General features: G+C 44.3%; 46 protein-coding genes, 2 tRNA genes and 1 pseudogene (2 of these 49 cut by a window edge). 32 read left to right on the forward strand and 17 right to left on the reverse strand.

Translation table 11 applies throughout. The annotated features are described in order from the left end of the window. The 4 genes and pseudogenes from FKN93_RS06255 to hemL form a co-directional block, all read right to left on the reverse strand. Positions 1–1,815 (reverse strand): annotated as a pseudogene (locus FKN93_RS06255) (response regulator); it reaches 1,524 nt to the left of the window's first position. A gap of 255 nt (positions 1,816–2,070) precedes the next feature. Continuing rightward, complete coding sequence (gene rsmC / locus FKN93_RS06260) at positions 2,071–3,093, reverse strand: 16S rRNA (guanine(1207)-N(2))-methyltransferase RsmC (RefSeq protein ID WP_170904708.1); 1,023 nt, start codon at positions 3,091–3,093, stop codon at positions 2,071–2,073. A gap of 65 nt (positions 3,094–3,158) precedes the next feature. Continuing rightward, a complete protein-coding gene (locus FKN93_RS06265; protein WP_170904709.1) occupies positions 3,159–4,244 on the reverse strand; it encodes an AI-2E family transporter in 1,086 nt (361 codons plus the stop codon). Positions 4,245–4,685: 441 nt separating this feature from the next. Then, on the reverse strand, positions 4,686–5,978 hold the full coding sequence (gene hemL / locus FKN93_RS06270; protein WP_154170226.1) for a glutamate-1-semialdehyde 2,1-aminomutase: 1,293 nt from the start codon (positions 5,976–5,978) through the stop codon (positions 4,686–4,688). Positions 5,979–6,566: 588 nt separating this feature from the next. Here hemL and erpA point away from each other — a divergent pair. Beyond that, entirely contained in the window at positions 6,567–6,908 is a 342-nt protein-coding gene (erpA, locus tag FKN93_RS06275; protein WP_004394178.1) for an iron-sulfur cluster insertion protein ErpA, read from the forward strand. A 71-nt stretch (positions 6,909–6,979) separates the two neighbouring features. Here erpA and FKN93_RS06280 read toward each other — a convergent pair whose 3' ends face one another. Then, positions 6,980–8,272 carry a peptidoglycan DD-metalloendopeptidase family protein gene (locus tag FKN93_RS06280; protein ID WP_170904710.1) on the reverse strand — a complete coding sequence of 431 codons (1,293 nt, stop codon included), beginning with the start codon at positions 8,270–8,272 and terminating at the stop codon, positions 6,980–6,982. Between the two features lie 130 nt (positions 8,273–8,402). Here FKN93_RS06280 and tyrS point away from each other — a divergent pair, with 130 nt between their 5' ends. Beyond that, positions 8,403–9,593: a tyrosine--tRNA ligase gene (gene tyrS / locus FKN93_RS06285; protein WP_004394176.1), complete on the forward strand. Its 1,191-nt coding sequence runs from the start codon at positions 8,403–8,405 to the stop codon at positions 9,591–9,593. Between the two features lie 108 nt (positions 9,594–9,701). Here the strand turns inward: tyrS and dacB are convergent, their stop codons facing one another. Further along, positions 9,702–11,132 (reverse strand): serine-type D-Ala-D-Ala carboxypeptidase, encoded by a 1,431-nt coding sequence (dacB, locus tag FKN93_RS06290; RefSeq protein WP_170904711.1) that lies wholly within the window; start codon positions 11,130–11,132, stop codon positions 9,702–9,704. A gap of 115 nt (positions 11,133–11,247) precedes the next feature. After that, positions 11,248–12,252, reverse strand: coding sequence for a porin (locus FKN93_RS06295; RefSeq protein ID WP_170904712.1), 1,005 nt, complete (start codon positions 12,250–12,252; stop codon positions 11,248–11,250). A 565-nt stretch (positions 12,253–12,817) separates the two neighbouring features. Here FKN93_RS06295 and greA point away from each other — a divergent pair. Beyond that, the gene (greA, locus tag FKN93_RS06300; RefSeq protein ID WP_004394173.1) at positions 12,818–13,291 is read left to right on the forward strand and encodes a transcription elongation factor GreA; all 474 of its coding nucleotides are present in this window, start codon (positions 12,818–12,820) and stop codon (positions 13,289–13,291) included. 151 nt (positions 13,292–13,442) lie between these two features. Here the strand turns inward: greA and yhbY are convergent, their stop codons facing one another. Beyond that, on the reverse strand, positions 13,443–13,739 hold the full coding sequence (gene yhbY, locus FKN93_RS06305; protein ID WP_040903858.1) for a ribosome assembly RNA-binding protein YhbY: 297 nt from the start codon (positions 13,737–13,739) through the stop codon (positions 13,443–13,445). Positions 13,740–13,857: 118 nt separating this feature from the next. On the opposite strand from yhbY, the gene rlmE reads away from it, so the two are divergent. The 15 genes from rlmE to nlpI all read left to right on the forward strand — a co-directional run bounded on the left by rlmE (position 13,858) and on the right by nlpI (position 29,897). Beyond that, on the forward strand, positions 13,858–14,487 hold the full coding sequence (gene rlmE / locus FKN93_RS06310; RefSeq protein WP_004394171.1) for a 23S rRNA (uridine(2552)-2'-O)-methyltransferase RlmE: 630 nt from the start codon (positions 13,858–13,860) through the stop codon (positions 14,485–14,487). Positions 14,488–14,585: 98 nt separating this feature from the next. Then, on the forward strand, positions 14,586–16,523 hold the full coding sequence (ftsH, locus tag FKN93_RS06315; RefSeq protein WP_158144722.1) for an ATP-dependent zinc metalloprotease FtsH: 1,938 nt from the start codon (positions 14,586–14,588) through the stop codon (positions 16,521–16,523). 174 nt (positions 16,524–16,697) lie between these two features. Then, on the forward strand, positions 16,698–17,534 hold the full coding sequence (gene folP, locus FKN93_RS06320; RefSeq protein WP_004394168.1) for a dihydropteroate synthase: 837 nt from the start codon (positions 16,698–16,700) through the stop codon (positions 17,532–17,534). Positions 17,535–17,543: 9 nt separating this feature from the next. Further along, the gene (glmM, locus tag FKN93_RS06325) at positions 17,544–18,884 is read left to right on the forward strand and encodes a phosphoglucosamine mutase (protein WP_004394166.1); all 1,341 of its coding nucleotides are present in this window, start codon (positions 17,544–17,546) and stop codon (positions 18,882–18,884) included. A 256-nt stretch (positions 18,885–19,140) separates the two neighbouring features. After that, the gene (secG, locus tag FKN93_RS06330) at positions 19,141–19,476 is read left to right on the forward strand and encodes a preprotein translocase subunit SecG (RefSeq protein WP_040903793.1); all 336 of its coding nucleotides are present in this window, start codon (positions 19,141–19,143) and stop codon (positions 19,474–19,476) included. A 26-nt stretch (positions 19,477–19,502) separates the two neighbouring features. Continuing rightward, positions 19,503–19,586, forward strand: a tRNA-Leu gene (locus tag FKN93_RS06335). 55 nt (positions 19,587–19,641) lie between these two features. Then, positions 19,642–19,718 (forward strand) — tRNA-Met (locus FKN93_RS06340). 206 nt (positions 19,719–19,924) lie between these two features. Then, the gene (rimP, locus tag FKN93_RS06345) at positions 19,925–20,380 is read left to right on the forward strand and encodes a ribosome maturation factor RimP (protein ID WP_004394162.1); all 456 of its coding nucleotides are present in this window, start codon (positions 19,925–19,927) and stop codon (positions 20,378–20,380) included. 35 nt (positions 20,381–20,415) lie between these two features. Continuing rightward, positions 20,416–21,903, forward strand: a complete 1,488-nt coding sequence (gene nusA, locus FKN93_RS06350; protein ID WP_004394160.1) for a transcription termination factor NusA — start codon at positions 20,416–20,418, stop codon at positions 21,901–21,903. 22 nt (positions 21,904–21,925) lie between these two features. Next, complete coding sequence (infB, locus tag FKN93_RS06355; RefSeq protein WP_004394157.1) at positions 21,926–24,628, forward strand: translation initiation factor IF-2; 2,703 nt, start codon at positions 21,926–21,928, stop codon at positions 24,626–24,628. Positions 24,629–24,724: 96 nt separating this feature from the next. Beyond that, on the forward strand, positions 24,725–25,120 hold the full coding sequence (gene rbfA, locus FKN93_RS06360; RefSeq protein ID WP_004394156.1) for a 30S ribosome-binding factor RbfA: 396 nt from the start codon (positions 24,725–24,727) through the stop codon (positions 25,118–25,120). Beyond that, positions 25,120–26,058, forward strand: a complete 939-nt coding sequence (gene truB / locus FKN93_RS06365) for a tRNA pseudouridine(55) synthase TruB (protein WP_004394155.1) — start codon at positions 25,120–25,122, stop codon at positions 26,056–26,058. Before rbfA ends, truB begins: the two co-directional genes overlap by 1 nt. A 126-nt stretch (positions 26,059–26,184) precedes the next feature. After that, positions 26,185–26,454 (forward strand): 30S ribosomal protein S15, encoded by a 270-nt coding sequence (gene rpsO, locus FKN93_RS06370; protein WP_004394154.1) that lies wholly within the window; start codon positions 26,185–26,187, stop codon positions 26,452–26,454. A 284-nt stretch (positions 26,455–26,738) separates the two neighbouring features. Then, positions 26,739–28,874: a polyribonucleotide nucleotidyltransferase gene (gene pnp / locus FKN93_RS06375; protein WP_004394153.1), complete on the forward strand. Its 2,136-nt coding sequence runs from the start codon at positions 26,739–26,741 to the stop codon at positions 28,872–28,874. A 117-nt stretch (positions 28,875–28,991) separates the two neighbouring features. Next, complete coding sequence (gene nlpI, locus FKN93_RS06380; protein WP_170904713.1) at positions 28,992–29,897, forward strand: lipoprotein NlpI; 906 nt, start codon at positions 28,992–28,994, stop codon at positions 29,895–29,897. Between the two features lie 50 nt (positions 29,898–29,947). Here the strand turns inward: nlpI and FKN93_RS06385 are convergent, their stop codons facing one another. From FKN93_RS06385 to FKN93_RS06395, 3 genes are all read right to left on the reverse strand, one after another. Beyond that, positions 29,948–30,826 (reverse strand): U32 family peptidase, encoded by an 879-nt coding sequence (locus tag FKN93_RS06385; RefSeq protein ID WP_004394150.1) that lies wholly within the window; start codon positions 30,824–30,826, stop codon positions 29,948–29,950. 14 nt (positions 30,827–30,840) lie between these two features. Next, entirely contained in the window at positions 30,841–31,854 is a 1,014-nt protein-coding gene (locus FKN93_RS06390) for a peptidase U32 family protein (protein ID WP_004394149.1), read from the reverse strand. A 172-nt stretch (positions 31,855–32,026) separates the two neighbouring features. Beyond that, positions 32,027–34,069, reverse strand: coding sequence for a bifunctional diguanylate cyclase/phosphodiesterase (locus tag FKN93_RS06395; RefSeq protein WP_004394148.1), 2,043 nt, complete (start codon positions 34,067–34,069; stop codon positions 32,027–32,029). A 206-nt stretch (positions 34,070–34,275) separates the two neighbouring features. Between FKN93_RS06395 and FKN93_RS06400 the strand changes: the two genes are divergently transcribed. The 4 genes from FKN93_RS06400 (at position 34,276) to rimI (ending at position 36,245) form a co-directional block, all read left to right on the forward strand. Next, on the forward strand, positions 34,276–34,803 hold the full coding sequence (locus FKN93_RS06400; RefSeq protein ID WP_040903790.1) for an SCP2 domain-containing protein: 528 nt from the start codon (positions 34,276–34,278) through the stop codon (positions 34,801–34,803). Further along, positions 34,787–35,308 carry an N-acetyltransferase gene (locus FKN93_RS06405; protein WP_170904714.1) on the forward strand — a complete coding sequence of 174 codons (522 nt, stop codon included), beginning with the start codon at positions 34,787–34,789 and terminating at the stop codon, positions 35,306–35,308. The genes FKN93_RS06400 and FKN93_RS06405 overlap by 17 nt, the downstream gene beginning before the upstream one ends. Positions 35,309–35,393: 85 nt before the next feature. Then, positions 35,394–35,795, forward strand: a complete 402-nt coding sequence (locus FKN93_RS06410) for a DNA polymerase III subunit psi (RefSeq protein WP_040903788.1) — start codon at positions 35,394–35,396, stop codon at positions 35,793–35,795. A gap of 3 nt (positions 35,796–35,798) precedes the next feature. Next, the gene (gene rimI / locus FKN93_RS06415) at positions 35,799–36,245 is read left to right on the forward strand and encodes a ribosomal protein S18-alanine N-acetyltransferase (protein ID WP_040903786.1); all 447 of its coding nucleotides are present in this window, start codon (positions 35,799–35,801) and stop codon (positions 36,243–36,245) included. A 56-nt stretch (positions 36,246–36,301) separates the two neighbouring features. Here rimI and FKN93_RS06420 read toward each other — a convergent pair whose 3' ends face one another. Then, positions 36,302–38,326 (reverse strand): EAL domain-containing protein, encoded by a 2,025-nt coding sequence (locus FKN93_RS06420; RefSeq protein WP_170904723.1) that lies wholly within the window; start codon positions 38,324–38,326, stop codon positions 36,302–36,304. A gap of 192 nt (positions 38,327–38,518) precedes the next feature. Between FKN93_RS06420 and prfC the strand changes: the two genes are divergently transcribed. Continuing rightward, positions 38,519–40,108, forward strand: a complete 1,590-nt coding sequence (prfC, locus tag FKN93_RS06425; protein WP_161425558.1) for a peptide chain release factor 3 — start codon at positions 38,519–38,521, stop codon at positions 40,106–40,108. 65 nt (positions 40,109–40,173) lie between these two features. On the opposite strand, the gene srmB is transcribed toward prfC, so the two are convergent. Beyond that, complete coding sequence (gene srmB, locus FKN93_RS06430) at positions 40,174–41,409, reverse strand: ATP-dependent RNA helicase SrmB (RefSeq protein ID WP_004394142.1); 1,236 nt, start codon at positions 41,407–41,409, stop codon at positions 40,174–40,176. A gap of 89 nt (positions 41,410–41,498) precedes the next feature. Then, positions 41,499–42,221: a methyltransferase gene (locus FKN93_RS06435; RefSeq protein ID WP_170904715.1), complete on the reverse strand. Its 723-nt coding sequence runs from the start codon at positions 42,219–42,221 to the stop codon at positions 41,499–41,501. Positions 42,222–42,526: 305 nt separating this feature from the next. Here FKN93_RS06435 and brnQ point away from each other — a divergent pair, with 305 nt between their 5' ends. The 4 genes from brnQ to vpsR all read left to right on the forward strand — a co-directional run bounded on the left by brnQ (position 42,527) and on the right by vpsR (position 48,462). Beyond that, positions 42,527–43,840, forward strand: coding sequence for a branched-chain amino acid transport system II carrier protein (brnQ, locus tag FKN93_RS06440; RefSeq protein ID WP_004394140.1), 1,314 nt, complete (start codon positions 42,527–42,529; stop codon positions 43,838–43,840). Positions 43,841–44,069: 229 nt separating this feature from the next. Then, positions 44,070–45,168, forward strand: a protein-coding gene (gene prfB, locus FKN93_RS06445) for a peptide chain release factor 2 (RefSeq protein ID WP_115152517.1) whose coding sequence is annotated in 2 segments (ribosomal slippage) — positions 44,070–44,144 and positions 44,146–45,168 — 1,098 coding nt in all. Because the reading frame shifts where the segments join, the coding sequence is not laid out codon by codon here. A 32-nt stretch (positions 45,169–45,200) separates the two neighbouring features. Beyond that, positions 45,201–46,733 carry a lysine--tRNA ligase gene (gene lysS / locus FKN93_RS06450; protein WP_004394138.1) on the forward strand — a complete coding sequence of 511 codons (1,533 nt, stop codon included), beginning with the start codon at positions 45,201–45,203 and terminating at the stop codon, positions 46,731–46,733. A gap of 400 nt (positions 46,734–47,133) precedes the next feature. Continuing rightward, positions 47,134–48,462 carry a cyclic-di-GMP-binding transcriptional regulator VpsR gene (gene vpsR, locus FKN93_RS06455; RefSeq protein WP_158144731.1) on the forward strand — a complete coding sequence of 443 codons (1,329 nt, stop codon included), beginning with the start codon at positions 47,134–47,136 and terminating at the stop codon, positions 48,460–48,462. Positions 48,463–48,520: 58 nt separating this feature from the next. Here the strand turns inward: vpsR and FKN93_RS06460 are convergent, their stop codons facing one another. Together FKN93_RS06460 and mutH are read right to left on the reverse strand one after the other, a co-directional pair. Further along, a complete protein-coding gene (locus FKN93_RS06460; RefSeq protein WP_154170256.1) occupies positions 48,521–49,555 on the reverse strand; it encodes an NADP(H)-dependent aldo-keto reductase in 1,035 nt (344 codons plus the stop codon). Between the two features lie 238 nt (positions 49,556–49,793). Then, positions 49,794–50,462 (reverse strand): DNA mismatch repair endonuclease MutH, encoded by a 669-nt coding sequence (gene mutH / locus FKN93_RS06465; RefSeq protein ID WP_154170258.1) that lies wholly within the window; start codon positions 50,460–50,462, stop codon positions 49,794–49,796. 620 nt (positions 50,463–51,082) lie between these two features. Here mutH and rppH point away from each other — a divergent pair. The 5 genes from rppH to FKN93_RS06490 are packed head-to-tail and all read left to right on the forward strand — an operon-like array spanning position 51,083 to position 56,370. Then, complete coding sequence (rppH, locus tag FKN93_RS06470) at positions 51,083–51,601, forward strand: RNA pyrophosphohydrolase (protein ID WP_040903856.1); 519 nt, start codon at positions 51,083–51,085, stop codon at positions 51,599–51,601. Position 51,602: 1 nt separating this feature from the next. Then, a complete protein-coding gene (gene ptsP / locus FKN93_RS06475) occupies positions 51,603–53,849 on the forward strand; it encodes a phosphoenolpyruvate--protein phosphotransferase (RefSeq protein WP_170904716.1) in 2,247 nt (748 codons plus the stop codon). A 17-nt stretch (positions 53,850–53,866) separates the two neighbouring features. Next, positions 53,867–54,664, forward strand: a complete 798-nt coding sequence (locus FKN93_RS06480) for a sulfite exporter TauE/SafE family protein (protein ID WP_004394133.1) — start codon at positions 53,867–53,869, stop codon at positions 54,662–54,664. Positions 54,665–54,694: 30 nt separating this feature from the next. Next, a complete protein-coding gene (gene lgt, locus FKN93_RS06485; RefSeq protein ID WP_004394132.1) occupies positions 54,695–55,522 on the forward strand; it encodes a prolipoprotein diacylglyceryl transferase in 828 nt (275 codons plus the stop codon). After that, positions 55,519–56,370 carry a thymidylate synthase gene (locus FKN93_RS06490; protein WP_158144733.1) on the forward strand — a complete coding sequence of 284 codons (852 nt, stop codon included), beginning with the start codon at positions 55,519–55,521 and terminating at the stop codon, positions 56,368–56,370. The genes lgt and FKN93_RS06490 overlap by 4 nt, the downstream gene beginning before the upstream one ends. Positions 56,371–56,559: 189 nt before the next feature. Here FKN93_RS06490 and FKN93_RS06495 read toward each other — a convergent pair whose 3' ends face one another. Then, positions 56,560–57,671, reverse strand: partial view of a Na/Pi symporter gene (locus tag FKN93_RS06495; protein ID WP_154170266.1) — the 3' portion only. Its footprint extends 37 nt past the window's final position; only the last 1,112 of its 1,149 coding nucleotides appear in the window; its start codon lies beyond the right edge, outside the window — the gene reads right to left on this strand; the stop codon is at positions 56,560–56,562.

Genomic DNA, 57,671 nt, shown 5'->3' on the forward strand with positions numbered 1-57,671 from the left:
AGCAGGAATGCCTTGTCCAGTATCGACCACTTGGACTCTAACTTGATGCTCCATTGGGGTAGCTGAAATAACAATTTTTCCTTCAGAGGTATATTTAATCGCATTACCAATCAGGTTATACAGTACCTGTTCAAGTCGCTGAGCATCAGCCGATACCCATAATGGCTGATCGGCAATTTGGTTAATAATTCGTAGCGTTTTTTTACCCAGTAAATGGTGAGACAGCTCAAGTACCATTCTGGTCGCATTGGAGAGATTAACGGCTTGAGTTTCGATATCGAGATGACCATAACGCATCTTGTGATAATCGAGTAAATCATCAACAAGATTGGCAAGACGTTGACCGCTACTGATAATAATGTCGAGTTGATAGCGGTGGGCTGCGCTGATTGGCCCGTTAGCACCGGCAGTCAAAGCTTCGGCAATTCCTATCATGCCGTGTAATGGAGTACGTAGCTCATGTGATGTGGTCGCTAAAAACTCATCTTTAAGTTTGTTGGCTAATTGCAGTTCATCATTTTGTTTACGAATCAGCTGGATATTATCTTCTAACTCAATATTTTGTGATTTGATCAGTTGGATTTTTTCACGGATCGAGCGTTGCATTCTTTCAAAACTAACCGCCAAACGGCCAATTTCATCACGCCGTTGAGTATGAATGATCGGTTGATCCAAATCACCGGCGGAGACGCGTTCTGCTGCCCAAGTGAGTTTGAGCAAAGGGAGAGTAATAAAGTTAGAGAGATAGTGAGAAGCGATGACTACTAAGATGATCGCCGTTAACATCGCGAAAATAAATAATTTTTCCAGTTGTCTTACTCGGGCAAAGGCTTCTTTTTCAGGGAGTTCGACAACTAAAGCCCAATTGAGATTTTGCAAATGAATCGGCGCATAGGCGGCAATCTGTTTTTCACCGAGCGTATTCTCATAGGTTGTGACCGAGCGCGAGCCATTGAGTGCCAACTGAATCACTTCACTGCTGGTATCCACATCGGCTTGTTGATAAGCCAGCGTACGAGAACGGTGATCTTGGCCAACCAATAATGTCCTTTTGGCTGAGTCTTGATTATGATCGGCAATTAATTTGGTGATGCCATTATTCGGCAGACGGAACATGGCATAACTGTGAAGATAGCCTTGTTGAATAATGGGTGCGCCCATCCAAGCATATTGGCGTCCATTGTATTCAGCAAAATCAGACACAATGACAGGGGTATAGTCTTCATTGACCTTACGTTGCTCAGTCACTTGCTGTTCCAGTTGCTGGAAGGTTCGTCCTAGAGGTGAGTTCTGCGGATTATCGCTGAGTAGATTCGTGCCATAATACGCATGCTTGAAAATTGAATAGACCACATTACCCTGTAGATCGACGATCAGAATATCGTCAAAGTCAGACCGTTTCAGTAGCTCTAGATAACTTGCATGGTAACGTTTGTGCAGTAGACGATAACGTTCACTACCTGCGTAACTACTTGATTTAGGTAAAATAGAGGTTCTGATTTGATCGCCAGAACCGGGGATATAGCGTTGTTGAGCGTGCAGACGCGCTTGCTCAATATTTTCCCCTAATCGTTGAAAGGCATTGACCAAACCGTAAAAACGTCCACCGCTGGCATAGGCAAGTTCTGAACGAACAAATCCCATCACTTCAGACTCTTTGGCGCTGAGATAATCGATAATTTGTTGCTGCTTGGTATCTCGTACAGAAATGAGATGTGAGGTACTTTGTTCTTGTAAGTCTTTACTGTGTGAATGAAGAAAGAACAAGGCTGTTACCGTTAGCGGAGTGAGGCTGACTGCCAGAAACGCTAACATCAGAGTGTTTTGTAGACGTTTAAATTTATGTTGTCGATGAAACTTAAATCTAAACAAAGGGTTATTTGTCATAGTGCTCACAGTCAACAAAGCCTTAGTGAGAAAATTGAATAAAGTGACGTGTATGAAATAACGAAATTAACGTGTTTTTTTACTTTGACAAGTAAGTTGACAGTAAACCGTGTCGGTGGGCGCAATTTTTTGATGTTACTTCCGTAAATTGTCGTTAAAAACGGCAATTTACGGACAGTAAGCTTATTTTTGGGCGTGATAAATTGAGAATTTACCCGTCTTATTTAGCGTCACACAATTACCGAATGCTTGTTCTATTAATGGTGGGTATTTGAGGAAATTATTAGCAACGACAAACAGTTGACCAGACGCGGTCAAATGATTGGGGGCTTGCTGTAATAAGGTTTCCGTTGCTCGATAGCTGGTGTCTAGCCCTGAATGAAAGGGTGGATTAGTGACAATCGATTGATAATCTTGGTCAGTATCTGAATAAACATCGGAAGCAAAGACTCGTCCCGTTAGGCCATTCGCCGCTAATGTGGCTTGGCTGGAGTAAATTGCGAGGGCGCTGATATCACACATTTCGAGTTGAATCTCTGGATTAAGTATACTCATTACACAGCCCAGAACGCCAGCACCGCAACCAAAATCAAGTACTTTGCCTTGCAGGGGAGGTAAGCTGTCGAGCAGCAGTTGACTGCCTAAATCGAATTCACCGTGGCTAAATACCCCGGGTAGGCTGCGGATAGTCAGTGTGTGTTGCTGGTAATGAACGGTATAAGATTTAAACCAATCTTCTAAATCAAAAGCAGCAACAGGTTGTGTACATTGTCCCCAATAGAATGAGCAACGACGAGCAGAATCGTATTTTTTTATCGTGCCATAAGGGGTAAACAGTTTTTCGACGGCTTTTATTCCTGAGCGGTTTTCTCCCACGACGATGACTTCACACTGTGCAGGCAGTTTAGCCAACAACATGGCGAGTAAAAATTGCGCTTCCAGTTTTGCTTTTGGCCAATAAATCAGCAACAAGTCAGCCGTAATGTCGGCAGTCAACTCTGCGCCAAAATAACTTTTCACGGCAGAAGAGGTCTGTAATTGACGATAATAGCCATAGTGGGTAGTAAAAACGGTCACTGCGTCGCAGTGTTTGCTTAACTCGATGGGAAAGCTATCTTCCACCTCCCCGGCAACCAAGACTTTTTTGCCTGCGAAATAAGCGAATTGACGCTGCGTGATCTGACTTGGGGCTGTGTAATGTGACATAACAAACTCGTGGTGAACGGCAAAGGGCGCAATTTTCGCATAATCAGCGCTTGGCTTGAAGCGCTTTAGTGGCGGTCTTTTTGATTTAAAAAGCTCGCAAATTCTTCTTCATAGAGGTTAAACAGGACAATAGTAATCGCAAAAATCAGTGGCCCGTAGATTAACCCTATCAAACCAAAGAGCTGGATTCCCCCTAATAGTGAGAAGAAGATCATTAAGGTATTCATGCCTGCGCTGCCTTGCATCAGCAGGGGACGCAATAAGTTATCAATCGAACCAACAATGGCAATACTCCAGATTAATAAGAACAATGCCCAAGCGGTGTCACCAATAATAAACAAATAGAGGGTAGCTGGGACCCAAATTAAGGCGGTGCCAATTAAAGGAATAAAAGAGGCGAAGCCCATCATGGTCCCCCAAAACAGTCCGGGTAAGCCAACGATCCACATCGCAAATCCACCCGCTACGCCTTGGGCTATGGCAGTAAGAAATGACCCCATGATAGCGGATTTCGATACCTGCTGGATTTCATGCAGTAATTTGTCTTCTTGGCTACGGGATAACGGCAAGATGTGTCGCAGTACATTAATGATCTTATCGTGATCGCGGAGCAGGAAAAACAGCACAAACAGCATTAAGAAAAAGTTCATGACTAAATGCGTGACGTCACCAACGATTTTGGCGCTAATGGCCACCAGACTGCTGCCGAAAGAGGTGGCGAATTGAGCGGTTTTTTGGGCGATTTGCTGAGGTGTTACTTCATGAAAGGGGAGATATTGGTTGGTAAACGTAAGTGTTTTAATGATCAAAGGGTGACTAAGCGCCGTTTGAATGCCACCTTCATTCCCCCAATGATAGAGCGTTTGTGCAAAGCGAGCACCTTGTTGGACGATGGCTGAAAAAACCAATATCGACGGTATCACAATAATAAACGTCAAAATAATACACGAGAGTAGGGCAGTAAGATTTTTTTTCTGAGCTAGACGATATTCTAAGCGTTGATGAATGGGGAAAATCAATAGCGATAGAATAAATGCCATCATGATCGCATTACTATAAGGTTGAATCAGTTGATAACAGCTGAATACGGCGATGCATAATGCGCCAATCAAGACCCAATGGTTGACGGTAAGTCTAGTTTTATCGGACACGCTAGTGGCCCCTTTCTACTGGTTGATTTTCTATGTCAGGATGCCGGATACCAGTGAGCGATGGATAGAATCATTAGATCCATTATCCATTCACAAACACCATCGTCACAAACAGATAAATGACATAGAGTGAGTTTCGATTTCGTTGTGACACTGTCTATAATGGCTTGGATTGCGTATTTGGGCAATGGGAGAGATAAAAATGGGTTGTTGTGAAAAGAAATCTTGCTGCGCGACGAAAACCTCATGGGTTCAACGTATACCTTGGACGATGATTTTGCTTGCTTCACTTGCCATATTAGTGATGTTTTTTTGGCACTAACGGCAGTAGACGTTGTGAGTTTTCTGCCTATATAGTAGGGGTGTTGAATATTCGCAATGAATGGCATGGCGAAAAATCAATACCCCTCAGTTCAATAAGTTAAATCCGATATATGTTAATTACCCTTCTTGAGCTAACTGAGCGAAGCTGCGATCAGCGGCTTCTAAAGTAGCTTCTATTTCTCGGCTACCGTGGGCTAAAGAGGTAAAGCAAGCTTCAAATGCTGATGGCGCAAGATAAACACCGTATCCTAACATTAAGTGGAAGAAGCGTTTGAAACGTTCAATATCGCATTTTGCTACCTCTTCGTAGCAGGTTACGCTGGGTTGGTCGGTAAAGAAGAAGCCGAACATGCCACCGACCTGATTAACGACCAATGGAATAGCGTGCTTATCGGCGAGCTGTTTAAAGCCATCGGCCAGTTGTTTGGTTTTAGCGGCTAAATTTTTCTCATTACCTTCTTGTCTTAATAGCGACAGACAAGCGTAACCCGCTGCCATGGCAATCGGATTGCCTGAAAGCGTACCTGCTTGATAGACGGGGCCTGTTGGAGCAATGTATTGCATGATTTCTTTACGACCACCAAAAGCTCCCACAGGCATTCCTCCGCCAATCACTTTACCTAAAGTGGTTAAGTCGGGGTGGATATTGTAGTGAGCTTGTGCTCCTCCAAGGGCAACGCGAAAGCCAGTCATTACTTCATCAAAAATCAATAACGCGCCTTCTTGATCACAGATTTCACGTAAACCTTCATGGAAGCCAGCTACTGGAGGAATGCAGTTCATATTCCCCGCGACTGGCTCAACGATAATACAGGCAATTTCACCAGGATGCGCCGCGAACAGCTCACGTACGGATTGTAAATCATTAAAGCGGGCAGTGAGTGTGTGTTTGGCGAAATCAGCGGGAACGCCTGGTGAGCTCGGTTGGCCGAGGGTTAAGGCTCCTGAACCGGCTTTGACTAATAGGCTATCGGCATGGCCGTGGTAACAGCCTTCGAACTTTAGGATTTTATCCCGTCCGGTATAACCGCGAGCTAAACGAATGGCACTCATGGTTGCTTCTGTGCCAGAACTGACCATGCGCAACTGTTCCATGGAAGGGACCAGTTCAGAGACCAATTCTGCCATAGTGATTTCCATTTCCGTCGGCGCGCCAAAGCTGAGACCTCGCTGAGCGGCATGGATCACGGCATCGCGGATCACGGTATGATTATGACCAAGGATCATTGGGCCCCATGAGCCAACATAATCAATGTAGGCTTTACCATCGGCATCAAAAATCAGTGCGCCATCAGCACGGTCGATAAAAATGGGTGAGCCACCTACACCGCTAAAAGCGCGCACCGGAGAATTAACGCCGCCTGGGATTTTGATTTGCGCCTTTTGATACAGATCTTCTGATTTGGTCATTGAGAATTCCTCTTAATATTGGTTAGGGCATGTAGACCTTTGTCGCTGAGGATATGTTTACCCTAAAAGCGATGATAAAGCGTAATCCTCTCGTCGCGATATCAGCCAGTTTATACTTTGCCCACGGCAAACTATGGCTGCGTTGGCGGTATTTGTGTCGCTCAATCTCGCTATATTCATGGGAATAAAACGGCTTATCATCCAGCGGCAACACTTCGTTTTTTGATCGCTCTATCGAATAAACGTTGACGTTGAAAGATTAATCTACCCTAAGATTCATTGCGTGGAGCATTGTACGCTGCTCAGTGATGAGACGAAATCTTTTCCCTCAATTTATAACATTTATCGGTCTACTCAGTGCAAAATGGTGGCATTGCTGATAAAAATCATTACTCTTGCACGGCGATAGATGCTTATCGTTTTTTCCCTGAATGCCTACGATTTGGTGGAAGAGGAATGACTGGAGTGGTGAGATTGTTCGGCTAATACTTGAACGAAACAGTCAGGTATTAGATAATCATCAGATTAGAAAAAATAAACATGCTCATCAACAAGTAATGAGTATTGACACCAATGAGAGAGGTCGTCGTGAGCGAAGTCAATGTACCCTTAACTTTTTCTGATGCCGCTGCAACGCGAGTACGCACATTAATTGAAGAAGAAGAAAATCCCCAGTTGAAATTGCGTGTTTATATTACTGGTGGCGGCTGTAGCGGTTTTCAATATGGTTTTACGTTTGACGAAAGTGTTAACGAGGGGGATACCACCATCGAAAATAGTGGCGTTACTTTAGTGGTTGACCCAATGAGTTTACAGTATTTGATTGGCGGTGTGGTGGATTATACCGATGGGTTAGACGGCTCGCGCTTTTTCATTAATAACCCTAATGCGACAACGACCTGTGGTTGTGGGGCGTCATTTAGCGTTTAAAATCTATCTGTGTTAGAGAACCATCCAGATTAAAAAGCCCTTATGATATCAATAAGGGCTTTTTTGTAGGGTTAAGGGGTTGCGTAGAGTAATTGCCCATAACGCGATAAGGTATCAAGGCGAATTTTAGCATTAGCTAAAAATGTTGCTTTTGCTTGTCCGGTCAAGGATTTTGATTGAGGAAGATCGACGGTGCGTGGATCTTTATGAACGCCATTAACCAGAAATTCGTAGTGTAAATGAGGGCCTGTGACTCGTCCGGTTCCACCTAATGTACCAATCACTTGACCTTGCCGAACCCGCTCTCCGGTCTTCACTGTGCGTCGAGTTAGGTGGAGGTATTTGGTTAAATAGGTATTACTGTGGCGAATAAAGACATAATGACCATTAAATTGGTTATAGCTAGAGCGTTCAACCACGCCGTCACCAGCGGCCCAAATTGGGGTGCCTACAGGAGCAACGTAGTCTGTACCTCGATGTGCCCTTAGTTGGCCTGTAACTGGATGAAGGCGGCGAGGGTTGAAGTTTGATGATACGCGCCGAAAATCCAGCGGTGCACGTAGAAACGCTTTTTTCATTGCTCGGCCAGTTTCATCGTAATACTGTCCAGTATGATCATCCAAAATGGCCGTAAAGGTTGTGCCTTGGTTAGTAAATTGAGTGGCTATGATTCGCCCTCGTCCCACGACTTCACCTTCGACTATTTTCTCTTCAAACAGTAAGCGAAAATGATCTCCTGAGCGAATATCTAACGCAAAATCGATATCCCAACCAAAAATGCCCGCTAATTCCATAATTTGGTTAGCTGTTAAGCCCGCTCCTCTTGCCGCATTCCAAAAGTTTGAGGTGATTTCCGCTTGAGCGTAATTGTATTGATAAAAAACCTCTTTCTTATCAAACCGAGCAGAAAAACCAGAATCGGTGCGCGTGATATCAAAAGTTTCATAAGGCGTAATACGCCGTTTAAGTTGAATCAATTGGTTATTGTCATCAAACCCAAATTGCAACTCATCACCGGGACGTAAACGACTCAATTGCTGGTTGATTTGTGGATCACTGGACGTTAATTCATGCAATAAGCGAGCGGAGAGGCCAAGACGTTGAAAAAGAAGTGCTGCACTTTCTCCCGAATTCACTTTATGCGTTTCCCAGCGGAGTAAAGCGGAAGGCAATACCGTACTGCCAGGAGCTAATGCTTCCCGGTCAATAGTCAAAGGATAGTGACGACCAATTTGGAGTCGCTCTGGGTGGTTTCTTAATGCTTCCTGATCCGGGAGGAAAAATAACGCGACAACAATCACCGCACTAAAAAAGGCAATACATGCCTGATGCACCCAGGGAAGACGAGCAAAAATCGCTAGCATACTCGTGTTCGTTCAATCATTCGTGAATAAAATCGTTATTTGGTTAGTCTAACTGGTTTCAAAAGGCATCGCTATTCAAGTAAGATGTCAAACTATTAAATTTTTGCCAAATCTGTGGGAGTGAACAAGAATGGCGAGTATTGAAGCGGCGTTAGCTGAGATTAAGCGTGGTGTTGAAGAGTTAATTCCAGAAGAGGAATTAATCGCAAAACTGAAAGAAGGTCGTCCTTTGCGGATTAAGCTTGGGGCAGATCCAACGGCACCAGATATTCATTTAGGTCATACGGTGATCTTAAACAAGCTGCGCACTTTCCAAGATTTAGGCCATGATGTTACTTTCTTGATTGGTGACTTTACGGGAATGGTCGGTGACCCAACCGGTAAAAATACCACTCGTCCGCCGTTGACGCGCGAAGATGTTCTACGTAACGCGGAGACTTATAAGCAGCAAGTGTTTAAGATCCTTGATCCGGCAAAAACGAAAATTCAGTTTAACTCTGAATGGCTGTCTGAGCTCGGTGCTGAAGGGATGATCCGACTTGCCGCTAACCAAACTGTAGCGCGAATGTTGGAACGGGATGATTTTAAAAAGCGCTACACAGGCGGTCAACCGATTGCGATTCATGAGTTTATGTACCCTTTACTGCAAGGTTATGATTCCGTGGCGATGGAAACCGATGTTGAATTAGGGGGCACGGATCAGAAGTTTAATTTGCTGATGGGACGAGAGCTGCAAAAATCACATGGTCAGAAGCCTCAAGTGGTATTGATGATGCCACTACTGGTTGGCTTAGATGGCGAAAAGAAAATGTCTAAGTCCGCGCACAACTATATTGGGGTAAGCGAAGCGCCAAGCGAAATGTTTGGTAAAATCATGTCAATCTCTGACGATTTGATGTGGAGTTATTATGAATTGTTGTCTTTCCGTCCTTTAGCGGAAGTCGAGCAATTTAAAGCCGATGTGGCAAACGGTGCTAACCCAAGAGACGTTAAAATTCTACTGGCTAAAGAGATCATCGCTCGTTTCCATTCACAAGCGGACGCTGATGCGGCAGAACAAGAATTCATTAATCGTTTTCAAAAAGGTGCTCTACCTGATGAAATGCCAGAGTTTACCTTTGCTCAAGGAATCGCGATTGCTAACTTACTCAAAGAGGCTGGGCTGGTGGGCTCAACTTCGGATGCGATGCGTATGGTGAAACAAGGCGCGGCTAAGCAAGACGGTGAAAAGCTTGATGATGCGAAGTGCATTCCAGCGGTCGGAACTTATGTCTATCAAGTTGGTAAACGTAAGTTCGCGCGAGTAACCATTGAGTCATGATTTGTGATGAGCTACCGAGGGTAGTTAAACCGTGATGTGGTAAAGTGACAAGCTTATCCCCAAGAAATAAAAACCAATAAACAAAAAGCGCCTAACGGCGCTTTTTGTTTATTGGCCGTGAGCCATGTTAATCACATCTTGATAGAAACGTAGCTCAAATTGGGTAATGGGTGGTTCTATCGGTAAGTGAGCATTGGCAGTGGATGGGAAATAATCCGTCACGTACTGAATAAATAGGCTTAGTGGTTTACCTTGCTCATTGACAACAAAACCCACCATGTTATGTGTGCCGTATAACGAGCCACTTTTGGCGATAAGCTGACCTCGTACGCTACTATGACGCATACTACGACGATAGAGTAAAGTTCCACTCTCTCCGGCTTTTGGTAGCAAGTTCAATAACGATAATTGCTGATCGTGAGCAGCCAAATAGGCAAGGATCTGACGCATCGACTCTAAGCGTAAGCGGTTATTACGTGATAACCCGGAGCCATCGACTAACTGAGCATCTTGCAAATCAATTCCGGTGTTGGCAAAGATAATTTGTTTCATGGCTTCAGTGCCATTGGCAAAGCTTCCGGGCTGCAAGAAAAAGTGCTGGCCTAAGGTTTTGGTGAGAGAGTCAGCAATCAAGTTATCCGAGTTTTGGAGCATGATTTTAAGCAGTTCAGGCAGTGCTGCCGAGCGATGTATCGCAATACTCGCCATAGTCTGTATTTCTGGAGGCTGACCGATTTTTATATCGCCTTCTAAATGGATGCCAAGTTGTCGTAGCAGTTGATGAATGGCGCGTTGAGCGTAGAGTTCAGGATTTTGTACGGCAAAGCGAAGCGGTAGTGGTTGCTCACGTTCCGCTAAACAGCCTGATAGTTGATAGTGATTGTTAGGCGTGGCGATTAACTCTAAATCACAATGTAAGCTTTGCTGCAGAGCTTGAGAGACCGTTTTAGCCTCACTACTGACATGAACCGGGTAATGAGGGGGAACATAAACTCGAGTAGAACCGTTATCTTGGGTATAAATCGACGCTTGAATACAGTTGCCATCAAGATTAACCGCGCTGACCGGAGCGCTATAACACACGCCAAGACTATCCCAAGGCCAACCTACCGCTCGTTGATAACCACTGAATTGACTGATGTCGAGCCAGATATCTCCGCTAATCTTGCGACCGTGTTTAGAGCGATATTGACTGAATAATTGACGTAAGTTGGCGGTAGTTAAAGTTGGATCGCCAGAAAAAATCAAGGCCAGCTGATTGTTATCAGCACGTAACTCGGTGGTAAAACGAAATTGCTCACCGAGTTCGAGTTGGCTCGCCAAAGCCGTAATGATTTTTAAGGTGCTGGCAGGTGGGAAATACCCATCGGTGTATTGGTTAACGGTTTGCTGTTCATTGAGTAATTGGCTGACTAAACCGCTGCGAGTACCTGTTGGCAGTTGTGCTTTTGCTTGCTCAAAGTCTGCCCAAACGGGGAACACGATAAACAGGTAAGACAATATGAAAATAGAGGAAAGATAGCGCCATAGACAATGCATAAACAATCGACAATCAATCAAACAGGAAGGCAAGTATAACCAGAGAATAAAACGCCTGCTAGTGCGCAGGCGTTTGGAGTGTTAATTAAGCATCATTATGCGTAATTAAGGCGACTTAGAAGTCGTAACGTAGACCTAGAGCTAGCTCATCTTCAGCGTTCATTTTACCTACTTTATCAGAATCTAGCAGGTTAAAGTTGTATGAAATGTATGAGCGGAAGTTAGGCTTGAAGAAGTAAGTTGCATCGATAGCAATGCTGTCAGCTAAGTCTTCTTTAACACCTGCTTCTTTAGATTTTAAGTAGTTGTAAGAAGTCGTAAATACAGTTTGTTGCATCGTGTATTTAGCAGCTAGCTCATAACCAGTAAAGTCTTCTTTATCTGCACCACTCTTATCTTGACCATCAACGTAAGTACCAGCAAAGTACAAATCGTTGATCGCGTAAGAGGCCGCTAGCATCCACTGATCGGCTTTATTTTGATCGGCGTAACCAGCACCAACAGCAAAGCCAGTGTCAGCAAAGGCATAAATTGCAGAGAGTGAGTAACCATCCTCACCATTATCTTTATAGTTGTCTGTCATGCTGTTTGTACCATCAGTACCATCAGTACGATCAGCAAAACGGTAGCTGGCTTTTACTGCAAGATCATCAAATTGACCCGCGTAAGTCAGCATGTTGTCAGCACGGTCAGCAACGGTCAGTTTGTAAGCCGCTTTATTACCGTGGTAAGCCATGATATCGGTAAAGTCAGTGATCACACCTAGTGCGCCGTCATTTTTACCGTAAGTCACTAGACCAAAATCACCGCCGATACCGGCAAAAGCGTAACGGTTAGTTAGGTTATTACTACCTGAATCGATATCGCCATTGTCAGAAGTAGTAAATTCACCTTCGTAGAAACCAAGACCATACAGGCTGTCATTGATTTGAGTTTTGCCCAGTACATTGATACGTACACGTGAAGCATCTTCTGCTTTACCATCTTTTAGAGATAGACGAGCTTCAGCACGGCCACCTAGCGCAAGCGAAGTTCCATCTTGGTTGTAAATTTCACCAGCATTAACGCCAGCGGTCATTGCGGCAGCTGAAACTGCTAGAGCAATCAGAGTTTTGTTCATTTTATTAAGTCCTAATTTACTGTCCATAAATTGTTATCGGCGACATAACAGCGTTTGAAAGCGATGGTTCAAATCATTGATATGTGCAACGAACAACCAATGTTTCTACTCGTGTGACTTCAAAGAAGTGAACTCACAGGTGAAACATTCGACCTATTCGTGTCTACCTTTGTAACTGCAAAGTTCCGTTATCCGTTAGTAAAATGATATAAATTCCAGTAATGAACAGTGTTTTATTGCGATGTGAAAAATATCAAACCTTTGATTTTAATTCACTTTATAGGTTTTTGGTCACTGGTCTGACCGTTGTTTCTAAGTGGGTTATTTAGATTTTTTTAGTCATTTTGAATGTTTTTTCACCAAGTTGGTGTGTGGGGTGGATCACATTAAATTTACCTCATTATGCCTAATCTCAATTTTTGATCGCAATGATTGAATTTGGATGATTTCATCGTCATGTTTGTTTACACTGATAAGTATGCATTCAAAGACGACTACCTGACCCCCTTATCGGGTTGGGTAGTTTTGTATTGTCCAAAGATAGTTTTGGCATAGAGGTAATAAGATGGAAAAAGTTCCAATGACCGTACGCGGTGAAAAATTGCTGCGTGATGAACTTGAGCGACTACTTAAGCTGCGTCCAAAAATCACTCAAGCGATTGCTGAAGCTCGTGAATTAGGTGATTTAAAAGAGAATGCCGAATATCATGCCGCTCGAGAAGAGCAAGGGATCTGCGAAGCTCAGATTCGCGATATCGAATATAAATTATCGGTAGCTCAAGTGATTGATATCGCAAAGATAGAAAACACAGGAAAAGTGATTTTTGGTTCGACAGTGAGCTTGATTGATGTCGATACTGATGAAGAGAAGCGTTATCAAATCGTGGGTGATGATGAAGCGGAAATCAAAGCAGGACGCATTTCAGTCAGTTCACCAATTGCTCGTGGGTTAATTGGTAAAATGGAAGGTGATGAAGTCACCATCTCGACCCCAGGCGGTGATAAAGTCTTTGAAATAGACAAGGTTGATTATCTGTAAATCGAGCTGAGGCACTATTGAGATTAACCGTCGAGAGGTATTTCGTAGTGTGTACCGAGTGTTTAACAGAAACAATAATAAAAAGGTCGCCCAAGGCGACCTTTTTATAAGCTTAAGTAGCGAGGCTCGCATACTTAGCGAACGGAGCAATTTATTTGCGGGGTAATTCGATTTTACGCTGCTCAGATGGGCGGTAAAGGACCAAGGTTTTACCAATGACTTGGACTTTTTCTGCACCCGTTTCACGAACGATCGCATCAACAATCAATAGTTTCGTTTCACGGTCTTCTGATACTACCTTGACTTTAATGAGTTCATGATAGTTAAGCGCAATTTCGATTTCTGCCAAAACAGCTTCGGTGAGGCCATTGGCACCCATCAATACTACTGGGTTTAAGTGGTGAGCCAATCCTTTCAGGTGCTGCTTTTGTTTGTTGCTTAGATTCATTACGCGACCAAATTTATTAATATTAGGGTTGAAAACCACCATTTTAGCGCCATCTACTCAGGAAGACTATATTTTCTACAAGACTTTCTCGAATAGAAGCACCTTAGTTAGGTATCGAATGAGTAAACAGAAACATTCCGCGAGTTCTTCTCGTTGGTTGAAAGAGCATTTTGATGACATCTATGTTCATGAAGCAAAAAAGAAAGGTTATCGTTCACGTGCGATTTTTAAGCTAAAAGAGATCCAAAGTAAGGATAAGTTACTGCGTACTGGTATGACTGTCGTTGATTTAGGGGCTGCGCCCGGTGGCTGGTCACAATATGCGGCTAGTATTGTTGGCGATACAGGACAGGTCATTGCTTGTGACATTTTGCCGATGGATTCGATTGCCGGTGTCTCTTTTTTACAAGGTGACTTCCGAGAAGAGAGCGTTCTGGCTGCATTAATCGAACGTATTCAACCAGATATGGTTGATGTGGTGATGTCTGATATGGCTCCTAATATGGCCGGAAATAATTCAGTCGATCAACCAAGAGCGATGTATCTGGTCGAATTAGCATTAGATATGTGTCGACAAGTTCTTATCCCTAATGGTAGTTTTGTGGTCAAAGTGTTCCAGGGCGAAGGTTTTGATCATTATGTCCAAGAGGTACGTAGTATGTTCAAGGCGGTCAAAATTCGTAAACCAGATTCTTCAAGAGCACGCTCTCGAGAGGTTTATGTTGTTGCCACTGGTTACAAAGGTTAACTATTTGCCTTTATCGGTGAGAGTTAACACTATAGCTACAGCCTACAAACTGTAGTACCCTACCTTTAATTACAACTAGTTATCGCGAGGCTTGCACCTTGAGTGACATGGCAAAAAATCTAATACTGTGGCTGGTTATCGCCGTTGTGCTGATGTCGGTTTTCCAGAGCTTTGGCCCTGGTGACAGCAGCGGAAGAACAGTGGACTACACCACATTCGTACAAGAAGTTGGTCAAGGCCAAATTCAGGAAGCTCAATTCAAGAACAGCGAAATTACCTTTACTCGCCGTGGTAGTAACAGTCGATTTGTTACTTACATGCCGGTATATGATCAAAAGCTGCTTGATGATCTGATTAATCAAAACGTAAGAGTACAAGGAACACCACCAGAAGAACAAAGTCTGCTTGGAACCATCTTTATCTCTTGGTTCCCAATGATATTGCTGATTGGGGTGTGGATTTTCTTCATGCGTCAAATGCAGGGCGGCGGTGGCAAAGGCGCCATGTCCTTCGGCAAAAGTAAAGCTCGGATGATGAGTGAAGAGCAGATTAAAACGAATTTTACTGACGTTGCTGGCTGTGATGAAGCGAAAGAAGACGTCAAAGAATTGGTTGATTATCTGCGCGATCCTAGTCGATTCCAGAAGTTGGGTGGTAAAATCCCAACGGGTGTGTTGATGGTTGGTCCCCCTGGTACGGGTAAAACCTTGCTGGCTAAAGCAATTGCTGGTGAAGCCAAGGTGCCTTTTTTCACTATCTCTGGTTCTGACTTCGTTGAAATGTTTGTCGGTGTTGGTGCGTCGCGCGTGCGCGACATGTTTGAGCAAGCCAAAAAAGCCTCGCCTTGTATCATTTTTATCGATGAAATTGATGCGGTCGGTCGTCAGCGTGGTGCTGGTGTCGGCGGTGGTCACGATGAACGTGAACAAACCTTAAACCAAATGTTGGTTGAGATGGACGGTTTTGAAGGTAACGAAGGCGTTATCGTTATTGCCGCGACTAACCGTCCTGATGTATTGGACCCTGCATTATTACGTCCAGGCCGTTTCGACCGCCAAGTTGTCGTTGGTTTACCTGATGTTCGTGGTCGTGAGCAAATCTTAAAAGTTCACATGCGTAAAGTCCCATTAGCGAATGATGTGCAACCGTCATTGATTGCTCGTGGTACACCGGGCTTCTCGGGGGCGGATTTAGCCAACCTCGTCAATGAAGCGGCACTATTTGCGGCTCGTGGTAATAAACGCAATGTGTCTATGGTTGAGTTTGAACTGGCTAAAGACAAAATCATGATGGGTGCAGAGCGCCGCTCAATGGTGATGTCTGAAGAGACGAAAGCATCAACGGCTTATCACGAGGCTGGCCACGCGATTGTAGGGCGTTTAGTCCCTGAACATGATCCGGTGTACAAAGTTTCTATTATCCCTCGCGGAAGAGCGTTGGGTGTGACTATGTACTTACCAGAACAAGATCGTGTCAGCATGTCTAAGCAACATCTAGAATCGATGATATCCAGTCTTTATGGCGGCCGTCTTGCTGAAGAGCTGATTTATGGTGCTGATAACGTTTCTACTGGAGCTTCGAATGACATTGAGCGAGCCACAGCGATTGCTCGCAAGATGGTCACTCAATGGGGTTTTTCAGAGAAACTCGGTCCTCTTCTCTATGCAGAAGATGAAGGTGAAGTATTCTTAGGTCGTAGTGTGACACAAACTAAGCACGTTTCTGAAGATACTGCCAAGCTGATTGATGATGAAGTTCGTAAGATTATTGACCGTAACTATGATCGTGCCCGTGAGATCCTTGAGAAAAACATGGATATCATGCACGCGATGAAAGACGCACTGATGAAATATGAAACCATCGATGCAGGACAGATTGATGATTTGATGGCTCGTAAATCGGAGATTCGTGAACCTGCTGGTTGGGCCGAACAGGCCGCTAGAGCTACTCAAGATAATGTTGAGCCAGAGTCTACCGCTTCTGCAGAATCTGATGTGGAAACTCCACCAGCTTCAGAACACAAAGATAAAGATTAACGTTTTATCTACTAATCAAACCCCGACTTGTTCGGGGTTTTTTACTTACTGGCGAACACGTTTTGGATTGCCATTTCGGTGAATAAGTTATTTATCGTTTTGCTATAACTCTTGAGCTTAGTGAGTGATAGGGGTAACGTATTCTTTGTTAATCCATTCTATATTCAGAGGCTTATGAAAATTCAAACCACAACCAAACAGCTTCAGCTTGACCAGCCTCAAGTGATGGGAATACTGAATACGACCCCAGACTCTTTTTCTGACGGTGGTCAATACACCACTGTACAGCGTGCACTTTTACGAGCCAAACAGATGATTGATGCCGGAGTCAGCATTATTGATATCGGTGGTGAATCGACACGTCCGGGGGCGCCAGAGGTATCGCTCGCCGAAGAGCTTGGACGAGTCATCCCGGTTATTCAGGCTATCCGCCATCATTATCCTGAAATTTGGATATCGATTGATACCAGTAAAGCGGAAGTTATGCGTCAGGCGGTACAAGCGGGCGCTGATTTAATTAATGATGTACGAGCGTTACAAGAGCCGGGGGCTTTGCAAGCCGCCGCCGATGCCCAAGTGCCAGTGTGTATTATGCATATGAAAGGCCAGCCAAGAACGATGCAAATCGCTCCTGAATATGATGATATTTTAAAAGAGGTGGATGAATTTTTAGTCGAGCGTATTGCCGCATGTGAGAAAGCGGGGATCCTACGCCAGAATATTATTCTGGATCCTGGATTTGGTTTTGGTAAATCACTGGAACACAATTATCATCTGTTAGCGAATTTAGAGGCCTTTCACCATTTTGGTTTGCCTTTACTGGCTGGAATGTCTCGTAAATCAATGTTGTTTAAACCATTAGGTAAAAAGCCGGCACAATGCATGGTGGCGAGCGTGACGAGCGCAACATTAGCGGCTTTAAAAGGTGCGCAGATTCTTCGCGTACATGATGTTGAACAAACCGTAGAAGCATTGACGATCATACAAATGATGCAGCGTCATAAACATTAAGGAAGTATTATGTCTAACACTAGACGTTATTTTGGCACCGATGGTATTCGAGGCCGAGTTGGTGAGTATCCAATCACGCCTGATTTTGTTTTAAAACTTGGTTGGGCTGCGGGGCGTGTGTTGGCTCAGCAAGGCACCAAAAAAGTGATTATCGGTAAAGACACGCGAATTTCAGGTTATATGCTGGAGTCTGCATTAGAAGCAGGTCTAGCTGCTGCCGGGTTAAAAGCGATTTTCACTGGGCCAATGCCGACGCCTGCCGTTGCTTATCTTACCCAAACTTTTCGCGCCGAAGCGGGGATTGTGATTTCTGCATCGCATAACCCTTATTATGACAATGGCATCAAATTCTTCTCTTCTGCTGGGACTAAATTACCCGATGAACTGGAATTGGCTATCGAGGCTGAATTAGATAAACCGATTGAATGTGTTGAATCGGCTGAGTTGGGTAAAGCGACTCGTTTGGTCGATGCTGCTGGCCGTTATATCGAATTTTGCAAAAGTACTTTTCCTTCCACACTTAGTCTATCTGGTTTAAAAATCGTGGTCGATTGCGCTCATGGGGCAACCTACCATATCGCCCCTAATGTTTTTAAAGAGCTAGGTGCAGAAGTGGTCTCCATCGGCACTGAGCCGAATGGTTTAAACATCAACGATCAGGTGGGTGCGACCGATGTTCGTGCCTTGCAACAGAAAGTGGTGGCTGAGCAAGCCGATTTAGGGCTGGCTTTTGATGGTGATGGTGATCGAATCATCATGGTTGATCATTTGGGGCATAAAATCGATGGCGATCAGATAGCTTATATCATTGCTCGTGATGCTCTGCGCCGAGGTGAGCTGAAAGGTGGGGTGGTTGGCACCCTGATGACGAATTTAGGCATGGAAAATGGCTTAAAGCAGCTAGGTATTCCATTTGTCCGCGCAGCGGTCGGTGATCGCTATGTAATGGAAAAACTGCTCGAAAAAGGGTGGAAAATTGGTGCTGAAAATTCAGGGCATGTGATTTTACTCGACAAAGTCACGACTGGAGATGCCATTGTTGCCGCGTTGCAAGTGTTAGCCTCGGTTATTGACAGTAATTTGTCTTTATATGAATTATCGCAAGGTATGACTCTCTATCCACAAGTGTTAGAAAATGTTCGCTTTAGTGGGCAGAGCAAACCTCTTGAATCGACAGCGGTATTGGCGGCGGTAAAGCAGGTTGAATCTCAGCTCGGTGATAAAGGACGGGTACTGTTACGTGCGTCGGGCACCGAGCCTCTTATTCGAGTGATGGTAGAGGGCGAAGATGCCCAGTTAGTACAAGCATCAGCGTTAGAGATTGCGGCGGCGGTCAAAGCCAATTGCTAAGTTTTTAGCGTCTTTTTCTCTATTTTTTAATGGCGACCAATGTTAATAAATAGAGAGAATAGCGTTATCAATGCCGATTGTTGAGCCTTTTTTGACCGTTTGATTGATAAAAAAGACTTTTTTGCTAAATACCTCTTGTCAGCGAAACGGGCATTCGTTAGTATTGCGTCCGCCCTCGATGAGGAGGTCGCTAGCCTTGTTTAAGTCGCATGATTGAACGGCGCTGGCTCAACAATTTGGAACATAGGTGGAAGCAATGTTTACAGTTCTACTTGTGATTTACCTGTTGGCAGCGGTTGGTATTATCGGCCTAGTGTTGATTCAACAAGGTAAAGGCGCAGATATGGGAGCCTCATTCGGTGCCGGTGCTTCAAACACAGTGTTTGGTGCTGGTGGCTCAGGTAACTTTTTAACCCGAATGACTGCAGTTTTTGCAACCGCATTTTTTGTTATTAGCTTGGTGTTAGGCAATATGTCTACACACAAAACCGAATCACAATGGGTTGACCCGTTACAAGGTCATGTGGTCGAGCAAGCTGATAACTCAGTGAGTGATATTCCAGCCCCTAAAGGCGATGAGATTCCTCGCTAAACTTATCAAAAGATAAGTCAGGTTATGCCGAGATGGTGAAATTGGTAGACACACTAGCATGAGGTGCTAGCGCCTATGGTGTGAGGGTTCGAGTCCCTCTCTCGGCACCATTATTTACAAACTTGTAAATCACCTTGTAGCGCGTATAATTGCTTACAAGTCGGACGCGGGGTGGAGCAGCTTGGTAGCTCGTCGGGCTCATAACCCGAAGGTCGTCGGTTCAAATCCGGCCCCCGCAACCATTTACCTAAGTGGTAAATTGATGCAAGTTTGGCAGTGTTAACCTCACTGCAGTTGAGAATAATTTCTCAATTTATCAGGGTCCAGCAACAAAAAACCCCGACTTTCGGGGTTTTTTGTTATCTGAATTTCATCATGAAAATTTCAGGTGCTTGCTTGGAATTTAAATTGGGCTCTATGCCCTTTTTTTGTTTCTGGAGTGGTTTAAATGACTGGTTTAGAAAGACAACTTACTGAAATGCTTGAAGCGCCAGTAGCGGCAACAGGTTATGAATTAGTTGGATTAGAATTTGTGCGTGCTGGTGAACATTCAACACTGCGTATCTATATTGATCATGAAAATGGCATCACCGTTGATGCTTGTGCTGAAGTTAGTCACCAAGTCAGTGCGGTACTGGACGTTGAAGACCCGATCACGGTCGCTTACAACTTAGAAGTATCCTCGCCTGGTTTGGAAAGACCACTCTTTAAAGCAGCACATTACGAGCAGTTTATAGGTCACGAGGTCAGCATTGTCTTAAAAATGGCTGTTGCTAATCGCCGTAAATGGAAAGGTATTATCCATGCGGTTGAAGGCGAAACGGTCACCGTTATTGCTGATGGGCAAGAAGAATATTTCGCCCTGAGTAATATTGCCAAAGCTAACCTGATCCCTAAATTTTAGTTCTCCTAGAGAATAGAGCTTAAGAGGCTATAACAATGAGTAAAGAAATTTTAGCGGTCGTTGAGGCGGTTTCTAATGAGAAAGCGGTACCTCGTGAACGTATTTTTGAAGCGTTAGAGACAGCTTTGGCTACGTCGACCAAGAAAAAACACGAAATGGAAATTGAGGTTCGTGTTGCTATCGACCGTAAAACGGGTGAGTTTGAAACTTTCCGTCGTTGGTTAGTGGTTGAAAACGTTGAGCATCCAACCAAAGAGATCTCGTTTGATGCGGCGAATTATGATGATGAAACGGTTCAGTTGGGTGATTACATTGAAGATCAAATTGAGTCAGTGACTTTTGATCGCATTACCACTCAAACTGCTAAGCAAGTGATCGTACAGAAAGTCCGTGAAGCCGAACGTGCGCAAATTGTTGAACAGTTTATCGATAACGAAGGTGAGCTTGTCACTGGCGTGGTTAAGAAAGTTAACCGCGATAGCGTGATTGTTGATTTGGGTAATAACGCGGAAGCGGTAATTCTACGTGAAGACCAATTACCACGTGAAAACTTCCGTTCAGGTGACCGAGTGCGTGGTTTGCTCTTTAAAGTGGCACCTGAAGCTCGTGGTTTCCAACTGTTTATTACGCGCTCTAAACCGGAAATGCTTGCTGAACTCTTCCGTGTTGAAGTTCCAGAAATTGGCGAAGAGATGATCGAGCTAAAAGGCGCGGCACGTGATCCTGGTTCTCGCGCTAAAATCGCGGTGAAAAGTAACGATAAGCGCATCGACCCTGTCGGTGCTTGCGTAGGTATGCGTGGTGCACGTGTACAAGCGGTGTCTAGTGAGCTTGGTGGTGAGCGTATCGATATCGTGCTGTGGGATGATAACCCTGCGCAGTTCGTTATCAATGCGATGGCTCCTGCTGATGTTGCTTCGATCATTGTTGATGAAGACGCCCACTCAATGGATATTGCTGTTGAAGCCGATAATTTAGCTCAAGCGATTGGTCGCAATGGTCAAAACGTCCGCTTAGCCTCTCAACTTACTGGTTGGGAACTGAACGTGATGACGGTTGCAGATTTACAGAAAAAACATCAAGAAGAATCAACCGCCTCTATCGAGAAATTTATGAAGTACCTCGATATTGAGCAAGATTTTGCCGAGATGTTAGTAGAAGAAGGCTTCTCTACGTTAGAAGAGATAGCTTATGTTCCAGTAAGCGAGTTGCTTGAAATCGATGGTCTGAATGAAGAGATCATCGAAGAAATACGCGCTCGTGCCAAAGAGGCATTAACGACGATTGCCCTAACGCAAGAAGAGTCATTTGAAGGGCTTGAGCCAGCAGATGATCTGCTTGGTTTAGCTGGTTTAGAGCGTGATATGGCATTTAAATTGGCAGCGAAAGGAGTAGCAACTCTGGAAGATCTCGCTGACCAAGGCATCGACGATCTTGAAGGTATTGAAGGCCTAACCGAAGAGCGTGCGGGCGAATTAATTATGGCGGCTCGCAATATTTGTTGGTTTGGCGAAGACGCATAGTTTCAGCAGGGGAGGAAGCGGCATGACACAACTTACAGTTAAAGCACTGAGTGAAGAAATTGGTACGCCAGTTGACCGCTTATTAGAACAGCTTGCTGATGCAGGTATGGAAAAAGCGGGTTCAGATCATGTAAGTGAAGAAGAGAAACAAAAACTTCTTACTCATTTGCGTAAAGAACATGGTGAAGGTTCTGAGCCGACTCGTTTAACCCTCCAGCGTAAAACCCGCAGCACACTGAGTGTGAATGCCGGTGGTGGTAAAAGTAAGAATGTTCAGGTTGAAGTGCGCAAAAAACGGACGTATGTTAAGCGCAGTGTAATTGAAGATGATGCTAAACGTGAAGCTGAAGAAGCAGCGCAACGTGAAGCAGAAGAAAAAGCCAAACGTGAAGCCGAAGCAGCATTGAAACGTGAGGCTGAAGAAAAGGCTGCACGTGAAGCGCAAGAGAAAGCTCAGCGTGAAGCAGAAGAGAAGGCGAAGCGTGAAGCCGAAGAAGCTCAACGTGATGTACCGGTTGAAGTCAATCAAGCAAAACGTGAGCGTTCTGCACAAGATAAATCAAAGCAAGAAGCAGCACGAAAAGAGGCCGAACAATTAAAACGCCGCCAAGAAGAAGAGGCTCAGCGTAAAATTGAAGAGGAAAGTCAGCGTCAGCTAGAGATAGCACGCGAGTTGGCCGAAAAAAATAAAGATCGCTGGTCTGCTGAAGAAGAGAAAAAAGGCAATATGCAAGAAGATACAGATTACCATCTAACCACCTCAACTCATGCACGTGAGGCGGAAGATGAAGCAGACCGTCGTGAAGAAGGCGCTCGTCGTGCAGCCAAATTGAAAAAGACCAAATTATCCTCACGTGATGATAAACAAGAGCGTGGTTCACGTACTCGTGGCGGTAAAGCGGGACGTAAAGGTCGAATTAACAAACCTACATCAATGCAACATGGCTTCGATAAGAGCGCCGTTGTTGCTAAATCAGACGTTGTGATTGGTGAAACCATCGTAATTTCTGAGCTAGCCAATAAGATGTCGGTAAAAGCCACCGAAGTCATCAAAGTGATGATGAAAATGGGCGCTATGGCTACCATCAACCAAGTGATTGACCAAGAAACGGCTCAATTAGTGGCAGAAGAGATGGGACATAAAGTTATTTTGCGTAAAGAAAATGAGCTAGAAGAAGCCATTCTTTCTGATCGTGATAATAAGTTTGAACTGGTTTCTCGTGCTCCTGTGGTAACGATTATGGGCCACGTTGACCATGGTAAAACGTCAACGCTTGACTATATTCGTCGTACTCACGTGGCTGATGCCGAAGCGGGTGGTATTACCCAGCATATCGGTGCTTACCATGTAGAAACGCCTAATGGTATGATTACCTTCCTTGATACTCCGGGACACGCTGCGTTTACTTCAATGCGTGCTCGTGGTGCTCAAGCAACGGATATCGTTGTGTTGGTTGTTGCTGCAGATGATGGCGTAATGCCTCAAACGGTAGAAGCGATTCAGCATGCGAAAGCGGCAGGGGTTCCTCTTATCGTTGCGGTCAACAAAATCGATAAAGAAGCGGCTAATCCAGATAACGTGAAAAATGAGCTTGCTCAGTACGATATCATGCCTGAAGAGTGGGGCGGCGAAAACATGTTCGTCCATATCTCTGCTAAACAAGGCACCAATATTGATGGCTTACTTGAAGCGATTCTTCTACAAGCAGAAGTGCTTGAGTTGAAAGCCGTTAAAGAAGGTATGGCGTCAGGCGTGGTGATTGAATCTCGCTTAGATAAAGGCCGTGGCCCAGTCGCGACTGTGTTGGTTCAATCGGGTACCTTGAATAAAGGCGACATCGTTTTATGTGGTCAGGAATATGGCCGTGTACGTGCGATGCGTGATGAAGTGGGTAACGAGATTGAGCATGCTGGCCCATCAATTCCAGTTGAGATCCTCGGTTTATCTGGCGTTCCTTCTGCTGGTGATGAAGCAACCGTGGTTCGTGATGAGCGTAAAGCTCGTGAAGTGGCTAACTATCGTCAAGGTAAATTCCGTGATGTTAAACTCGCTCGTCAACAGAAGTCTAAACTTGAGAACATGTTCTCAAATATGGCGGCCGGTGATGTTGCTGAGTTGAACGTGGTACTGAAAGCCGACGTACAAGGTTCTGTAGAAGCGATTGCTGAATCACTGAAAAAACTATCAACTGATGAAGTTAAAGTGAACATTGTCGGTTCTGGTGTTGGCGGTATTACGGAAACGGATGCGGTATTAGCGGCAGCATCTAACGCTATCGTGGTTGGTTTTAACGTGCGTGCCGATGCCTCTGCTCGTCGTACGATTGAAGATGAAAATATCGATCTGCGTTACTACTCGATCATTTACCAATTGATCGATGAAGTGAAGCAAGCGATGAGCGGTATGCTTGCCCCTGAATTTAAGCAAGAGATCATTGGTCTTGCTCAAGTACGTGATGTCTTCAAATCACCAAAACTGGGTGCGATTGCTGGCTGTATGGTAACGGAAGGTACCATTAAGCGTAACAGTCCAATCCGTGTTCTACGTGATAACGTGGTTATTTATGAAGGCGAGCTTGAATCACTACGTCGTTTTAAAGATGATGTAGCTGAAGTTAAGAATGGTTACGAATGTGGTATCGGCGTTAAAAACTATAACGACGTACGCGTTGGTGACCAGATCGAAGTCTTTGAAATCGTTGAGATCCAGCGTACCATCGACTAGCAACTAAAATTGCATTTACGGTAATGTTAGGTTGTTGAATACACCATGGGGGGCTGGGAAACCATCCCCCCATTCTTTCTATTAGTGAGAAAAAATATGCCAAAAGAATTTAGCCGAACTCAGCGAGTGGCTCAGCAATTACAAAAAGAATTAGCGATGATTTTACAGCGTGAAGTTCGTGATTCACGTTTAGGAATGGTTACCATATCCGATGTGGAAGTCTCACGAGACTTAGCGTATGCGAAAGTGTTTGTGACCTTTCTTTGTATCGGAGAGCAAACACCAGAGTCTTGTATTAAAGCGCTGCGTGAGCACGAAGTGCACATTCGTATGATGCTTGGTAAGCGAATTCGCTTACGTCTAACACCAGAAATTCGTTTCCACTATGACAATACTCTTGTCGAAGGGATGCGGATGTCTAACTTAGTCACTGAAGTGGTCAATCAAGATAAACGTCGTCAACAAGATGCAGGTCGAGAGGACGAAGAGTAATGGCACGACGTCGTAAAGGCCGTGCAATTAACGGCGTCTTACTACTCGATAAAACCACGGGCATCTCATCGAACGATATACTACAGAAAGTGAAACGCCTCTATTTTGCTGAAAAAGCAGGACACACCGGTGCGCTTGATCCATTAGCGACGGGGATGTTACCGATTTGTTTGGGGGAGGCGACCAAGTTTTCTCAGTTTTTACTCGATTCTGATAAGCGTTATCGTGTGATTGCTAAACTAGGTCAGCGCACTGATACCTCAGATTCTGATGGTCAAGTAGTAGAAACTCGTCCGGTCAATGTACAGCGTGAAACACTGCTGACTCATATTGCTTCTTTTCAGGGGCAAACCTGGCAAGTTCCTTCGATGTTTTCTGCCTTAAAACATCAAGGTAAGCCACTTTATGAGTATGCGCGCCAAGGGATTGAAGTGGCCCGTGAAGCTCGAAAAATCAATGTCTATGAGATCACCTTACACCGTTTTGAAGGCGATGAAGTAGAGATGGAAGTCCACTGTTCTAAAGGGACTTACATTCGAACGATTGTTGATGATTTAGGTGAGATGCTCGGTTGTGGTGCTCATGTCACCATGTTGCGCCGTATTGGAGTCGCCAATTACCCGTATCAAAGCATGGTGACCTTAGAGCAATTGAATGCCTTGGTTGAAGAAGTACAGGGCGAAGAGAGTGAGAAGTATCAGCGATTGGATGAATTGCTACTGCCAATGGATACGGCTGTACAAGATTTGCCAGAGGTTAACCTGATTGCTGAACTTGCCCATATGGTTCAACATGGACAAGCGGTGCAAGTTTTCGGAGCCCCCACCGAAGGTCTGGTTAGAATGACCGAAGGCGAACAACGGCGTTTTCTTGGCGTAGGGCAAATTGATCAAGATGGAAAAGTCGCTCCGAAACGTTTAGTGGTTTATCCACAATAATCCGCTCAGGCTAAGCGAGTTTGCGCTTGTGTGTCTGCGCGTTATTCCCTATAATTCGCGCTCGCGTGTCGGCTGAATCAGAGATTGGCTGGCACAATAATAAACTTAACTCTTTAGGAGAGAATAATGTCTCTGAATGCAGAAACTAAAGCAGCAATCGTTGCTGAATACGCACGTGCCGAAGGCGATACTGGTTCACCAGAAGTACAAGTAGCACTACTGACTGCTTCTATCAACCACTTACAAGGTCACTTCAAAACGCACAAAGGCGATCACCACAGCCGTCGTGGTCTGCTACGTATGGTTTCAAGTCGTCGTAAACTTCTAGACTACCTAAAAGGTAAAGATCTAGGACGCTACCAAGACCTTATCAAACGTCTAGGCCTACGTCGCTAATCAGTGGCTGCATAGTACAGTTTGTTTAAAAAAGGGGCTAATGCCCCTTTTTTTGTTATCTAAATTTGGCATATCCCTAGCTAAGTAGTTTATACTACATCCCGTCCAACTTTGATGGTTGGCACGATTATTTCTCATCGCATTACAGTCACCCCAGTCGACCAGCAGGTCGCGGCTATTAAAAACAGATTAGGATCAGCGAGTCTTTTTTTACTAGTCGCGATTGGTAGTGCTTTGAGTCTTGTTCAATTTATCTAGGTCTCACCTAGAAAAGGAAAAACTTAATGTTCGAAAAACCAGTAGTGAAAACTTTCCAATACGGTAATCATACCGTGACGTTAGAAACCGGTGTAATGGCTCGCCAAGCGACAGCCGCTGTGATGGCGACGATGGATGATACCGCCGTTTTTGTTTCTGTGGTTGGTAAAAAAGACGCCGTAGAAGGACAAGATTTCTTCCCATTAACGGTTAACTACCAAGAGCGTACCTACGCTGCGGGTAAAATTCCTGGCGGTTTCTTTAAGCGTGAAGGTCGTCCTTCAGAAAGTGAAACGTTAATCGCTCGTCTTATCGACCGTCCTATTCGCCCTCTGTTCCATGATGCTTTTACTAACGAAGTACAAGTGATTGCCACGGTAGTATCGGTTAACCCAAATGTTCAACCAGATATCGTTACCATGATTGGTACCTCTGCTGCGTTAGCGATTTCTGGCATGCCATTTAATGGTCCAATTGGTGCTGCTCGTGTTGGTCATATCAATGGTCAATTGGTACTTAACCCAAGCCCGAAAGAGTTGGATCAATCACGTCTTGACCTTGTTGTTGCAGGTACGGAAGGCGCGGTGTTGATGGTTGAGTCAGAAGCCGACATCCTCAGCGAAGAAGAGATGCTAGCCGCGGTGGTTTATGGTCACGATCAACAACAAGTGGTCATTAATGCCATCAATGAATTTGCAGCTGAAGTGGCTACGCCATCTTGGGATTGGGTTGCACCACAAGAAAATACCGCATTAAAAGAGAAAATTGCTCAGCTAGCTGAAGTTCGTCTAACCGAAGCGTACCAAATCATCGAAAAAATGGCGCGTTACGAGAAAGTCGCGGCGATCAAAGCCGATGTCATTGCGGCGATCTTGGCTGAAGATGATTCGCAAGATGTAATGAAAATTAAGAAGCTGCTAGGCGCACTTGAAAAACAAGTCGTTCGTGGTCGCATCATTGCGGGTGAAAAACGTATTGATGGTCGTGAAAAAGACATGATCCGTGCCTTGGATGTACGTACCGGTGTATTACCACGTACACATGGTAGTTCTTTGTTCACTCGTGGTGAAACGCAAGCACTAGTCACGGCGACACTAGGCACTCAGCGTGATGCTCAAATTATCGATGAGTTAACGGGTGAGCGTAAAGATTACTTCATGCTGCATTACAACTTCCCTCCTTACTGTGTTGGTGAGACAGGTTTTGTTGGTTCACCTAAGCGTCGTGAAATTGGTCATGGTCGTTTGGCTAAGCGCGGTATCGCAGCGGTAATGCCTTCTGCGGATGAATTCCCGTACACGGTACGTGTTGTTTCTGAGATCACTGAATCAAACGGTTCATCATCAATGGCCTCAGTATGTGGTTCATCTTTGGCTCTTATGGATGCTGGCGTGCCTATTAAGGCTTCTGTTGCTGGTATCGCAATGGGCCTAGTCAAAGAAGACGAGAATTTCGTTGTTCTTTCTGACATTTTAGGTGATGAAGATCATCTTGGTGATATGGACTTTAAAGTGGCAGGTACCTCAAACGGTGTGACTGCACTACAGATGGATATCAAGATCGAAGGTATCACTAAAGAGATCATGCAGATTGCTCTGAACCAAGCGAAAGGTGCTCGTTTGCACATTCTTTCAGTTATGGATCAAGCAATTGCTGGTGCCCGTGATGATATTTCAGAATTTGCGCCTCGTATCCATACCATGAAGATCAGCTCTGAAAAGATCAAAGATGTGATTGGTAAAGGCGGTGCAGTGATTCGTATGTTGACCGAAGAAACGGGCACGACGATTGAAATCGAAGATGACGGTACGATCAAAATTGCTGCCACTGACGGTGATCAAGCGCAAGAAGCGATTCGTCGTATTCTGCAAATTACCGCGGAAGTCGAAGTCGGTAAGATTTATACGGGTAAAGTTGCTCGTCTTGCTGATTTTGGTGCCTTTGTAACGATTCTTCCTGGTAAAGATGGCCTAGTACATATTTCACAAATCGCAGATAAGCGTATTGAAAAAGTGTCAGACGTCCTTGCAGAAGGCCAAGAAGTACAAGTAAAAGTGTTGGAGATAGACCGTCAAGGTCGTGTTCGTTTGAGCATGAAAGAAGCGGTAGAGAAACCAGCAGAAGAAGCCAGTGCAGAAAACACTGCACCTGCGGCAGAATAATCGCTTAACGACAGAAGTGAAATAACAGTTTTCGCTTTTTCGTGATAAAGCATGTTATAAAGGGAGCCTATTCGCTCCCTTTTTTATTGATTAGGGGAACCACAGGAGTACTGATTTGTGAAATGGTTTCAAAGCGCTCTAGTAAGTGTCATGATTTTGTTATTGGCTGGATGCGCCGTAAAAGGTGGTTCTCAAGCAACGCACTGGGTTTATCCACCGATGGCGATTCCCTTGCAATCCACGATTCAGCAGGAAGTGCAGATTGCTCGTTTAAGCCAATTATTGCAGCGTACCGATTTGAACGATGAACTGCGAGCAAAAATGTTTTTTGAACGTGGCAATGGCTACGATAATCTCGGACTGCGAGATCTAGCACGATTAGACTTTACTCAGTCATTGGCCTTAAACCCGGCTCAGCCAGATATTTTTAATTTGCTTGGGGTTTATTATACCGAAGCAGGTGAATTTGATGCTGCCTATGAAGCATTTGACTCTACTTTAGAACTTGATCCAAGCAACGAATATGCCCTTAGAAACCGCGCTATCGCCCTGTATTATGGTGACCGTCCAGAGCTCGCGTTACAAGATATTCAAGCTCATTATCAGCAAGACCCGAGCGACCCTTTTCGCGCTTTGTGGCTCTACATTATTCAATCGGATGTCAATCCACAGCAAGCGAAGAACGATTTATTGAACCGCTATCAAGATCATGATGAACAGTGGGGCTGGGTATTGGTTGGTGTGATGCTGGATGAGATTCCACAAGATCAGGTGTTTAAAGCGCTATTAAGCACCACCCGTGATAATACCTTATTGGCACAGCAGCTCACCGAGGCGTACTTCTATCTTGGTAAACGTTATCAAATGGAAGATAACTTTGCACAGGCTATTTCGCTGTATAAATTAGCGATTGCTTTTAATGTCTATGAGTATGTTGAGCATCGTTATGCCTTTATTGAATTAGGCCGTATGTATCATGATTTACGAGAAGCTCATTTAGCCAAAGCGCGAGTCGCACAATAACGCGATTTACGGACGCCCAAGCCAATTTTTATGAGTTGGGCGTCAGAGAACTATTGATAATGAACGTCTAATCCTGGTAATTGATGCCAATAACCATTGCATTGATGGTTGTCTAACCGTTGAGGATGCTCGGCGTTTTGATTGGCTTTAAACGCATCGATAAGTGAAAAAGTCTCCTGCCCTAATGGACTAAGACGAACGACATCGACGAATCCTTGCATGCCCGCTTGCTCATTGATTAAGTTATAGCAATAGCCAGATTGAGTTTGAATGCCATTGAGGTTAAAGACGGCTTGCCCCTCCTGACTGGTGACCTGAATACCGGTCGGATAGCGAATACAACAGGTTTGACACTCGTCTTTGGCTAGGTTTTCTGCGCGCGCGGTGAAACAACGGGCCGAATAGGCGAGTGGTAAATAACCATGCGCAAACACCTCGGTGGTAAATTTGCCACGAATATTCAAATCATCACACTGATTCAACACATTGATTAACCATTCACGCGATAACTCGACGGGCATACACCAGCGAATCATACCTTGTTGTAGAAACCGTTTGAGCACATAAGCGTTATAACAATTGATAGCAGGACCAACGACAAACGGGACGCCTTGTTGATAAGCAAGCTGAATCGCTGCCACGTCATTCGCTTCAATAGTAAACTCACCATTATCAATGTACTTCTTCATCAGATTGATTTCACTGGGCGCTTCTAAGAGCGCCATGGTCGAGAGGACGACTTCTTTTCCTGCTGCCGCGAGCTGCTTGGCAATATCAAACCAATCGCCCGCTTTCATTTCGCGACGTTTCGAACAGACGGTTTCGCCTAAATAAACGATATCCGCTGAGCTAGACAGAGCGTGTTGATAAAACGATTCGACGTCTGTTTTGGGCCAAAAATACAGTAATGGGCCTAAAGCGTATTTCATGATTTTCTATCCTATCATTGCCACTGTCGATGGTATGCACCGAGTGTGGTTTGTCTTCCTTCCGACACATTCGCTAAGCAGTTATCCCATTCCGTTCGAACTTGGTAGCGCTCTGGTGCAGCAAGATAGCTATCAATGGCTGCACGCCAAGTTTTCGTCACTTGTTCAACGTAAGCAGGGCTGCGCTGTCGTCCTTCAATTTTGACCGAGGCAACGTTAGCCGCAAACAATTCAGGTAACATAGACAAGGTATTTAAACTGGTGGGCTCTTCAAGTGCATGATAATGCTTAGATTGACCGGCGATATCACTGATAAAGCGTCCTTTACACAGGGTCGGGTAGCCCGCATTTTCACCATGCGTATAGCGGTCGATAAGAACATTATTTAAGCGAGATTCAAGCCCATTAGCGGTTTCTTGCCAGCGAACATATTTGGCTGGTGAGCAAGCGCCAACCGTATTGGGAGACTCGCCGGTTAGGTAAGAAGACAGATAACAACGACCTTCGGACATAATGCATAAACTGCCAAAAGCGAAAACTTCTAGCTCTACACCGGAAGGGATTGTCCGAGACAGTTGCTTTACTTGATGAATGGAGAGTACTCGAGGCAGCACAACTCGCTTAATATTAAACTGTTGTTGGTAGTACTCAATTGCTTTGACATTCGTCGCTGAAGCTTGTACCGAAAGGTGCAGCTCCATATCCGGGTAATGTTGTGTCGCGTAATCGAGTAAGGCAATATCAGCGATGATCAAAGCATCAACACCAGAGTTTGCTGCATTATCGACGGCTTGCGTCCAACGCTGAAATCCCTCTGGATGAGCGAAAGTGTTTAAAGCGACATGAACTTTTTTATGTCGGTCATGGGCATATTGGATCGCTTTATCGAGTTTGTTACCACTGAAATTGAGTCCTGCGAAGTGCCGGGCATTGGTCTCATCTTTAAATCCGAGATAGACCGCGTCTGCGCCACAATCAACGGCGGTTTTTAGGGCGGGTAAATTACCCGCTGGGCAGAGTAGTTCCATTGCTCATTACTGTTTTTTGATAAATGTGCGTTAGTGTAGGAATTATTCTGTGTTAGGGAATTGATATAAGGCAGGTTTCACTCAATCAATGGCTATTTTAAGTGATTCAAAGGGAAGAAAATTCTCGGATTATTGATCATCAATCGCGACGAGAGTAGCCGGACGGAGTGCTTTAGTGGCTACGGCGATGCTGGGAAAAAAGTACTTCAACCTCTTCTTTAGGTTGGGGACGATAAAAATGAAAACCTTGGATCGTATGGCAATGAAGGTTAGATAACAGTATCGCCTGTTGTTGAGTTTCAACGCCTTCTGCTACCACGGTTAGATTGAGGGATTGACCCAGTTTAATAATGCTTTCGATCACCGTGATCTGTTTGGGTAAGTTATCCATATCGCTGATAAACGATCGATCAATTTTTAATTCGTCGATCGGGAAACGGGCTAAATACGCTAGCGATGAATAGCCAGTTCCAAAATCGTCAATCGATAAGCTAAAGCCTAATTTTTTTATTGCACTGAGCATTTGCAGAGTATGTTCACTACCACTCATGATCGCGCTTTCGGTTAATTCAAAGGTAATATAACGAGGATTTAACTGTGTTTGGCGAAGTAACTTAGTCAGATAATCGATCAACTGTGGGTTGGCAAATTGTTCAGGCGATATATTGATCGCGACATTGCCTGGCAGTAGGTTTTGCTGCTCCCAACGCTTGACTGTGGTAAATACTTCACGGATCACCACTCGGCCCAAATGTTCGATTAACCCGGCTTTTTCTGCGACCGGAATAAAAGCCCCAGGACTGATGTACCCTTCAATCGGATGCTTCCAGCGTACCAATGCCTCAGCACCATTAATACTAAAATCACGAGCGTTGACTTTGGGTTGATACCAGACTTCCAAACCATTTTGTTGCAAGGCTTTTTGCAGCTCAATTTCCAGCCACAAGCGCATGCGCGCTTCTTTGTTCATTTGATTATCAAACTGCACTAAGCGGTTACGGCCACGCTCTTTGGCTTCATACATGGCAGTATCGGCATTTTGTAGTAGAACGCGAGCATTGTGGCCATCACCGGGGTAAAGCACGCTGCCAATAGAGCAGGCCAATCGTTTACTAAAGTGATGCAAATCAAAAGGTTGATTAATTAAGTTGATGATCCGTTCAGCGAGCATCTCACCGCTGTGGCGATGCTCTGGGTAAGGTAAAATAAGCGCAAATTCATCCCCACCCAGATGACCGAGTATCGCTTGCGCCGGAAGTAGGCGTTTTAGACGAATTGCCACTTCTTTAATGACGTTATCGCCGATATGGTGTCCTAATGAATCATTAATATTTTTAAAGTTATCAATGTCGAGATAGAGCATGATCAACGGCGTATGTTGTTCAATAAGATGATCAAGGCGTTTGATAAAACCAGTGCGCGTATAGACACCACTTAACGAATCCACATACCCTTCATCGGCCGGATAAGACGATGAAATAGGGGTCATTGTCGATTTATCTTCCATAACCACCAGCTGTACATGACTACCGAACAGTGGCGTTCTGACCGCGCTTAACTGGACTCTTTTAGGAGGGCCGTAATCAGCATGTGTGAAACAGTGGATAGGATTGATCAGCAACTGTTGAACTAAGGTGTGATTAAAACCACTTTGGTTGCTTTCATCGCTAAATAATGATGAAAGCGTTTCTCCCAGCAAATCCTGTGTTTCATCGAAGCCAAGTAAGCGCGCTGCAGAAGGATTCGCGGCCAATATACAATCATCTTCAATTAAGAAAACCCCTTCATTAAGGAGTGCACTGAGTGCGCTGAACTTAAGTTCAGATTCTTGCAGTGAATGTAAGAGCCGGTGTTGTTCTGAGGTCTCTAAGGCATGAACAATAATATAATCAGGGTGGTGAGGCGTCTGAATCAGTGGTGTAATATTGAGGTGCCATTGACTCGTGCTACGTGATGGATGATTGAGAGTTAATGTCAGTTCTTGTGCCTGTCCAGCAAAGGCATTGATATAATAAGGTTTTACTTGCTGATAGAAAGCGTCTCCGAACGTATCGCTATCATTCATACCAATCAATTCAAAGCAAGTTAAACCGGTTAGTTCGGCATAACGCTCATTGATTAAAACATAGTGATGTTGGTTATCTAAAATAGCCATAAACGCCGGACTAGAATCGGCAAGATGGCCAAACCAATAGGATAAATCTTGAGCGGCCATCAAAATATGACCAATGCTATACAGTATGTGCTATTCACGGTAAGAATTACTCATCAGAAACCCATCAACTATAACCTTGATTTGATACGCTGGAAAGCGTCATTGCTCATCTTAATCGATAACCATTTTTTGATGCATAACAGGTATTGTGACCTTAACATCCATTATGATGGGCGTTCAGTCTCTTAAGGTAACGGATAATACGCGTGATAAACAAGATTCGTCGTCAACTCGTACAAAACGCCCCATCAATTTTGCGATCTCCAGTCCATTTATTGCCTCATCGAGTACAAAAAACAGCCTTGTTAGAGGGGCTGAAGTTAGTGTTTCAAGAAGCGCTCGCTGATGGCGATTTTGAGTTTCTTGAGGGAAAATGGCTTAAAATAGAAATACATGATCTCGCATTACGTTGGTTTATTAGCTATCAACATCCGCAGTTAATTGTGGCCGATCGCCCTTGCCAAGAAGATGTCAGTTTTAGTGGGTATTTGAATGATTTTATTTTAATTGCTGGTCGTAAAGAGGATCCTGATACCTTGTTCTTCCAAAGACGTTTGTCGATTGAAGGAGATACCGAATTAGGATTGGCTGTCAAAAACTTGATGGATAGTGTGGATCTTGAACAATTACCTCCAGTATTGCAAATTTTGCTTCACCAGTTGGCTGATTTTGTGCATAAAGGCATGCAGATGCCAAACACACAAAATGAGGTAATGAATGCTTATTCGAACTGAAGCTCCTGCGGATATTCTCGCTGTTGAGCGATTATTAAGCGCGGTATTCGCTACCAATAGTGAAGCTAATTTGGTGACATCACTACGTGAGAATGGACGTCGAACGCTGTCATTAGTGGCTTGTGACGAGCAAGGGGAGATTGTCGGCTACGCTCTGTTTAGTCCAGTGACACTCAATGGTGAGGATCTCAACTGGCAAGGATTAGCACCATTAGCCGTGGCGAAAGAATATCGCCAGCAAGGCATCGGTGCATTGCTGGTGAATGAAGGGTTAAGTTCACTCGGTGAGCTTGGTTATCCTGCTTGTGTGGTGTTAGGAGATCCTAATTACTATCAACGGTTTGGGTTTAAAGAAGCACAGACTCATGGTTTTTCTTGTCCATGGCCTGAGCTTGCCTCTGCTTTTCAAGTGGTCGCTTTATGGGAGGATGCCTTCATTGATCGTCAAGGTATCATTGAATATTGCCCTGAATTTACCGATGCCTTTAAGCATTTAGATAAGTAACAGAATAGCTCTCAATACTTCCGCTATAGGCTTGATGGTCGATATTTGTTAGCATATGCAGATAAATTTCGTGAAGTAGAACACTATGTTTGAGCAGCAACATTATTTACAAGCGATGGGTATTCAAGAGTGGCAGCTTATTCATCCACAGCGATTGGCTGGCTACTCCCCCCCGATAGAGTCTCTCGATAAACAGTGCCGATTATTACTGGTTAGCTCGCTTTTGCCTTCCGGTTCACAATTGGTTTGGTTGGAACGAGTATTAAACAGTTTTAATCTCAATTTATCACAAGCCAGACATGTCTATCCTCAGCAACTCTGTCAATTGGAACTCAATGATCTGCAATGGATATGGTATGTCGATTGTCAAGCAAGTGCCGTCACAACGGCAAATGCATTACACACGCCAGCGTTAAGCGAGGTTGAAGGCAACACGCATTATCGACGAGATTTATGGCAACAAATCTGTGCCTACGGAGCGCAATAAATAATGAGTATCCATTTTGTTCCCCTTTCTGTTGAACATTTACGCCAAGTTTGGTCGATAGAACAACAGGCTCATTCTCACCCTTGGTCACAGAGCATGATTAATGATTTAGCTAGCCGTGGCGCATGCCATCGAGCTATGTTACTTAACGATCAGCTATTGGGGTACTATTATGCGCAGCATGTTGTCGGTGAAATTACCTTACTTAACTTAGCGATTGCGCCAAGTGAGCAGGGTAAAGGTTACGGTAAGCAATTGATTGAAGACTTTATTCAGCAAGGTGAGCGCTTGCAAGCACAAAGTGCTTGGTTAGAAGTGCGAGCGAGTAACCAACGCGCTTTTCAGTTGTATCAAGATGCAGGTTTTAACGAGATTGATCGACGTTTTAATTATTACCCGACCGAGCATGGCAAAGAAGATGCGATCATCATGAGTTATTTCTTCCTTTGATTTCTTCATTCACTAATACTTCAGCGTTGTGGGTATCGCGCTCTTTTTATTCATCGCTAAGACGTTTTTGAGTAACAATGGTGAGTAAATCGTTGCTCAAGTTCTTGACAGTTCAACGGCTTATCAAACAAATAACCTTGAAACTGTGTGCAACCCATAGTTTTTAGTGCTTCTAGCTCGAACTTATCTTCAACGCCCTCGGCAATCACTTGCAAATCAAGACGTTTGGCAATCAATAAAATAGTATCGACAATCGCCTGCGCGCTAGGATCTAAGTGTAATTGGGTAACAAAAGAACGATCGATTTTTAATACGTCAACCGCAAGATCTTTTAAGTAGCGTAGCGATGAATACCCCGTGCCAAAATCATCAATCGCCAGATGCAGCGACTGACTTTTTAGTTGAGCAATTTTTTGAATGGCTTCATCGATATTCTCTAACAGTAAGCCTTCAGTGATTTCTAACTCAATATAATCACCACTGATCCCGCTTTGCTGCAAAGTTGCGACGATATGCTCTACAAAAGAAGCCTGTGAAAATTGAAGAGGGCTAATATTGATCGCTAGACGACGAAAATGTTCAGGAAGCACGCCACGTTTTTGCCATTGAGAGAGTTGATAACAAGCTTGCTCGATGATCCAGCGGCCAATCGGTAAAATTTGTCCGGTCTCTTCGGCAACCGGCATAAAAATACCGGGAGGAAGTAACCCTTTTTCTGGATGATGCCAACGGATTAACGCTTCGACACCGATCAATTGATGCTGCTCATTCACTTGTGGTTGGTAATAAAGCTCTAATTGATGGAATTGCAAAGCTTCATGAAGCCCCTTCTCTATATCAAGAAACGTCTCTACTTGCGCCTGCATTTCGGGTTCATAAAATAAATATTTATTTCGCCCACAGATTTTTGCACGATAAAGGGCGGTATCCGCTTGTCGAAACACATCCAAACTGGTGACCCCTTCAGAAGGGAAGGTGGCAATGCCAATGCTGGCAGTACAATACAGCTGGTGGCCATCGATCGAGTGAGGATTAGCCAACAAAGCCAGTAACTGCTGAGCGATACTGGAAATTTGTTGATAAGGTAAACTAGGAATAATGATTGCAAATTCATCACCACCGACTCTAGCGGCAGTATAACTATGGTTTGCCCAAGCTTGTAAACGGTGGGCAATGGATTGAATTAAGGTGTCACCAATCGTGTGTCCTAAAGAATCATTAATGGTTTTAAAGCGGTCTAAATCTAAGTAAAAAAGCGCACCCGTTTGCTGGCGTTGATGTGCGTATTCAATCGCTTGAGTCAGTGTTTGCAGCAATAGTCCTCGGTTAGCTAATCCAGTTAAGCCGTCGTAGTAGGCTAAATAGTTTAGTTTGGCTTGCGCTTTTTCTTTGTCTTGCCATAAAGAATGAAAGCTAGAGGCAAGCTCGCTTAATTCATCTTTGGGGCGTAGTAAATTGGTGGGGATGGGTGATTGAGCCGTAGGTAATGAACGTACCCAGTCAATTAAGCTGGTGATAGGACGCGAGAGTTTGCGGTAAAAAAAGGCCAGTAAAATAACCGTTAATAACGTATTACGCAGTAAGTCAAACAGAATCACTCGGGTGGTTTTGGCGATAAACGCATGAGCAATGCTATTGCCATCAATCATAAAAGTCAGTTTGCCGACCACAATCTGTGAATCGGGTTGATGTAATTCACTGACAAAAACTGGACTTTCAGGTGTAAGGTAACTCACCAAACCGTTTATCATTAATGAGTGATGACTGATAGGTCGTTGCTGCTTAGCCAGTACATCACCAAAATCATCAATCACTGCTGCGTTAATGATGGCAGGATCCGTCATTAAAGAAGAGACCACTTGCTCTGCCAATAGATGATTAAGGTGATAAGCCGCTTGGCTGGCATTGGTGTAATTTTGCACGAGTTTGAATTGATAATATTCTTCAACTCGTTTTTGTTCATGATGCAAATCGACCAAAGTATGGTACATGCTAAAGCACAGGCCAACCAACACGGAGACCCAAAATACGGTGTTCGCTTGTCGAAACGCAAGGGAGTTGATAGGCTTTAATGTCATCAGCGTTGAATCTATTTTTAGGTGTTTAGTATTTATAGTTCATAATGATAGATAAATTAACTTTTCTGATTAAATAATGCGATACGCCTTTAGTTGCTCCAAGCCTTAAGATCAGCGAGAATATCCGATAATTTGAACCATAAGGTCGACACCTCGCATTGAGTTAGCTGTCGGCCGAAAAAGAAGATACCTTGCATGTCAACGACTCCTTTTATCGGCGAAGTCTCAAAGCGCCGAACCTTTGCTATTATTTCGCACCCCGATGCGGGTAAAACTACCATTACCGAAAAAGTCTTATTATTTGGACGCGCTATTCAAACCGCAGGTACAGTAAAAGGCCGTGGTTCTGCACAGCATGCTAAATCTGACTGGATGGAGATGGAGAAAGAGCGTGGCATCTCTGTCACCACATCGGTGATGCAGTTCCCTTATCAAAATGCGTTGGTCAATCTCCTTGATACTCCCGGACACGAAGATTTCTCGGAGGATACCTATCGGACATTAACCGCGGTCGATTCATGTCTGATGGTGATCGATGCGGCAAAAGGGGTTGAGGATCGAACGCGTAAGTTGATGGAAGTTACTCGTCTGCGCGATACGCCAATTATTACCTTTATGAATAAATTGGACCGCGAAATTCGAGATCCGATGGAGCTGCTCGATGAGGTCGAAGATGAGCTAAACATTGCTTGTGCACCGATCACATGGCCGATTGGTTGTGGTAAGGCGTTTAAAGGGGTATACCACATCCATCGTGATGAAACCATTTTATACTCTTCTGGACAGGGACATACTATCCAAGAGCAACGAGTGATCAAAGGGCTAAATAACCCGGAGTTAGATACTCAAATTGGGACTGATTTAGCCAATCAATTACGTGAAGAGTTAGAGTTGGTGTTGGGTGCCTCTCACGAGTTTGATCTTGATCTCTTTATGCAAGGTGCGCTGACGCCGGTATTTTTTGGTACCGCACTCGGTAACTTTGGTGTTGATCATATGCTCGATGGGTTAACTGAGTGGGCTCCTGCGCCTTTGGCTCGTCAAGCAAATGAGCGTGTGGTTGAAGCGACGGAAGAGAAGTTCTCCGGTTTTGTGTTTAAAATTCAAGCCAATATGGATCCTAAACACCGAGATCGTATTGCCTTTATGCGCATTGTTTCTGGGACGTACAAACAGGGCATGAAGATGAATCATGTTCGCCTTGGTAAGCAAGTTAGTATTTCTGATGCAGTGACTTTTATGGCTGGTGACCGCTCACGTGCCGAAGAAGCTTTCGCTGGAGATATCATTGGTTTGCATAACCACGGTACAATTCAAATTGGCGATACTTTTACCCAAGGTGAATCACTGAAATTTTCTGGGATCCCTAACTTTGCTCCAGAGCTGTTCCGCCGCATTCGTCTGCGCGATCCTCTTAAACAAAAACAGCTACTGAAAGGGCTAGTGCAACTCTCTGAAGAGGGAGCCGTGCAAGTTTTCCGTCCACTGCAAAATAACGATTTGATTGTTGGTGCGGTGGGGGTACTGCAGTTTGACGTGGTCGTGGCACGTTTGAAATCAGAATACAATGTGGAAGCGATTTACGAAGGCGTCAATGTGGCAACCGCGCGTTGGGTTGAGTGTGCTGACGCGAAGAAGCTCGAAGAGTTTAAGCGTAAAAACCAAAGTAATTTAGCTCTGGATGGCGGTGATAACTTAGCGTATATCGCTCCAACCATGGTTAACCTTAACTTAGCGCAAGAACGTGCTCCGGAAATTATTTTCCGAGCGACACGTGAACACTAGCGGCATCGTTAACGGATGAGTAATAAAAAAAGCCGATGGATTGTTCATCGGCTTTTTTATTGGGCTTATTTCTTTTTCTTGGTTTTTTTCTTTACGCTTTTGGCGGCAACTTTCTTTTTACTCTCGTCTTTTTTCTTTTTCTTAAACACTGATTTTTTATGCGTTGGGCGTAATCCATCAATAAAGCGTTCTTTAATCTCTTCTTTTACATAACGAGCGACACGATCCATCATCATTTGATCATGCGCTTCGACTAAAGAGATCGCATTGCCTTTTTTACCAGCTCGAGCGGTTCGACCAATACGGTGGAGATAGACATCGGCACTGCGTGGCATATCAAAGTTAATCACGTGGCTGACATCGGGAATATCAATGCCTCGCGCAGCAACATCGGTCGCCAGTAGGATATTGATATCGCCTTCACGAAAACGACTGATGGCATTATTACGTCGATCTTGTGGCATTTCACCTTGGATCCAAGCGCAAGGGATTTGAGCTCGCTCTAACTCTCCGCGTAGTTCTGCTAAACGTTCACGAGTTTTGATAAACACGATTGAACGCTCAGCTTGCTGGGTAAGAATCACTTTCAATAGCTCGAGTTTATGCTTCATGCTGTCAGCACGATGATACCACTGTGCGATTTTTTTTCGTTCACGACGAGGCGGCTCTGCGGTAATTTCTGCTGGATTATTCAGGAGATCCGCGGTAAATCCTTCAACACCACGGCCTTCTAAGGTCGCAGAAAAGAGTAAGGTTTGTTTACGCCAACGGCATTCAGCCGCTAAACGATCGACGACAGGACCAAAGCCCATGTCCAGCATGCGGTCTGCTTCATCAAGGATCAACCACTCAATCGCTCGGCAATCAAAGCGCTCAGCGTTAATGTATTCAAGCAGACGCCCCGGTGTAGCCACCACAATATCTTGTGTGGTCGCTAAAATATCGGCGTGTTCTTGATATTGCACACCACCAGTGATGGTGAAGATATTCAGCCGAGTATGTTTGGCGAGCTGACGAGCTTGCTCAGTGATCTGCATCGCTAATTCACGTGTTGGGGTTAGGATCAGCATACGCGCTGGCCCCGGTTTCTTACGTGGAAAATCTTGTAAATATTGCAGAGCTGGAATCACAAACGCTGCCGTTTTTCCGGTGCCTGTCGGAGCAGAGGCAAGAATATCTCTACCGTCCAGGGCGTGGGGAATCGCCTCCTCTTGCACTTGAGTTGGGCGTTCGAAGCCTAATTCTTTAATTGCATCAAGGAGATTGTCATCCAGTTCTAGGTCAGCAAAGGTTTTAGTCACAGTTTATTTACTCCGCAAGGCTCGGGCTGAATAGTCTAAAATAGAGGGCGCACATTATAGTTGGATCCTCGTCTAGATCACATCTTTAATTACACCATCTTAAGATAAAAAGCACGGGTAAGCTGAATAAATGCTTCACTATAGTCATTGGATTCACGAATGATCAGCTCGCTCGCTTGTAATGGTTGGTGAGTTCGGCTCAGTTCAAATAATAGCCGTTGAATCGGTTTGTGTGGTGCGGTCCTAACTTGACAGAGTCGGGTTAAATACCAACCTTGTTGCTGCGCTTGATCAATAAAAATCTGCCCTTCTTGCTGAGGTAAAATCAAGCTGGCGGTACCTTGTGGGGGTAAATGTTGTGCGAAACAGTCTAGTAATTGTTGGTGAGACAGTGTTTCAGTATGGCGTGCGATCGCTCGCGTTTGCTGTTGAGCGGGTTGCCCACTATTAAAATAGGGCGGGTTACAAATGATGGCATCAAACGGCTGAGTAAAACGCAAGGTGTTAATATCACCATGCCTCACTTCAATGCGTGACGACCATACTGAGCGACGAATATTATTTGAAGCGGCTAAAAATGCTTGCTGATCAATATCGACGGCGCAAATTTGGCTATGGGTAAAGCGTTGCGCGCACATCAAGCTTAATAAGCCAGTACCACAACCGATATCAAGTAAACGATCGGGTGGTCGGGTGAAAGCCCAAGCTCCCAATAGTACGCCATCAGTACTGACTGGCATCCCACTGTGTCCTGTTTCAATGGTAAATTGCTTAAAATGAAAGCCTTTGGTTATCGGTAAATCAGTATTCATTAAATATCGCTATGGATTTGTTTTTAGAAAGTTAAGCTACTGTTGGTTTTTTGTTTGGTGTTTTATGCTGACCAACACCGGAACATTTGGGGTGATAATTGAAATATCATTCCGTTAATGTTTTTAAAGTTAGTGTATTCAACTGCTATTGAACCTTCGGTATAAATTAATGTAGTGTTTTTCCCTTAGCTATTGCGAAATGCGGATAGGTTGTTCATTATTCGCCTTCACTAAAAATTAGATGGCTTGTACTGTCTAAAGATGCACACACAACATTCATTAAATACGTAATATAAGGGTTATCTGTGAAACAGACGTTAAAATTAACAGATATTGCCGCATTAGGCTTTATGCTATTTGCCTTCTTTTTAGGCGCAGGCAACATTATCTTTCCGCCATTAGCGGGTCAACAAGCTGGGATAAACTTGATGTCCGCCATGGGTGGCTTTTTATTGACGGCGGTAGGACTGCCTTTAGTGACGATCATTGCGGTGGCGATCGCTGGAGGCAGTTGGAATCACCTCACTAAAGATCTCCCCGCCAAAGTGGCGACACTGATTGCCGTATTGATCTTCATTATTATTGGTCCGGCTTTTGCTGCGCCACGAACCGGGCTCGTTGCTTATGAAATGGCCGTTAGTCCGCTCTTTGCTGATAGCTCTCAAGCTCACCTGACTATTTTTTCGATCCTTTTCTTTTTGGTAGCGATGTTTTTCTCTTGGTCGCAAGGGCGTTTAATTGATTTGATCGGTAAAGTGTTGACACCGGCCTTATTTATCGGTCTTGTGGTGTTGGCGATTGGCGTATTCCTAGACCCTCAAGGTGATTGGATGCCGGCCACTGGACCTTATGCCACTCAACCTTTCACTAAAGGTTTCTTGGAAGGTTACAACACCATGGATACCTTAGCAGCCTTGATGTTTGGGATGTTGATTGTTGATGCCTTGCGTAGTAAGGGCATTACCGAGCAGCGTGCGACGACGAAATACCTCATCAGTTCAGCTTTTATTGCTGCCTTTGGTCTTGCTTCGGTGTACATCTCTCTGTTTTATCTTGGCGCAACCAGCTCAGCCATCGCGGGTGGTGCGGACAATGGTGGCTTTATATTGAGCCAATATGTACAAGCCTTATTTGGTCCTTATGGTCAATTAGTCTTATCCACGATCGTCCTTTTAGCCTGTTTAACGACGGCGATTGGTCTTATTTCTGCATGTTCTGACTATTTCTGCTCCTTGACGCCTCTTCCATACCGCGCTTGGGTAGTGATTAATGGCGTTGCTTGTGCAGTGGTTGCTAATGTTGGTTTATCTCAGCTGATTGCTTTGTCGATTCCAGTTTTGGTTGCGCTTTATCCTGTCGCGATAGCTCTGGTAGTCCTCGCCTTTGTGCGCCACAAAATGCCTAATCCTAAAGTGGCATTTCGAGTCGTAACCTTGGTTGCGTTCTTGTTTGCTTTAATTGATGCTGCTCAGGTTGTTGGGCTTGATATGTCAATGTTCGACATGTTGCCACTGTTTGATGTCGGTATGGGTTGGGTTTTACCGTCTTTAGCGGCGCTAATATGCATGTTTTTTATGGCTCGCTCAGTGGTAGAACAATCTTCTAATGATGTCGCTTAGCGACACTGTTGATTGAGCGTGTCAATGAGGAATCTCTCCTCTAGGTACCGAAAGCGCTTAACCACCATCCATCCTAATGATGGTTAATGGCGGGTTGTCGCTAAAATCAAACTTTCCCCTCGGCGGAGTCGTTGACTCCGCCTTTTTTCTAGACAACTTTTCCTGTATCTTCGTCACATTTTTCAGTAGAATTCTGCGGTTAAATTCTATTCATAAAGTCAAAATAACTATGTTTGAAATCAATCCGATTAAAACCCGTATCCAGGACGTGTCACAGCGCACATCGATCCTCAGGGGGTATCTTTGACTATGACGCTAAGCAAGAGCGTCTAGAAGAAGTCAATGCTGAACTTGAACAACCTAATGTGTGGAATGAACCTGAGCGCGCACAAGCGTTAGGCAAAGAGCGATCTTCGTTACAAGCGGTAGTGGAAACCATTAACCAGCTTGAACAGGGGGTTGATGATGTCGAAGGTTTACTTGAACTGGCGATTGAAGCTCAGGATCAAGAAACGTTTGATGAAGTTTTGCCTGAACTCGAAGAGCTTGAAGCGAAACTCGCGCAATTAGAGTTTCGGCGCATGTTTTCTGGTGATCACGATGCTGCGCATTGCTACATTGATTTACAAGCTGGTTCTGGTGGTACAGAAGCTCAAGACTGGACATCAATGCTATTGCGGATGTATTTGCGTTGGGCGGATGACAAAGGCTTTAAGACCGAAGTGATTGAAGTTTCCGAGGGTGATGTTGCTGGACTTAAATCGGCGACTGTGCGTATTATCGGGGACTACGCTTATGGCTGGCTAAGAACCGAAACGGGAGTGCATCGTTTAGTTCGTAAATCCCCGTTTGATTCTGGCGGCCGTCGTCATACTTCTTTTGCTTCAGCATTTGTTTACCCAGAAATTGACGAAAATATTGCCGTAGATATTAACCCTGCAGATTTACGTATCGACGTATATCGTGCATCGGGGGCTGGTGGTCAGCACGTTAACACCACAGAATCAGCGGTGCGTATTACCCACGTTCCGACCAATACTGTGGTGCAGTGCCAAAACGATCGTTCTCAGCATAAAAACAAAGACCAAGCGATGAAGCAACTACGCGCCAAATTGTTTGAGTTGGAATTACAAAAACAAAATGCTGAAAAACAAGCCAATGAAGATGCTAAATCGGACATTGGTTGGGGAAGCCAAATTCGCTCTTACGTATTAGATGATTCACGGATCAAAGACTTGCGTACTGGAGTTGAGAACCGTAATACACAAGCGGTTCTCGATGGTGATTTAGATAAATTTATTGAAGCTAGCCTGAAATCAGGTCTGTAAGCTTTTTACCGACAAAACAAGGTACATGCAAAATGACTGATGCTGTTCAAAACGAAACGAATCAAGAGCAAATCGCGCAAGAAGAAAACAAACTAATTGCAGAGCGTCGTAGTAAGTTAGAGCACATTCGTAAAAGTTGTAAGGCGAACGGTCACCCGAATGACTTTCGTCGTGATAGCTTAGCGGGTGATCTACAAGCAGAGTTCGGTGAGAAGAGCAAAGAAGAACTGGAAGCACTCAATCATGTTGTTTCCATCGCGGGTCGAGTGATGGCTAAGCGTGGTCCTTTTTTAGTGATTCAAGAGACGTCTGGTCGTATTCAAGCTTATGCTGATAAAACGGTACAAGCTGAGCTAAAAGAAAAATATCAAGGGCTTGATATTGGTGACATTATTGGTGTAAAAGGCGCTTTGCATAAGTCTGGTAAAGGCGATCTTTACGTGAACATTGAGCAGTATGAACTGCTTACTAAAGCGCTACGTCCATTGCCTGAAAAATTCCATGGTTTAACCGATCAAGAGATGCGTTATCGTCAACGTTACGTGGATTTGATTGTCAATGAAGATTCTCGTCAAGCGTTTGTCATCCGCTCTAAAGTGATGTCAGCGATTCGTAATTTTATGACTTCAAAACAGTTTATGGAAGTCGAAACTCCGATGATGCACGTCATTCCTGGTGGAGCCAGTGCACGTCCATTTATCACTCATCATAACGCGCTTGATATGCCAATGTATTTGCGTATTGCTCCAGAGCTTTACTTAAAACGTTTGGTTGTCGGTGGCTTTGATCGCGTTTTTGAAATCAACCGTAACTTCCGTAACGAAGGTTTGTCGCCGCGCCATAATCCAGAATTCACCATGATGGAATTCTATATGGCGTACGCGGATTATAAAGACTTGATGGATTTCACTGAAGAGCTACTGAGTACGGTTGCACTTGAAGTCCTCGGCTCAACGTCGATGCCTTATGGTGATGAAACCGTGGAATTTGGTGGTAAATACGCTCGCATGAGCATGTTTGAAGCCATCAAGCACTACAATCCTCAGCATGCGCAAATTCAAGCATTAACTGAAGATGATCTACAAAATCGTGATCTTATGGTGTCGATTGCCAAATCGGTTCATGTTGATGTCGAACCTTTCTGGACTTGCGGCCAGCTTCTTGAAGAGATTTTTGGTGAAACCGCAGAGCCGAAACTGATGCAGCCGACATTCATTACTGGCTATCCAGCGGATATCTCACCATTGGCTCGTCGTAGTGATGATAATCCATTCTTTACTGATCGCTTTGAGTTTTTCATTGGCGGTCGTGAAGTAGCAAACGGCTTCTCAGAACTGAATGATGCTGAAGATCAAGATGCACGCTTTAAATCACAAGTTGAAGCGAAAGAATCTGGTGATGATGAAGCGATGTTCTACGACGCAGATTATATTACTGCGCTTGAGCATGGTTTGCCGCCGACGGCAGGTCAAGGAATTGGTATTGACCGTTTAGTGATGCTATTGACTAATACGCATACGATTCGTGACGTTATTTTATTCCCAGCGATGCGTCCACAACAGTAATGGTTGATGATGATTTGAAAACCGCCTACGAGGCGGTTTTTTTATGCTTGATACTGGGGGGAGATGCATTGACGATGGTGTTAACGAGTAATGGATTGGTGTAATAAAGGCCGTGCGATCAAAAAAACCGTCATTACCCCTTCGTTTATGGGTGATATTTCCTATAGTCTTACTCGTGAGATAGATTCTATTTTAGAGTACCGCTAAGGTAGCGAAAACGATCTTTGCTTTTTGGCCAATTGGTGCGCTAATCCGATTGGTTAAGCGGGGCTTTTTGTCATCGTTAGTGGTATTGAGAGGCGGACCAAGCCCGTTTTGGTTGCCGACCGTATCTCCAAGCTGTATGGGTATCAATCAATTCAGCGCTGTATAACAATAATACTCATAAGGAAACCTGTTGATGGGCACTCAATTTCGGATGGATTGTGTTCCCGGTTCGCTGATTGTCGTTGGGGGCAGCTACGAACCGTGGTTAACCGTTTTAGAAAAGGCCGGATGGCGTTGCATGCAATGTGCTGATTTGCGTAAAGCAGACCAACAATTTACGAATACTGGGCCATGTATTGGTATTGTTGATCTTAGCCATGATGAATTTAGCTTAAATGGCATCGCTAATTTGGTGAGTAGCCATAAGCAGGTTCGTTGGTTGGCATTTATTCGAGAGTCTCAACTCAGCTCTGATACGATTTGCCAGTTTATCGTCAATTTCTGTATCGATTTTTTTACCGCGCCAATCCCTGATGCTCAATTACTGAGTACCATTGGCCATCAATTGGGTATGTTGCAATTAGAAAAAAAAGTATGGCCGAACTACGGTATTAATAACCAAATGGACTTATTGGGGGAATCACTGCCAATTAAACGGCTACGCGATCAAATTAAACGCATCGCGCCAACGGATGTCAGTATTCTTATCTCCGGAGAAAATGGAGTCGGTAAAGAAAGGGTCGCCAGAGCCATTCATAATACCTCGTCTCGCGCTCATCAACCTTTTGTCAGTGTTAATTGCCGAGCGATACCCGAACATCAACTTGAAGCCGAGTTATTTGGTATCGGACATCCCGATTCAATCCCCCCTTTATTAGCGAAAGCTCATCAGGGGACACTATTACTCAATGACATCCTGGCCCTACCGAAACGACAACAGCTCAACTTATTGCATTTTTTCCAACAAGGGACCTTACCGGCGTCAATTGGTGCAAAAGCGGTGGATGTCAGAATTCTAGCCACCCATACGACTGATATTGAAAAAGCCTTGATTGATGGTGATTTTAATGAAGAGCTTTATCATTACATCAATGTACTGCGGATTAATGTGCCTAGCTTGCGAGAACGAGCAAGTGATATTGCACTGTTTGCTGGCCATTTTTTAAAGGAGTACTCCAAAGAGTACAACGCGCAAGCCCGCAGCTTTTCCGAACAGGCGCTACAAAGTATGGAGCGATATGATTGGCCGGGTAACGTACGTGAGTTAATGAATCAAATTAAGCGAATGGTATTAATGTCTGATTCGATCATGCTTGATGAAACGCAGCTTGATCTACCTAAACGTGAAAGTAAAAGGACGTTAAAAAGTATTAAAGAGCGTTCAGAGCGAGAGGCATTAGTGCAAGCGTTAGAGTCTCATCGAGGGCAAATCACTCATGCAGCAAGAGAGTTGGCCATATCCAGAGCGACCATGTATCGTCTCTTGAATAAGCATGGTTTGCTCTCTGACTCGATTTTTTAGTGCTATTCACCTCAGCCGTTAGGCTCCTGAAAAAGAACCTAACGGTGTCGTATCGCGTTTATGGGCAGGGATTTGAGTATTGAATCGCAATCTGATTGATCTTACCAAGCAGCTCTTCGCTCAGCACAACCTCTACGCTATCAATATTGGCTTTTAATTGCTCAAGCGTCGTTGCCCCAATGATATTAGCAGCGACAAATGGTCTTTGATTAACAAAAGCCAGCGCCATCTGTGCGGGATCCAAATCAAACTCATGCGCTAAATCAACATACGCTTGTGTCGCGGCTATCCCTTGCGGTGTGAAATAACGCTGAAAACGTTCGTATAAAGAGCAGCGTGCACCGCTAGGGCGTGCACCATGTAAATATTTACCACTCAAGGCACCAAACGCCAATGGAGAGTAAGCGAGTAACTTAACGCCTTCGTGGTGGCTTATCTCTGAAAGCCCGACTTCAAAACTACGATTCAGTAAGTTGTAAGGGTTTTGGATCGAGACCATGCGTGGTAAATCGTGTTTCTCTGCCAGACGAAGATACGTCATTAATCCCCAAGGCGTTTCATTTGAAACGCCGATATAACGCACTTTTCCCATCCGAACCAAATCGTTCATTGCTTCTAAGGTTTCGATCAAGGTAATCTCTTCTTGAGTCTCCGGATAAGGGTAATTGAGGAGACCAAAGGTATTGGTTTGACGTTGCGGCCAGTGCAATTGGTAGAGATCGACATAATCGGTTTTTAAGCGACGTAAACTATCGTCGATCGCTTGATGAATATTACGATGATCCAGAGCCATTTTATCGCGAATATAACTGACACTACGCGGGCCTGCCACTTTGGTGGCGAGAACGACTTTTTCGCGTTTCGAAGATTTCTCTAACCAGCGACCGATGTATTCTTCGGTTAGGCCTTGGGTTTTTGCGCTGGGTGGGACAGGATACATCTCAGCCGTGTCGATAAAGTTGACGCCACGTTCAAGAGCGTAATCCAGTTGCTGAAAGGCCTGTGCTTGATCATTTTGTTCACCAAACGTCATGGTACCTAAGCAAATTTTGCTTATTTCTAATGTTGAATGCGGTAATTTTGTATATTGCATTGTACTTCCTTGTTACCGTTAAGCTCCCTTACCTCTAGTCGGCGCTTCGTAAAACCGTAGGGACGAAAAGTCCTCGTTTGTCGTAAACGCTCAGGATTTCGGGAGATAGAAACTGAATAGATTGATTCCACTATAATCCAAGGGACAGGGTAAAGTCACTGCCCGTTTCACCTTAAACGGGTTTCACCTTAAACGTAGAAGAGAAGGGATCACCCGTTGACAGTTTGGTGAGCATGGCTTAATACAGATAATGCTGTTGGAGTATTTGCGCGGTAAATTGAGTACGCAGATAAAAGCCACGTGGCAACGTTCGGATAGGGCGACCATTGGCGCCATAGGCTTCGGTTAACGCTCGGCTATTAGCGGCTTTCGGCCTAAGTTGTAATACTTCACCATGTCTTGCGGTAATATCAGCAATTCTACCGAGTACAATAAACTCCATCAATTCTTCCCAATCGGCTTTTAATTGTGCTTCTTCTGTAGCTGAAGGGCTCCAAATCAGAGGCGATCCTACTCGACGTTCCGCTAACGGGATCTCCCGCTCTCCTTGAACAGGGATCCATAACACCCGCGACAATTTTTGCCGGACATGACTATTTTCCCATGTCAGTCCTTGGACACCGGTTAACGGTGCGACGCACACAAAGGTGGTTTCAAGAGGCTTACCAGTATAACCAATCGGAATGCTTTTTAGCTCGATACCTAAATCGGCAAAGTCTTGTTGCGGTTTACTGCCAGCACTTGCGCCTAAATGCCACTCTAATAGTTGACCCACCCAACCTTTATCTTTTTTTAGATCCGCAGGAACTGGAATCCGCGCATGCTCAGCAAGTTCTGCAAAACTCAGTCCTGCAATGTGTTGTGCTCGATAAAGAAGCTCTTGTTCACTTTTAGGTTCTAATGGCATAGGAAAGGCACTGAGGTAAAAGTCCTAGTGTAACAAAAACTCCTTTCCGGGAGTAATAGACTCTTTACGATGAAGTGATGAAAAGATCATCATTAAAAGTTATCCACAACCGAACCTAAATAATCGTCGATAGTTAGGGTTTATCTAATTCATGTATGAATAAACAGGGTTTTCACTAGCGATATGAGCGATGAAAAACCAATGTTAGGCTGATAAATTCATTCAAGTGTGGATAACCACACATTTGATGGATCTTTGAGCGGCGTAGTTATACGTTTGATCTTTCCCTCGATATTCTAAGTGTTATATTTTAATTATTTTCATCTTTTTGTTTTTTAAGGTTTATTTCTCGTTTTATTTTTTATTGTCGGTTTAATGATAGGATTAAATGTAGCATTTCTTTCCTAGCTCTTCGTTTTCTTCACATGGTTATTCACAGAAAACGTGAATAAATGTGCTCTGTCTCTCATTCTGTTGTTGATAACTATAGGAGTGAGTGAAAGTTATGCAGTTTTCTCTTGATCGTTAATAAATCTCGCCTGAATCACACGAGTTCGTTTGCTCCTGCTGGGGATATGTGGAAAAATCAACATCATTAAGATTTTATGAGAGGTTTGCCAGTGATCGATGGCGATGGTTACCGACTCAATGTAGGTATTGTGATTTGTAACAACCATGGTCAGGTATTCTGGGCGAAACGATATGGACAACACTCATGGCAGTTTCCTCAAGGGGGAATTGATGAGGGTGAATCTCCCGAACAAGCAATGTTTAGGGAGCTTTACGAAGAGGTTGGTTTAACGAAGAAAGATGTCAAAGTCATTGCCACTAGTCGTCATTGGTTAAGATACAAATTACCAAAACGCTTAGTGCGATGGGACTCTCAACCTGTCTGTATTGGACAAAAACAGAAATGGTTCTTACTGCGTCTGGAATGTGATGAATCAAAAATCAACATGCAACGCGGTAGTACCCCTGAATTTGATGGTTGGCGCTGGGTAAGCTATTGGTATCCAGTTAGGCAAGTTGTGTCTTTTAAGCGTGATGTTTATCGGCGAGCAATGAAAGAGTTTGTCTCTTTAGCCATGCCGTTTAAGGAACGTAAAATAAAAGGTAAACGAAAAAACCGTAGGGGATAACATGCTCTCTCAGCTAAGGGATATTGTTGAACAAGTATCAAAAGTGGAAGATGTTTATCAAGCATTGGATATTTTTGTTAAACAGACGTGCACAGCGATGAGCACCGAGTGTTGTACGGTCTACTTAGCAAATGAAGAGATGTCTCGCCTCGAGTTAATGGCGACGCAAGGGTTAAAATTCAAAGGCGATAAAATTCATATTGGCTTTGATGAAGGCTTAGTGGGTTTAGTCAAACGCACCGCTGAGCCTATTAACCTTGCTAAAGCGTCACAACATCCTAATTTTAAATATTTTAAACAACTGGGAGAGGAGGTTTATCACTCTTTTCTTGGTACGCCCATCATTTATCGTAAACAAGTGTTGGGAGTTTTGGTGGTACAGCAAAAATCGCCCCGTCTGTTTAGCGAGATGGAAGTCTCTTTCTTGGTGACGCTGGCGGCTCAGTTAGCGGTGATCATTGCCCACTCACAAACGCAAGGACATTGGCTGTTATCTAAGAAACAACAGTCTGTCAGTGGCATCGCTGCTTCAACGGGAGTCGCGATTGGTGAGTTATGGTGGGATGACTCTCAACCGCAGTTAACAGACGTCTCTCCCGCCTCAACCTTAGATAAAGAGAGAGAACAAGCTTGGTTAACGCGGGCAATTGAAAATGCGTTGAATGATTTTCGTAAGTTACGTAAAAAGCTTGATAACGATATCAATAAAGAAGCGCTGGCGATTTTCGATTTATTTACCCACTTACTCAATGATCCGATGTTGCGTAATGATCTGAAAGCGCAAGTTCTGAAAGGTGATCGCGCTGACTGGGCGGTGCGCCAAGTTGTCGAAAGCTATTCCAACCGCTTTGCTCGTATGTCCGATGCTTATTTGCGTGAGCGTTCACAAGACATACGTGAACTGGGACAGCGGTTACTCTATTTTCTTTACAATACAGAACATGAACAGCAGCAGTTAGATAAACCGATTATCTTAGTGGTACGAGAGCTTACCGCATCGATACTGGCGGGGTTACCAAAAGATAAGTTATTGGCCGTGGTCTCTTTAGAGGGGGCGGCCAATTCACATGCCGCCATTTTATCCCGTGCATTAGGTATTCCAGCGGTGATGGGTGTGTCACTGAACTTAAAGCAAGTGAATGGCAAAAAAGCGATTGTTGATGGTTACAGTGGTAAGTTATATCTTTCTCCTAGTAAGCCTATTCTCGCTGAATATCGTGCGCTGGCTTATGAAGAGCGACAATTGGCACAAATGGTCAATGAGGCCATTTTAGAGCCCGCATTAACCGAAGATGGTGTGCAGATTGAGTTACTATTAAATGCGGGGTTAAGCGCTGATACGAATATTGCCATTAACCAAGGCATTGATGGTATCGGGCTCTATCGCACCGAAATTTCTTTTTTACTTCAACAGCGTTTACCTTCTGAAGAAGAGCAAATTCAGCAATATCGAGCGGTCCTTGAAGGCTATCCCGAGCAGCCCGTCGTGATGCGGACCTTAGATATTGGTGGTGATAAACCGCTTCCTTATTTACCCATTGATGAAGATAATCCATTTTTAGGCTGGCGTGGTATTCGTTTTACTTTAGATCACCCCGATATTTTCTTAATTCAATTACGAGCGATGCTGCGAGCCAGTAGTGGCCATGATAATTTGCGTATTTTGTTGCCGATGATTTCTGGGGTAAAAGAGCTTGATGATGCGAGGCGATTTATCGAGCAAGCCTATCAAGAATCGATCAAAGTCGATGCCAGCATTGTCAGACCTAAAATCGGTATTATGCTTGAAGTGCCTTCCATGCTCTATCTATTGCCATTGATTGCTAAGAAAGTCGATTTTATTTCAGTAGGAACCAACGATTTAACGCAGTATCTTTTAGCGGTTGATAGGAACAATACTCACGTTTCTGATGTCTATGATTCAATGCATCCTGCAGTGATTATGGCATTGAAACAAATTTCGCAAACCTGTCAGCAGTATTCTTTACCTGTCTGTGTCTGTGGTGAGCTAGCGGGGGATCCTTTTGGTGCTTTATTACTCATCGGTTTAGGCTACTCAACTCTGAGTATGAACGCATCGAATGTGGCTAAAGTAAAGTATTTGGTTCGCCATTCGGCAAGGCGTGAATTACAGTTATTGGCTGATAAAGCCTTGATGCAATCGTATGGTCATGACATTTATAATATGATGCTCACCCATTTTGAAACGAAAGGCTTCGCTGGATTTGTGCGGGCTGGTAAAAAATAAACAAATAGGACGCCACTGTGGGTATTGAGTTCATTCTTCTGCTAATTATATTAGGTTCTGTCGTTGGATTGTTGGCTGGTTTATTGGGCATTGGTGGTGGGCTATTAGTGGTTCCTGCCCTGCTGTTTTTGTTACCGAAAATGGGTATTAATCCAGAGATTGTTATGCATATTGCTCTGGCGACCTCTTTAGCGACGATCATCATCACCTCTATTTCCTCTGCGTTGAATCATCTTAAATTGGGTAATATCGATTTATTTGTTGTTAAATGGCTGCTGCCGGGCGTGCTTACTGGTGGTTTTTTAGGCTCAGTGGTTGCCGAGTGGATACCGAGCCATTATCTACCTAAAGTATTTGGTGTTATCGTTTTAGCTCTCGCGCTGCAGATGGTGCGTTCTTCGATGCAAGCCCGTTCAACACGGCCGATGCCGGGAGCAATAGTGACGTTATTATCAGGGAATGGGATCGGGATTATTTCTACGTTAGCGGGAATTGGCGGCGGATCATTGACTGTGCCTTTCCTCAATCACCACGGCGTTGAGATGCGCAAAGCAGTGGGTTCATCGGCGGTGTGTGGTTTGGTGATTGCCATTTCTGGTATGTTAGGTTTTATTTTGCATGGTTATCGAGTCGAAAACTTACCTGAGTACAGCTTAGGTTATGTGTATCTTCCTGCATTATTAGCCATTGCTTCCACCTCAATCTTGACTACTCGGATCGGAGCAAAATTAGCGTCACGATTACCGACGGTCACGTTAAAACGTTTTTTTGCTTTTTTCCTGATGCTCGTAGCAATAACGATGTTGTTGCAATAACTTTTTATCTAAGACAGAGAACGTTACTTTATGTCTCAAGGCTATCTTACTTTTCCTAATATTGATCCGGTGTTGTTTTCTATCGGTCCACTTTCTGTGCGCTGGTACGGAATGATGTATTTATTTGGCTTCTTATTTGCGATGTGGTTAGCTAATCGTCGAGCCGATAAGCCAGGCAGCGGTTGGACGCGTGAGCAGGTTTCAGATTTGCTTTTTGCTGGCTTTTTAGGGGTCGTGATTGGAGGACGAGTTGGTTATGTTCTTTTCTATAACTTTGAACTTTTCTTAGCCGATCCCTTGTATCTGTTTAAAGTATGGACTGGTGGAATGTCTTTCCACGGTGGTTTACTGGGCGTGATAACGGCGATGTTCTGGTACGCTCGTCGTCAGCAACGTACTTTTTTTGGTGTTGCTGATTTTGTCGCTCCTTTAGTGCCGTTCGGTTTAGGCATGGGGAGGCTCGGTAACTTCATGAACTCTGAACTGTGGGGAAGAGTGACCGATGTTCCTTGGGCGTTTGTTTTCCCGAATGGGGGGCCATTACCGCGCCATCCATCGCAACTTTATGAATTGGTTTTAGAAGGGATTGTACTGTTTTTTATTTTAAATTGGTTTATCAAAAAGCCGCGTCCTCTAGGCGCCGTTTCTGGGCTATTTTTGATCGGATATGGTACATTCCGTTTCCTTGTCGAGTTTGTTCGCGAACCGGATGTGCAACTCGGTTTGTTTGGTGATGTGATCTCCATGGGACAGATTCTATCTACGCCGATGATTATCTTCGGAATGATATTAATGGTATGGGCGTATCAACGCCAAATGTATCAAGATAGTCCGCAAAAAAGTAAGGTTGTAAAGTGAAGCAGTATTTAGACCTTTGCCAGAGAATTGTTGATCAAGGCATCTGGGTTGAGAACGAACGAACCGGTAAGCGCTGTCTGACCGTGATTAATGCCGATCTCACTTATGATGTCGCAAATAATCAGTTTCCCTTAGTCACGACACGAAAGAGTTTTTGGAAATCAGCGGTTGCTGAGTTGCTTGGCTATATTCGTGGCTATGACAGTGCCGCAGATTTTCGTCAGCTAGGCACCAAAACATGGGATGCGAATGCGAATATGAACGCGGCTTGGCTCGCCAATCCTTATCGTAAAGGTGAAGATGATATGGGGCGAGTTTATGGCGTTCAAGGACGTGCATGGGCTAAGCCTGATGGTGGTCATATTGATCAACTGAAAAAAATTGTTGATGATTTAACTCACGGTATTGACGATAGAGGGGAAATTCTCAATTTTTACAATCCGGGTGAGTTTCACATGGGCTGTTTACGGCCGTGTATGTATAGCCATCATTTCTCGTTATTGGGCGATACCTTGTACCTTAATAGTACTCAGCGTTCTTGTGATGTGCCGTTAGGTTTAAACTTTAACATGGTTCAAGTGTATGTTTTTTTGGCAGTTATGGCACAGATTACCGGTAAAAAACCGGGCTTGGCTTACCATAAAATTGTTAACGCGCACATCTATGAAGACCAACTGGAATTAATGCGTGATGTTCAATTAAAGCGCCACCCATTACCGGCAGCCAAGTTCCACATTAATCCAGAGATTCGTTCACTGGAAGATTTAGAAACATGGGTAACCCTTGATGATTTCTCGGTGACTGATTATCAGCATCATGATCCGATTCAATATCCTTTCTCAGTCTAGTGGTGGGTTCTTATCTATGTGTAGCGTGAGATAAGAGCCAACGCCGAGAAAGACAATCACTAAAGATAAGCGTGATGAGTTTTGGTGAACCGTTGATTAAAACATGAGTCGATGAACAATAACGTCAAAGCCGCCAAGCACTATGCTTTGGCGGCTTTGTTATTTTGGCGTAGCCGATTGTGCTAAGGATTAGGTTGTCAGTGTGAGAACTGATCCAGGAAGAAGAACAAAGACCATGAATAAATAGAGTGCAACTGAAGCTTTATTCTTTACCGCACGATCTGAAATCCAATCTGCCCCTTTCAGTGGAAGCTCACGTAAAAATGGAATGCCAAAGATTAAGAGCGTTGCACTGATATTAAACACCAAATGCACCAGAGCAATTTGTAAGGCAAAGACCGCAAATTCACCTGAGACCGCGGTTGCGGCTAGAAGAGCGGTAATACAGGTTCCAATATTAGCCCCAAGGGTGAAAGGATAAACATCACGAACTTTTAACACCCCTGAGCCAACCAAAGGCACGATCAAGGTAGTGGTGGTGGTGGATGATTGGACTAAAACCGTAACGACGGTACCTGAAGCGATACCATGTAAAGGACCTTTGCCTATCGCGTTTTTCAAAATATCGCGAGCGGGGCCGACCATCAGTTTTTTCATTAATTTACCCATCATCAGTATCGCGACAAAAATAATACTGATCCCGAGTACAATCATGCTAACCCCGCCCCAGACATTACCGAATACGCTAAGCTGGTCTTGCAGCCCATTAACGATAGGTTTAGTCACTGGACCAATAAAATCGAGGCCTTTGACGCTCATATCACCCGTTGACATAAGAGGAGATACTAGCCAATAAGAGATTTTTTCGAAAATCCCAAACATCATCTCTAAAGGTAAGAAAATAAGTACGGCGAGCAAATTGAAAAAATCATGAATGGTTGCGCTAGCAAATGCTCGTTTAAACTCATGCTTACAGTGAACATGGCCTAAGCTAACCAGTGTGTTGGTGACGGTTGTACCAATATTGGCTCCCATGACCATCGGAATAGCAATCTCAACGGGTAACCCTCCCGCGACTAAACCGACAATAATTGAGGTGACGGTACTGGATGATTGAATTAAGGCTGTGGCGACTAAGCCAATCATTAAACCGGCGATAGGGTGAGCGGCAAAGGCAAAGAGCGCTTTGGCATGCTCTCCCGTTGACCATTTAAATCCACTGCCTACCATTGCTACGGCGAGTAACAATAGATAGAGCATCAGTGCCAAGTTAATCCAGCGTAGCCAACGTGTCATTGCTA

This window comes from Vibrio sp. A8-1 (assembly GCF_013048685.1).
Classification (GTDB): Bacteria; Pseudomonadota; Gammaproteobacteria; order Enterobacterales; family Vibrionaceae; genus Vibrio; species Vibrio metschnikovii.

Coding starts and splice junctions, on each gene's coding strand:
- truB (WP_004394155.1), top strand. CDS start 25,120: ATGGCACGACGTCGTAAAGGCCGTGCAATTAACGGCGTCTTACTACTC.
- FKN93_RS06390 (WP_004394149.1), bottom strand. CDS start 31,854: ATGGAACTACTCTGCCCAGCGGGTAATTTACCCGCCCTAAAAACCGCC.
- lysS (WP_004394138.1), top strand. CDS start 45,201: ATGACTGATGCTGTTCAAAACGAAACGAATCAAGAGCAAATCGCGCAA.
- FKN93_RS06385 (WP_004394150.1), bottom strand. CDS start 30,826: ATGAAATACGCTTTAGGCCCATTACTGTATTTTTGGCCCAAAACAGAC.
- FKN93_RS06405 (WP_170904714.1), top strand. CDS start 34,787: ATGCTTATTCGAACTGAAGCTCCTGCGGATATTCTCGCTGTTGAGCGA.
- yhbY (WP_040903858.1), bottom strand. CDS start 13,739: ATGAATCTAAGCAACAAACAAAAGCAGCACCTGAAAGGATTGGCTCAC.
- prfC (WP_161425558.1), top strand. CDS start 38,519: ATGTCAACGACTCCTTTTATCGGCGAAGTCTCAAAGCGCCGAACCTTT.
- lgt (WP_004394132.1), top strand. CDS start 54,695: ATGTCTCAAGGCTATCTTACTTTTCCTAATATTGATCCGGTGTTGTTT.
- rbfA (WP_004394156.1), top strand. CDS start 24,725: ATGCCAAAAGAATTTAGCCGAACTCAGCGAGTGGCTCAGCAATTACAA.
- greA (WP_004394173.1), top strand. CDS start 12,818: ATGGAAAAAGTTCCAATGACCGTACGCGGTGAAAAATTGCTGCGTGAT.
- FKN93_RS06435 (WP_170904715.1), bottom strand. CDS start 42,221: ATGAATACTGATTTACCGATAACCAAAGGCTTTCATTTTAAGCAATTT.
- secG (WP_040903793.1), top strand. CDS start 19,141: ATGTTTACAGTTCTACTTGTGATTTACCTGTTGGCAGCGGTTGGTATT.
- glmM (WP_004394166.1), top strand. CDS start 17,544: ATGTCTAACACTAGACGTTATTTTGGCACCGATGGTATTCGAGGCCGA.
- rlmE (WP_004394171.1), top strand. CDS start 13,858: ATGAGTAAACAGAAACATTCCGCGAGTTCTTCTCGTTGGTTGAAAGAG.
- rsmC (WP_170904708.1), bottom strand. CDS start 3,093: ATGTCACATTACACAGCCCCAAGTCAGATCACGCAGCGTCAATTCGCT.
- nusA (WP_004394160.1), top strand. CDS start 20,416: ATGAGTAAAGAAATTTTAGCGGTCGTTGAGGCGGTTTCTAATGAGAAA.
- infB (WP_004394157.1), top strand. CDS start 21,926: ATGACACAACTTACAGTTAAAGCACTGAGTGAAGAAATTGGTACGCCA.
- folP (WP_004394168.1), top strand. CDS start 16,698: ATGAAAATTCAAACCACAACCAAACAGCTTCAGCTTGACCAGCCTCAA.
- rimP (WP_004394162.1), top strand. CDS start 19,925: ATGACTGGTTTAGAAAGACAACTTACTGAAATGCTTGAAGCGCCAGTA.
- mutH (WP_154170258.1), bottom strand. CDS start 50,462: ATGCCATTAGAACCTAAAAGTGAACAAGAGCTTCTTTATCGAGCACAA.
- FKN93_RS06280 (WP_170904710.1), bottom strand. CDS start 8,272: ATGCTAGCGATTTTTGCTCGTCTTCCCTGGGTGCATCAGGCATGTATT.
- tyrS (WP_004394176.1), top strand. CDS start 8,403: ATGGCGAGTATTGAAGCGGCGTTAGCTGAGATTAAGCGTGGTGTTGAA.
- pnp (WP_004394153.1), top strand. CDS start 26,739: ATGTTCGAAAAACCAGTAGTGAAAACTTTCCAATACGGTAATCATACC.
- dacB (WP_170904711.1), bottom strand. CDS start 11,132: ATGCATTGTCTATGGCGCTATCTTTCCTCTATTTTCATATTGTCTTAC.
- vpsR (WP_158144731.1), top strand. CDS start 47,134: ATGGGCACTCAATTTCGGATGGATTGTGTTCCCGGTTCGCTGATTGTC.
- rimI (WP_040903786.1), top strand. CDS start 35,799: ATGAGTATCCATTTTGTTCCCCTTTCTGTTGAACATTTACGCCAAGTT.
- rpsO (WP_004394154.1), top strand. CDS start 26,185: ATGTCTCTGAATGCAGAAACTAAAGCAGCAATCGTTGCTGAATACGCA.
- ptsP (WP_170904716.1), top strand. CDS start 51,603: ATGCTCTCTCAGCTAAGGGATATTGTTGAACAAGTATCAAAAGTGGAA.
- FKN93_RS06410 (WP_040903788.1), top strand. CDS start 35,394: ATGTTTGAGCAGCAACATTATTTACAAGCGATGGGTATTCAAGAGTGG.
- FKN93_RS06295 (WP_170904712.1), bottom strand. CDS start 12,252: ATGAACAAAACTCTGATTGCTCTAGCAGTTTCAGCTGCCGCAATGACC.
- FKN93_RS06460 (WP_154170256.1), bottom strand. CDS start 49,555: ATGCAATATACAAAATTACCGCATTCAACATTAGAAATAAGCAAAATT.
- FKN93_RS06395 (WP_004394148.1), bottom strand. CDS start 34,069: ATGGCCGCTCAAGATTTATCCTATTGGTTTGGCCATCTTGCCGATTCT.
- hemL (WP_154170226.1), bottom strand. CDS start 5,978: ATGACCAAATCAGAAGATCTGTATCAAAAGGCGCAAATCAAAATCCCA.